The organism is Bradyrhizobium lablabi (assembly GCF_018129385.1).
GTDB lineage: Bacteria > Pseudomonadota > Alphaproteobacteria > Rhizobiales > Xanthobacteraceae > Bradyrhizobium > Bradyrhizobium lablabi_C.
Genome location: NZ_JAFCLN010000001.1, coordinates 171,257 through 226,029, shown reverse-complemented (window position 1 = coordinate 226,029; position 54,773 = coordinate 171,257). Strand labels below are relative to the sequence as shown.

Genomic DNA, 54,773 nt, shown 5'->3' with positions numbered 1-54,773 from the left:
TTTGCCGCAAGTTGGATGAGAAATCGCGGCAGTAAGTCGCTCTAATCGCTGTCGTCCGCCGATCCGGCTTCAATCAGCGCCTGTAGCGGCTCGGGCTTCAGCACGACGATGGCACCATGCTCGAGCCGGACCCAGTCACGCGCGGCCCAAGCGCGGAGCTGCTTGTTGATGCTTTCGCGGGTCATGCCGACCATTTCGCTGATTTCTTGCTGGGTAACGGCGATGGTCCGTCCGCCCTGTGCGCCCTTGTGCCTTTCCGTCAGCCGTAACAAGGCGCTGGCGAGGCGGCCCGGAAGGTCCTGGAGAATGATCTGCTCGACCTGATCGCTGGTCCAGCGCAATCGAGTGCACAACAACTCGATGAACTTCATCGCCAGCTCCGGCTGGCTGCGCAAGAATGGAATGAAATCGCGGCGATCGATGATGAAAAGCTCGCAATTGGTATTGGCGATCGCGTCGGCCGTGCGGGGCTGCCTGTCCAGCAGCGCAATCTCGCCAAAGATCTCGCCGGGACCGATCAGGTTCAATATTGCGTTGCGCCCATCGGGCGAAGAGACGCTAATCTTGACCGTGCCGCTGATGACCGCAAACAGGCTGGTGCCCGGATCGCCCTTTGAGGCGATCGTTGCTCCACGCTTGAGCGTGGTGTGCTTGGCGTAGCGGCAGAGCTGGTCGAAGGCGTCAGGCTCCAGATCGGCAAAATACGGATGCTTGCGCAAGACGGATAATTTGCCGCCCGCCGATCCGCGAGTATCGCCTTTGTTGTCCTGAGGCACGCCGGGTAGAACTCCAGGAAGGATCGGGGGAATCCTTCCTTCCGTAGTCAACGGCGGCGGGCTTTTCAACCACAAACCGCCTTTTGGGCCGCGCTTGGGGGTCGCAGGGCAGATATGACCGTCAGCGTGAAAACCGCAAGCGCGACAAGACATCGCCACCAGCCAGTAAACCCAACCGAGCGCGGCGCCCGGTCACCGCGGGAGGGCCAAGCCGCCCCCAAAACTATGGCAATCCGGAGAAAGCTGGTCCGCAAAGGGACCGTCGCCCTGCCCGACCCTGATAGGCTGAAACAGCATCATCGAATGGCGGTGAAGGCATAGTCAATCCCGTGGCGTGGAAATAGCCGCTCGCTGCCAGAACCAGATCCTCGGCATGGGCAGAAGCTACTCATTCGCAATTCCCATTTCCTTGATGACGCGAGCATATTTGGCAAGCTGATCCCGCGTCATGACGCGAAGTTCCTCCGCCGAACTGCCACGCGCCGCAAATCCCAACTCCTCGAGCTTGCGGTGAACTTCGGCATCGCCGAGTGCCTTCAAAACCTCGGCGTTCAGCCGGCCGACAATCTCCTTTGGCGTGCCGGCAGGCGGCAGCATCGCAAACCAGGAATTGAAGAAAAAACCAGGTAGTCCCGATTCTGAAACGGTGGGTACGTCGGGAAATTGCGTCAGGCGCTTTTCGGTTGTCACCCCAATCAGTCTTAGCTGGCCGCCGCGAACCAACGCAGCAACCGTTCCCAGCCCCTGAAAGCCGACCGGAATCTGGCCGGCGGCGACGTCGGTCGCGGCCTGCGTCGCGCCTTTGTAGGGCACATGAGTGAGCGAAATGCCGGCACCGGCAGCAAACATCGCCATCGCCAGATGCTGCGGGCTGCCAGGACCGCCCGAACTATAGTCGATCTTCCCGGGCGCGGCCTTGGCGGCGGCGATCAGATCGGCCGCCGACCTGAAGCTTGTACGGTTGTTTGTGACCAGCCCCCACTCGACGGTGGCTACCAGCGACACCGGCTCAAAATCCTTCAATATGTCCCACCGCATCTTCGACTGTAGATTGGGGACCATGGTCATGATGCTGTCGTTGAAGCCGCCGATCGTATAGCCATCCGGCTCCGCCCGCGCGACTTGTTCTGCGCCGATCAGTCCGGAAGCGCCGGGCAGATTCAGGATGACGATTTGCTGGCGCATATTATCGGCCATCTTCTGCGTCACGATACGCGCAGCGACATCGACCGCACTCGCCGCCGCCAGCGGCACGATCATCTTGATCGGCCGGTCCGGGTAGGTGGATTGCGCGGCAGCTTGAGAACCAAGCAGCAGCGCAAACGGCAAGGCCAGAAAACGAAACGCGCGCATCGGCTCCCCCCAAAATATCAGGCGACCGCTGCGAGCCGGCCGTCGTTTTTTGGAAGAAGAATGCGCCCTCCTGGTCTGCTTTGCAATCGCTCGGAATGAGGGCGATTATCTAGAGCAGTTTTCCGTCCGGCCCAAAAAACGGATGCGGTCCATCAAACTTGCCTATCGGCACGTGGTGCGTCACCACGTTGCCGAAGTCAGCTCCTGGAAACCAGGTGTGGAGATGAAAGGCCGGCGGCTCGACCCTGAACGACGGCTCGCGCAATTCGGCCAGATCGAGATCGACCGCGTGATTGGGCGCCGGACAGATCGTCGTGGGAACGCCGGCAAATGTCGTGAAGGTGGCGCGATGAACGTGACCGGTGGCGATGAGTTGCACGCGAGGATGACGCTCGACAATCGACACCAGCTCACCGGCATTGAGCAGATTCTGGCGGTCCATGTGCCCGATACCTGTCATGAATGGAGGATGATGCAGGAACAGCAAGGCCGGCCTCTCCGGCGCCGATGCGAGCGTGGCGTCAAGCCACGTCAGTGTTTGCGCATCAAGTTCACCATGCGGCTTGCCCGGCACGCTGGAGTCGAGCAGAAGTAGAGCAAGGCCGTCGATTTCAATTCGCTGGTTGAGCGGCCCGTATTGAAAGGCGTAATCGGCCAGCGGAAGCGCCGCGCGCATCAATTCGCGCGAATCGTGATTGCCGGGAACCGCAGCGAACGGCAATTTCAGTGGCGCCAGCAAATGCCTCAGATTTTCGTATTCCTCATCCGTCGGCGTATCCGCAAGATCACCTGAGATCACCACGAAATCGGGCGCTGGATCGAGTTCATTCAAGGTGGTCACGCAACGCTCAAGAGCGCTCGCAGTATCGACGCGGCCATAGGCCAGTGTACCCGGAGCCTTGATGTGCAAATCGGAAATTTGCGCGATACAGACCGGCTTGGACGGCATCGATGTCCTCAATCCTCCAGCGGCAGCAGCCGAACCGATTCCGGCGCAACCAGCAATCCAACTTCCTCACCGGGTCTTACCTGCACCGCGTTGGGGGCATCGACCGTGAGCGGTTTCCTTGATGTGCCGCTGATAACAAGACGCTGCCGATCACCGACAAAGCTGACGCTGTCTATGGTCCCTGACAGCGGCGCTCTGCCGGCCTCAACCACTTGAATGGTTTCGGGGCGGATCATGGCAACGGCAACCGCAAGATTGATGCCGCTTCGTAGCGGCTGCCGCCCTCCCGACAATACCAGATGACCATCCTCGACGGGAGACTCGATGATGTTCGCGGCGCCGATGAATTCAGCAACAAAGCGATTCCGCGGCGTGAAGTAAATCTCACGTGGCGTGCCGATTTGGGCGATCGTCCCCTTCCGCATGACGACGATGCGATCGCCTAGCTCCATCGCCTCGGCCTGGTCGTGGGTGACATAGATCGTGGTGATGCCGAGGGCGCGCAGAAGGCGGTTGAGCTCGCCGCGGAGGCGGTCGCGCAAGGCGGCATCGAGCGCGGTCAGGGGCTCATCGAGCAGCAGGATGCGCGGCCGGATCGCCACGGCACGCGCTAGCGCAACACGCTGACGCTGGCCGCCGGAGAGCTGGTCGATGCGGCGATTCTCAAGTCCCGCGATGTTTGTCAGCGCCACCAGCTCGGCGATCCGCGCGGCCCGCTCTTGCCGGGGTACGCCCCGGACCTTTAGGCCATAGCCGATATTGTCGGCTACGCTCATGTTGGGAAACAGCGCGTAGGACTGAAACACCATGCCGACATTGCGTTGTTCGATGGGTTCCGAGGTCACGTCCTTTCCGTCGAACAGCACCGTTCCACCTTCGTCAGGCAACTCAAGCCCGGCGATGATGCGCAGCATGGTGGTCTTGCCGCAGCCTGACGGCCCCAAAAGCACCAGCGTTTCGCCGCGCGCGATGTCAAGCGTGGCCGATTCAAGCGCGCGGGTACCGTCGGCAAATGTCTTTCCGCACGCCTGAACGCTCACCGATGCGCCATGCCCATTCGCAGTGCTCATTTCCGCTGCTCCCTGTCGGCGAATAGCTGCATCGCCACCAGCAACGGAATGATCATGATGAAAAAGATCAGCGTATAGGCGGATGCCACCTCGAGCCGCATCGACGCATAGCTGTCCGCGAGCCCAATCGGCAGTGTCTTGGTGAGCGGCGTGTGCAGCATCCAGGTGAGATTGAACTCACCCAGCGAAAGCGTGACGACCATCAGCGAGCCCGCCAGAATCCCCGGCATCGCATTGGGCACAATAACATCGCGGAAGCGGCGCCATGGTGAAGCGCCGAGCGAGGCCGCTCCCTCATCGAGGGTCTTGATATCGATAGTCCCAAATACCGCCAAGACGGAGCGCACCATGAAGGGCATGGTGAAGATGACGTGGCCCGCCAGAATAAAGAGCCAGGACCGGCGGAAGTCGCCAAAGCCGCCGTAGGTAAGCAGCAGAGCCAGTGCGATGGCAAGGCCCGGAATGGCCAGCGGCAGGGTGATCAGTTCCTCCACGACGCGTGCAAGGCGCCCTCCCCGCACGTGCAAGGCATAGGCGGCGGGGACGCCAGCCAACAATGTCACGGCCAGTGTTGCGAACGCGACGACAAAGGACAGCAGGATCGTGCCAGCATAAAGTTCCCACACCTGGACGATCCACTGCAAGGTCACGCCGGACCGGATGCCGCGAAAGTAGCTGACGGTGACCCCGGCAGAGATCGACAAGGCTGCTGGCACCATCAGAAATGCAGCGACAGCAAGCGTAAAGACAAATTGACCGGCGAAGATCAGGCGGTATCGCATGATCTCATCCTGCTGCGGCGACCGCGCTACCGCTGAACGAACGGGCGAGCGCGAGGATGAGCCAGGTGATGAGACCGAGGCCGACCGACAAAGCTGCCGCAGTGGCAAAATTCGCGGCGAGGGTGAACTCGGTATAGATCAGCATCGGCAGCACGTCGATGTTGGTCGCAAGCGTAAAGGCCGTGCCGAACGCGCCCATCGCGGTCGCAAAGGCGATTGCACCGGAGGCGACAAACGCCGGCGCCAGCGCCGGCAAGACAACGTCGCGCTGCACCGCCCATGGGCCCGCACCGAGCGAACGGGCGGCTTCCTCTAAGCCCGTATCGAGCTTCTGCACTGCCGCCATAATGGTGAGGATGACGCGCGGGATCGAGAAATAGAGATAGCCGAGAAATAACCCATAGATCGAGTAAGCAAATACCAGCTTCTCGCCGAATACGCGGCTGGATAAATCGCCGATCAGCCCTTGCCGCCCGGCGAGCAGGATGATCATGAATCCGACGACCACGCCCGGGAAAGCCAACGGAAATGTCAGCATCGCGATCAGCACGGCACGGCCGGGGAAACGATGCCGCTGAAGGAACATACCGGCAATCGTCGCGACGATCAGCGTCACGCCGGTGGTCGCGGCCGCCAGCAGGACGGTGTTGATCAGTGTCGCGCGATAGCGCGGCTCGATCAGAATGGCGAGATATGCCGCAAATCCCTGTGGCCCCTCGGCGCCCGTCACGACGAGACGCACCATCGGCAACAGGAAGAATGCCGCCGTCACCATGACGAGCGGCAACAGACAGGACCAGACAAAGGATTTTTGCGACATCAAGAAATGCTGCCCCCAGGCGAGGACAGCATATTGCCTCAGCGGACCTCGGCGAGATAGCGGTCAACGAAACCTTTTTGCACGTTTTCCATCTGTCCCCAATCGACATTGGCCGCGCGGGCATAGTCGCTGTCCGGCAAGAACTTCTTCTTCACCGTCTCGGGCAGCTCGATCGGCCGCGCCGGACGGAGATAGGCATTGGTCCAGATCGCCTGCCCCTTGTCGGACAGCAGATAATCGATCACCTTCTGGGCCTTCTCCTTGTGGGCGGCATTCTTGACGAGGCCCACGACATAAGGAAACACCACCGAACCCTCGCAGGGGATCACGAATTCGAAATTGCCCTTTTCCGAATACTTTGCGCGGTAGGCGTTGAAATCGTAGTCGAACAGGATCGGCATTTCGCCGGAAACGACGCGGGCGTAAGACGTCTGCTTCGGTACGATCGGATCGTTCTTTCGAAGCTCCTTGAAGAAATTGATCGCCGGGTCGAAGTTGGTCGCCGAACCACCCAGTGCCAGATTGACCGCGACCGCACCGACATAGCCAACCGCAGCAGACGATGGATCAAGGTAGCCGACCATGCCCTTATAATCGGGCTTCAAAAGGTCCTTCCAGCAGGCCGGGACCGGCTTGCCGCCGAGCGCGTCCTTGTTCACGAACAATCCGAGGGTGCCGGAATGGATCGTGGTCCAGTAACCATCGGTATCCTTCAATCCCGCAGGGACCTGATTCCAATTAGCGGGCTTGTACGGCTCCAGCGCATCTTGTGCCTTGGCCTTCATGCCGAAGGTGACGCCGAAATAGCCGATATCGCCGACAGGGTTGTTCTTTTCAGCCAGGACTTGCGCGAGCGCCTGGCCGGAATTCTTGTTGTCGTGGGGAATGTCGTAGTTGAGATCGGCCTTGATCGCCTTGAGCATAGAAGCCCAATCGGCCCATTCCGGCGGACAATTGTAGCAGATGACATCAGCCGCTCTGGCGGGCTGCCACGGCGCGAACACCGATAACGCGAACAAGGCAAGGACAAAGCGGCGAATTTTCATAGAGACCACCCCGATTCGGTCGGCTGCGCGATTGGCTTCTGCATCCACGGGACCAAGTATAGACCACATATGAAGGTTTTGCGACGCAACGTTGGGGTGTGCGTCGGCTAGACGATGAACTTCCTCCAGTAAAGTGTGTTCGGCCACGCCCACGGAACGCGGGGCTTGAAGAGGCGATAGCCGGCGCGAATGAAGTTGTTGGCCGAGGGAAGATTGTCGGTCGTGTCAGAAACAACCTCGCGCCAGCCGTTGCGCCGCGCGCGCAATTCCAGCGCACGCATCAATCGCAATTGAAGCCGCCTGCCCTGGTGCCGTTGGAGTACCCCGACCCTGCTGAAATATCCGGCGTTGTCCGCATGCGTGGACGGCACGATGCCGGCAAAGCCGACCGGCAATGCATTGCTGTATGCAACCCACCAGTGTCCATGTGCGAAATCCGGCAGCGGAGCGCCGTCAAAGAATGTCAGACGATGAAGATCTGCCAGGGTCTCGGCGACATCTTCGTCGTCTCCATCGACCTCGCGAATTCGGTACATCGGCCAGATTTCCAGAACTGTTCGTTGGACCGTCGATTTATTTGCCCAGCATGATCTTGATGCCGAGCCAGAGTGCGCCGACGAGACCCGTCACGACAGCAGCGCGTCCTTGATGAAGGAATACAGCACCATGAAGCCCGGGTTCTGCTGCATGAAGACATGATTGACATAATCCGTCTCCTGCTGTGCCGCAGCCTCGTCTTCCGGGCCGACCGGCTCGAACCGCACGACTTCATCACTGCCGGCGAAAATTTCCATCAGCGGCGGCATCAGGCCTTCAATGGTGTCGGCGACATCCGTCGACACGGCGCGCGAGCGGCCATCCTGCGCCGGCATATCCTTGCTCATGTCGCCGAGATAGTAATCCATCGCGTCGGCGCGTTCCTCCATCAGCCGCGCCGCGGAGATCGCCGCCAGTGCATTGGCCTTTTCCGCAGCAAGCATCGCCTTGAGATCGGAAGTCGACATTTTGGGCATCGGTATGTCTCGTTTTCAGGGAATGGAGCCGTCAGCTCCGATTAAATCGCTGTCTGGTCAAACCCGACTCGGATAGGCCTGAGCTTCCGCAAGCCATGACCCCAGGAGTACACGCTTGGCCAACCCTCCCGATATCGACCCGACCGGCAAGGGGCCGGTGCCAGTCTTCGAAAACCGCAACGACGTCCCGACCATCTATTTCGATATCGCACCGGCCTACGGCGTCATGAGCGGCATCGTTCAGGTAGAGCTGGGCGCGCGCATCCTGGTCCCGCATCAGGATGACTCCGTGGATGTCAGATTCGTCTCATGCGGCAGATTGCGATGCAGCGCGACGGCCGCCATGCATCTGCGCAACGCGCTCGATGCGTCGTTGAAGATGCTGGAACAGCCAGCGCCCAATCCGGTCGGGGCGTCGAAGCTGAATTGACGTTCGACCCAAGCTCCGGCTGTCGATCCCGCTATAGATCCGCTACAAGCCTGGCACGCCCGCCGAATTCAGCGCCCCCGAACGAACCATGGTTGTGTCGAGCGGAAAGCTCCATGCCACGCTTCATCGTATGGGGAAAGTTCAAACGGCGCCTGGCCTTGCGGATCGTCGCCCGCCAGCGCGTTGATGCGGCCCAAGAGACCGCCCGTATATTTCATGTTGTCGGAAATCCGCGGCGCGTCCTCCGCCCTGTCTTGACCGGTCCAGGAAGCCGGCGGCTGCCCGACGAACCTCCCGCTCAGGACTCGCGGCGGCCTGCCGCCAAAGCCTCCGGATTCAGCTTCGGCTTGTGGCGACATCGGATGAGATGCGCTCAGGCCGACTTCGTCCTTGTAAATCCGACGCGTCCGATCGCTGCGGTGCTCCCGAGGAACGCCGTAAAGAAGTCGCTCAGACGGCCCAGGTTGCCAATTCGGACGACTGTCGGAATTCAGGGTATTTTGGTCCCACGGTTCATCGGTCCCGGGCCATGCGTGGTACTCACCGCGCAGGAAGTCCGGAAGTTGAAAGCCCTGGCTTGCCCCTTTCACAGCGCTCGCGGCACCCCCGCCAATCATCCGACTGTTTCCCAAGCCGACTCCGAGAGCCACTCTGCCGAGATCGAACACGGATCGCGCGACTGCATAGCCTGATTGACGTCCACCATTGGGATCGAACAATCCGGCCTGCGAATCCGGGCCGGAGGATCTGACGATTACCTCCCCATCGCCGACAAGGTTGCCGTTACGGTCGATCTGGCGAACCCGCTGATAGTAATATCCATTCGGATGCTGGATTGGCTTCGATATCTGGTATTGCAAGTCACCGAAAATGACCGACCGACTGTCGCTCACAGCAGTTCCTTTCTAATCCGAAAGAGTTCTTCCTTGGCCGCCTGTGATTTTGCCAGCCCGGCCAGACCGAGCAAAAACAACTTGTGCGGGCTGACACTTCTATTGAAGACGTAGATATTCTTCGAAAGGCATCTTGCGGACTTCGCTTGCGCGCTGTCTGCCCGCTCGCAGACAGAGACGGAGACAAGATAACGCGCGAACTTGTCACCGAGCATCACGTTGTAATCTCGCCCGGAGATACCGCTGATATCGAGTTCCCAGGGACATTTCCCGGCATCTCTCTCCATGAACACATCCCTGACCGAAAGCGAGCTCGCGATGTCTTCGGACAATTTGGGATCGGCGTATTCCTTCCGATCAAAAACAATTCTGCGCGCGTCGATCGAAACGCAGCTAACGCCGTCGATCGGCAAGTCATCCCGGTTCTGAAACAGCCCGACCTGGTACTCGGCGGAAAAATCCGGCTCGTACATTTCAAGTGCCCAGATGGCTAGGCAGGCGAGAACCAGTGCCCACGCGCCAAGGGCAACCTGGTTCACCAGCGGGATTTTCATCGGTGTAGCCCCGGCACGACGGGAGTGTTAAGGCAAACTAGAACAAAACGCGAACATCGTCAATTGCAGTACCTGTAGCAGTTGGCCGGCGCTCCCTCTCACTTCCACCCAGCTTCGGCGTACCGGATCGGCCGGTTGAAGTTTCCCGCCCTGCCCGGCGCTTCGTAACAAATCGCCATCAGTCCCAGCGCATCTGCGGCGTGGCTCGACCAGTCGTGCTCCGGGCCGAGCCCGACGTTGCGCTCATCGTCGCGGCGCTCATGGTAGAAGCCGATCGCGTCGCGGCCGGCTTCGGTCGTCGCCTCATTCCACCAGATTTGCGGGCCCAGCCGGCGCAGCGCCTCGATGCGCATCATCGCGGCGCCCCTGCCCTGGTTCTTCACCGGCGGCTCGACCGTGAATCCCGCTTCGCGCAAATGGTCCTCGTAGCGCTTGCCGGTGATGTTGTTCGTGGCGACGCCATCATGCGGCAAATAGAGGATCGCGTTATGGTAGCCGCGCGAGCGCAGCCAGTTGACGTGGAACGCCAGCACCTGGCCGATGCTCTCGTAATAGTCCAGCACGCGAATTTCGTTGCCGACCCACTGCACGATCCAGATCGTAAACGCATCAGCGCCGGCACCGGCGCCGCCGATGTCGATGAAGGCGCGCAGCGGCAACAACGGATCGGCGGAAACCTTTCCGATCCGTCCCAGCGATTTCGCTTCCGAAAGCATCTGCGCGAAATACGCACCTTCGAACGCACGCACGTAGTCGCCCTCCCAGATATGATCGTAGCGGTCGGGATAGAGCGACAGGTCGAGCCGGCGTTCCTCCTCCAGCACGGCGGGAAACCAGGGATTGTCGCGCCAGTTCGCCTTCACCACGATCGCGCCCGCAGGTTTGCGCGCGCGCAGAAAATCGTCGATCGCGTCCGATTTGCGCCGGGGATTCCAGCTTGCCCATAGTTCGGATCCGGCGGCGCGGATGGTTGGTCGCAGCAGCGCAAGGCTGCGCGCGCTGAGCGACTGGGCCTCATCCACCCACGCGATGCGGAATCCTTCCAGCGACTTGATCGAATCCGCGGTGTGATCCTGCATGCCGCGAAAGATAATGATGCCGTCGCCCGGTGTTTCGATCTTGTCGGCGAAGACACGAAAGCCGCTGCCGAGGCCAAGCGAGGCGACCTTGCTTTCGATCAGCCGCTTGGACGATTGCGCCAGCGTGCGCTGCGCCTCGCGGATACAGACCGCCAGCGTGCCGCGCTCCGCCTGGCAGGTCTCGACCAGCAACTCACCGAAGAAGTGCGATTTGCCGGAGCCGCGCCCGCCGTACACGCCCTTGTAGCGTGCAGGCTTGAGCAGCGGCTCGAACGCCCTTGCGGTTGGAATTTTCAAGGTGGACAAAGAGTCGACTCGAATTGTCTCGTACGGCGCATGATAGAACGCGCCTCAGGGCTTCATGAACGCCTTGATCCATTGCCGGCGAAACGCTTCCAGATCGTCCGGCGATGCGGCCCCTGGCGCGTTCGACGGAGGCGACGCAGCCGGGAAGCGTTCGTCGAATGTCGCGGGAGCACCGGGACGCGGAAGCGGGCCCGGTGAAACGAACGGCACGGCCGGCGCTCCAAAATCAAATACGGTCGTGCTCGGTGCATCCCCAACGCGCTCCAATGCGCGCACGTGAGATTTCAAAAGCACCACGGGATTGTGCGGTCTTCGCTATCAGGCTCGCCTAAAGCGAACAGCTCGCATGCTGTGGCACCATCGATGCCACCCTCATTCAGTGAAGCCACAACGAAAATCGGAGGACGATGCGCGTGTCAGAAAAAGTGCAAGGCCAACGCAAGGATACACTATCATAGAACAAAACAGGAACATCGTCAATCGCCGGCGCTGGCAGCCCCGTCCTCACAGGACAAAACCTGTTCCGACGAGTCCTCCGGATGAACGATCACGCGCTCGATCCGATGAACCACCTTGCGTGGATCGTCTCCGCTTTGCAGCGGTTGCGCCGCCTTGCCCCAACCGCGATCGAGGATGGAATTCGCAGCCGACACGCGCGCGGCGGGCGTTGCGTCGTTTGATCGCATGATGCCAACCAGCACATTCATGGCGGTTCGCGTGTGGCTGCGCGCCAGCGAGCGGATTTCCGTCAACGTTCTCGATCTACTCAAAAAATGCGTCCCACATGGCGATTGCGAGGAGACCGACCAGCGCGAGCGAAATCAGATACGCTGTCATCGGTGTCTCCAGGATTAAAGGTGCGGCATGATCGCTGCGCGCAATCATTTCCCGGCGCGAACCGGTATCCCTCGACCGGAGGGGCCGCGTGCGGCGCTGGCCTCATGCCACGCCGCGGCCGGCACGTTCGCGCGTGCCGGCAAAACTCGCTTTCCCGAAAGGCTCGGACGACGGCTCGCTGACGACGCCCAGGCGGGGTGCACGGGGAGGATGCGGCGTCGTGACGTGCGGCCGTCGTCCGATTCGAAAAAATGCCAATGAAAAAGCCCGCGGCGGATTTTTCCGCGCGGGCTTCTGAAGATTGTTGCGATGATGACGTTATGCCACTGATTTGCCCGACGTGTCAATGCCGATTTCGCTATTTCCGAAATCGTCAAGGACGCCGGCAAGATACCCGTACGGGCGATCGATTCGTTATCGCCCTTGCCTGGTATAGGTCAGAAAAATTTTCTCGGGCATAAGAACCACAATCTGATGATGCAGGATGCGCGAGTGCGCGACCTGTTGACGATTTGCTTGAAAAGAAGACGCTCAACGTTCATTGTCGCCGAGACGGATTTCGTTTCGCGACAAGGGTCATCGAGCAAATTAGAGACAGTTAAGGATTAAAGAACGAGTCGCGTACCCAGCCGGCGCCAAGGCTTTCGACTTTGCGTTCCTTCACGTCATAGGAGAAACCAGTCGTAACATCCTTGTTCGAGAACCTGACCAAGTAGTATCTCGCTCTGGGATTATATCCGATGACTTGGACGAATCGTGATTTGGTCGCTTCGATCAAGATTGGATCGCCATCACAGCCGCCGAACGGGAAGTACTTGCGATTGAGCTCGTTGTAGGGACCTATTTCAAGGGGACGGTACCAAGGTATCTGCGTGGAAAGCAATTGATCGAGCTCGGATACGTAAGCCGACACTCTTGCGACACAGGCCGGAGTGTTGTCAGCCAACGCGCTCGGCGTTGGAGTTACATGGCAGCAAAGTGCGACTGCCGCTGCCCATCGTGTCAGATCAAACCTTTTCTTGCACATCGGAAACCGGCTCCTAAATGCGATAAAGCATCCAAAGTAATGACGACGGGTGTCTCGAGCTCGATCATCGGAAACTGTCAACCCAAGCGTACAAGCAGCGTCAACAAAGATGCATCATTGTCCATATCCGGGAGGCACGCCCGGCATCAGGAAGGCAACCGCTCGTCGACCCCAACTTTGACCCGTTCTGTGAGGAGATTTCGAGCGCCTCTTCTGCATTTATTGCCAAGAACCTCCGTATTTTTTGTGCAGAAGCGGCTGGCAGCGACGTGCGCATGGCACGTTTGCGCGCGCGGGCACGGCGCGCATTCCCGAAAGGCTCGGACGACGGCGCGCTGACGACGCCCAGGCAGGGTGCATGGGGAGGATGTTGCGTCGTGCCGTGCGGCCGTCGTCCGATTCGAAAAATGCTCATGAAAAAGCCCGCGACGGATTTCTCCGCGCGGGCTTTTGAAGATTGTTGCGATGATGATGTTATGCCACTGATTTGCCCGACGTGCCAATGCTGATTTCGCTATTTCCGAAATCGCCGAGGACGCCGGCAATACTCGTGCGGGCGATCGATGTCGTTATCGCCTTCGGCTGGGCGCAAGCAGCTCCAGAATCCAGTCTTCGTCATCGGGCCCCCCCTGGTTCCGGAAAGCCGAAGATCGGCGGCGGAACGGGATAGTTAGGCATCGGCTTGCTGCTAAATGTCGCGGGCGGCGGCCTGCCGGTCTGAAGCGATCCGGTCTGATACAATTCGCGAACTGTGCCAGGTCCAGGCGACGAAACGCGGTGTTCGAGGCGACCCTCAAGACCCGTCTGATTGGGACGCGAGAAAGCCTCGTCGGATGGAAGAAAGGGTGGCAGAGCCGGCGTGCTCCTATCGAAAGGGGATGCGTCTGGTCTTCCGGCGATACGGCGACCCAGATATCGTTCCGGTCTTCTATTGGAAATTACGGATGTCGAACTTGATTGGGGCGGATGCGCGCGCTGCCCCGCGTCTACGGGCAGCGATATTCGAAGAGTTCCATTGTTCAGTTCTAGCGGGCTTATGACTCTCGGATCGTCAATTGGATCATTGGGGTCTGGCGGGACTTTCCAAATGGTGTCCCTTCCCTCTTTGTCTCTCGTGCGGCGTTTCGTGCCGCTTGTTCGACCTGCTGGATGGTTTGTTCAACCAGATCCACTACGGAACGCATGACCGCGGTGGGATCATCAGCGAACTGCATCGAGGCAATCACGCTGTTTTTGAAATTTTTCAGGTCATTGACCGAGTTGTCCTCATACTCGCCCGCAAGCGGCTTGCGCGTTCCGGATTCGAAATAAGATCCAGGCCCGTTCAAATAGTAGTCGATAACATCGTTCGCCTGGGCCAGAATCTCGGCCTTGTCTGCTTCGGTTATCCGGGTCGTCCTTGAACCCGGCGGCGGCAGAGGCTTTCTTTCAATCGTCGCCAAGAGACAAACTCCAATAGCTTGTACCCGTCAATGCGGGTCTAAATGAGAACTGAATCGGATGTAGAGCGTGCCCACGCGCTTGTTCTCGATATACAGGCCGCCTCTGGCGCCTCCCCCTTTGAAGAAAGGCACAGGCGCTATCCGTCTACGAGGATCGACTACGACTTTGTCAGCGGCGTAGGCGAAATAGCAGCAGGTGATGTCGCGGCTGCCGTACAAATGGACGATTAGTCGCTCGGGCTCGCTGCGAAATACCAGAAAGGTGATCCACAACCCCAGGGATTCCAGTTCGCCACGACACGATTTTGCAAATTGGCAATCGAGAGTACCTGCGTCTTTCCTGGCGCCGATCTCCGCGCCAAAGTCGACGCTGTAGTCTGTAGCGAGCGCCGGGTCAGCCAATAAGAGAGCGCCGACGAGCGCGAGCGCTCTCTTGAATCGCCATCGAACATTGGTGCTCACCAGCTCACCCCCCCTTGCCGGAACGGCTTGGAGCCTAAGAACAAATCACGAACACGTCAATCGGTCACAAGTGGGGGTTTCGAAGTCGGCCGCTCCTTCAGGAATTCTGCCTTTGCACGTCTTGAGGGTGAACTATCACACGCTCGATCCGATGGACGAGTTCGAGCGGGCCATTGCCGCAATCATCGCGTCCCTTCCTTGAAACAAAGGTGCGGCATGATCGCTGCGCGCAATCATTTCCCGGCGCGAACCGGTATCCCTCGACCGGAAGGGCCGCGTGCGGCGCTGGCCTTATGCCACGCCGCGGCAGGCACGTTCGCGCGTGCCGGCAAAACTCGTTTTCCCGAAAGGCTCGGACGACGGCGCGCTGACGACGCCCAGGCAGGGTGCATGGGGAGAATGCGGCGTCGTGACGTGCGGCCGTCGTCCGATTCGAAAAATGCTCGTGAAAAAGCCCGCGGCGGATTTCTCCGCGCGGGCCCGATGAAGATTTCTGCGATGATGACGTTATGCCACTGATTTGCCCGACGCGTCAATGCCGATTTCGGTATTTCAGAAGAAATCTCACGGATCTGGGGTGAGATGCCCGCACGAGCGGTCGGTCGTTATAGCCCTCGCCCTGCCGTGCGTTTGTATTGGTCAGAAAATTCTCCAGGCATATGAAAAAGCCCGCGGCGGATTTCTCCGCGCGGGCCGATGAAGATTTCTGCGATGATGCCGCTATGCCAGTGATTTGCCCGACGTGTCAATTGTTTGACGCGCCGATCGAGTGTTCGTCCCGGCTCTACTCGAGCGGCTGAACGGGCGGTGCGCGGCGCGCAGCCGGACGCGCTTCGGCGGCTCTTGCAGATGGCGGCGGCGAACTTGCATCTGCCGTCACCTGCGTTGTCGAACTGTAGCGCGTTGCCGCCCGTCGAGCCCGCGGCGAAGACGCAGAGCGCCGCAGACCCCATGAGCGGGCGATCGATGGTCCTGCCGAATATCCGACGAATGCTCCCGCGACCGCGCCGACCGGGCCCAGCACGACGGCTCCCGACAGGGCGCCGAGCGCAGCGTCTCCGACACGCTCCCCTGCCTTGGCCTGGAATGAGATGAAAGACCCTGCGATCAGGGTAGCTATCAGCAGTTTGTTCATCGCGAGTCCCCCGGGTAAAGCGCGATACGTACCGGACCCCAAAAATGCGGCGCGAGCGAGGAGTGCTCCATCACATTCTCGCCCAGTTCAGCCGGGGTCGATGGAAAAAGCCCACCACGGAAACTCTGTCGCGGGCCTGCCGATGATCTCTGCAATGATGGCGAGATGCCACTGATTTGCCCGACACACCAAATTTTTAACGCGCCGTAAACAAATCTGCGGAAATGCTACGAAACAGCTTCGACAAGTTGAAACGGCTGTCGGCTAGTATCGCAAATGAAAAAACCCGCTGCCGGTTTCCCGGCGCGGGCTGCGATCTTTGCGACGATGAAGAAGTGCCACTGATTTGCCCGACGTGTCAAGCGCGCGACATTTTGGTCGAAGCTCGGGTAACTGGACAGAGGTCAAAGGAGACAGCCGATGTACTTCGCTGCTGGCGTTCTGCTGGTTCTTTCAGGCATATTCTACGCCGCCGGCCATCACGAGCTTGGCTCTTACAGCTCCAGCGTCTGCCGATATGGCGGCGTATTCTGCGACAACCCGGTGATCGTCCTGGTGGGAGCGGGTCTCGCCGCGGTCTGGGGCGCGTTCGTCAGCGTCAAGTAACGCGAGCCTCGGCCACGCGTCGTTCCGCTTCCGGCGATGGTGGCGCCATGCCACTGACGAAGTGCCAAATCTCATGCGGAACCAAATTGCCGCCGGCACGTTGTCGCGATTGAAGCCGCCGCCCGCCGTTCATAACGGCGCCTGTCGCGGATAGCCAAAGGTCTTGGACCCGCTGTTCAGAGCAAGCGCACGCGCGGATAGCCAAAGGCGGCGGCTTCGTTTGACCCAGCAGGCGAGCGATTGACCGATGCCCATCGAAACACCCGCACCGTCCCTCCAGCCCGGCATGGCCGAACGTGCCATTGATGCGGCCGCCGACGTGTCCCGAACGATCACCGACGTTTCGGAAGGGTTAAAAAGCGCGGTTGACCGGCTGAGCGAAGCGATTGCGCAATCGCGCCGGCCCGGCGGCGTGCTCGCAACCGTCAGCGCCGTCACCCGGGAAGCGCCGCTCGCGAGCCTGTTCGTTGCGTTCCTGCTCGGTGTTGCGGTCGCGCGGCGGCGTTAGAGCATGATCCGGAAAAGTGGACACTGGTTTTCCGAAAAGATCATGCTCAAACAAAAAGATAGAGCGGGATGACGATTCGAAGAAAAGTCATCCTGCTCTAGAACTTGCCCTTTGAGGCATCCTTCGCAGCCGACATCGCGTTGCCCGTGATGGTGCGCATGTGCTCGCCGGCATTGGTGAACTGGCTGCGCAGAAACTCCGACTGTATCCGCATCGCTTCCTGAAGGTCGGTAGCTTGCACCAGCTTGCGCGCATGCTCGAATGCGGCCTTCATGTTCTGCTCGGTGAAGGCGAGCGCCTGCTTCGAGATTTCCGTGCCGGGGCTCGGCACCGTGGCCATCGATTTGGCGGCGGCATCGAAAAACATGCCGAACGCCTTTTCCGCCTGGTCGATGGTCTTTTCGGCCAGATCGCGCAATTCCGCCGGAACTTCCAACTTCGGTTCAATCATGATGGCCCTCCAGAATGGAGGGACGTTAGCATATTTCCGCACGCTGTCTGCGCCGTATTGAGCGCAGGGGAAGCCGATTTCGAGGCGGAAACGGCGATGTCAGATTGCCGAAGCGTCAGCCGCCCGAAATCTGTGTTGCGATAAGAAAGGCCAGGAAAACCGCCGGCACGCTGACAAGTCGGAGAAATTGATCAACGGAAAGCATTGCTCGTCCCCAAGGTTCACTTCGAAACGCCGGCCCCCACGGCTAGCGTCAATGCACGCGTTGAGCCGCCCGTTGCTCGCTTGTCAGCAACTGGTCCGTATAGGCAGCGCCCGAAATCGTGAGCAGCGCCAGGAGTGAGATAACGGCCAACGTTTTCATGGCCATGATGGTCGTTTTCGAATGTGGCCAAAAACGTTTGGGCTTGGCGCATTTTCGGGACGATCCGATGGAACTTGTTGGCCCCAGCGGCAACGCGTCCTCGTCAGCCGGCCATCCCCAAGGCAATTTCCGCTTTCAACTCCAGCGGATGCCGCTAAGGCGGACGGATTCCAATGATGTCAGGAATATGGCATCTCGATGCGGCTAGCCCTGATCGGGCCGCGCCACATGGTCTCGATCTGCTGACCTATCATCGCGCACCCTGCGACTCCGAGGAGAGCTTTCTCGCGACGAGGCAGATCCCGTATCAATATCGATAGGGTTCGATATCAAGCAACGGAAAGGCGCTGAACACGCTCGGCGGATTAGTTGCCGTTGCCGGATGCAGATAGGACCTGTCGAGTTCAGCGAAACTGGTGACGCCGAGCAGGCCGAGGCAACGGATCACTTCATCCTCGAGCAACTCCAGCATCCGAACGATGCCTTCCTCGCCGCCAGCAGCGAGCGCCCAGCACTGTAGGCGGCCGATGCCGACGAGATCGGCGCCCGAGGCGATGGCCTTCACGATATCGGTCCCGCGGCAGAACGAGCCGTCGACCATGATCTTGGCGCGCCCGGCAACGGCGTCGACGATTTCCGGCAGTACATGCATCGCGCCGCGACCGTGATCGAGCTGGCGTCCGCCGTGGTTCGATACGTAGATCCAGTCGACGCCGTGGTCGAGTGCAATCTTCGCATCTTCCGCGGTGGCGATGCCCTTGATGATCAGCGGTGTCTTGTACTTGTCCTTGATCAACTTCACCGTACGCCACTCCAGCCCCTTCTGGAAATCGCCGCCGGTGGCGCGGATGCGGCTCTCGCGCACATAGCGCTTGGCAATATCGCGCTCGCGCCGGCTGTAATGGGCTGTATCGACCGTCAGGCAAAAGGCCGAATATCCGTTGGCGATGCTGCGGCTGACCACGTCTTCCACGAAGGCGTCGTCGCCGCGCACATAGAGCTGGTACATGCGAAGCGCATCGGGCGCGGCCTGTGCCGTCTTCTCCAGGCCCGGCTCCGATACCGAGCTCAGCATGTGACCTGCGCCGAAGCTGCCGGCACCGCGCGCAACTGCGGCACCGGAGTTGGGATCAAAAATCTCGAGCGCGCCGACCGGCGCGATAAATACCGGCAAGCGCATTTTTCGACCAAAGGCTTCCACCGAGGCGTCGACGCGGGCGACGTTGCGCAGCACGCGTGGACGGAACGCGATTTCATCCAGCGACATCCGGTTGCGCCGCATGGTGGTTTCGGTCTCGGACGCCCCGACGATATAATCCCACGCATTCTGGTTGAGCCTGGCGCGCGCCTTGCGAACGAATTCGTGCAGGTTCTGGAATTCCTCGCCGCTGGCGCCGAGTTCGACATTCCGCGCCGGCCTAATCGGGGTCCCGTCATTCATGGTGCGTAGCTCCCTGCATCCTTCGGGTTTTGTTTGGAGCGCACATTAGCTGCCACGCGGCGGCTGTGAAGCATCGAATTTCCAAAGTCGGTAAATGCAGGCCGGTACGATCCTGGCGCATGCCGCGGCAAGCACCTCTCAGCCGGAAAAACGGCTTCGATATTCCGAGGGCGAAACGCCAAGGTGCCGCAGAAACGCCCTCCGCATCCGCTCGTCGTCGCCAAAGCCTGCACGCTTGGCCACCTCGACCACGCCGCCGACCTGCCCGCTCTCGAGCAGCAGCCGCGCGGTCTCGACGCGCAGCGCCTCGACCCCGCTGGCCGGCGTCATGCCGGTACGGCTGCTATAGGCGCGGGCAAACGTCCTCGGCGTCATGCCGGCCTTGGCGGCGAGCACATCGACCCGCAAGTCGCTCGCAATGTTCTCAATGATCCAGGCATGCAGTTCGCTGAAGCGGCCTTCGACATCGGAAGCCTGCGCCGCAAGAATGGTCGAGAACTGGCTCTGGCCGCCGGGGCGCTTCAGGAACACCACCAGCCGCCGCGCCACGTCCAGCGCCGTGGTGTGGCCGAAATCCTCCTCGACGATTGCAAGCGCAAGGTCGATGCCGGCGCTGACGCCGGCGGACGACCATACCCGCCCGTCCTTGACGAAGATCGCATCGGGCTCGACCCGGACGTTTGGAAAGCTGTCTTGCAGGCGCGGGCAATAGCGCCAATGGGTCGCCGCGCGCTTGCCATCGAGGGCGCCGGTCCAGGCCAGCGCGAATGCGCCGAGGCACACCGATGCAATGCGACGGGCCTTGGGCTGGACCTGCGAAATCCACTTCATCAGCGCGGCGTCCTTGCGCATCTCCCAGATGCCGGGACCGCCGGGGATTACGAGGGTGTCGACCTGGTGCGGCCGGACGCTATCGATCGGCGCCGTATCGATCATCATGCCGACGTCGGTGACGACCAATCCGCCCGACGTCGACAGATAGGACAGGGAATAGCCCGGCGCCGGCAGTTCGATCGCCTCCAGCTCCGCAAATACCTGTGCGGGACCTGAGATGTCGAGCAGCGTCACACCGGGAAAGGCGACGATGGCGATGCGGCGCGTCGAAGCCTGCTCGCTCAAGTCAGCACGGCGGGGCTTGGCAGATTTCGAGGGCATATTGTCCTTTAAGCTATTCCGCCGGCGCCTGTACAGTTTTTGCGATGGTTAGCGGGAGTTTTGCCGTGTTGCAAAATCTGGGCGGCCGATACCAGAGCATTCCCTCGCCTTGGGCAGACTACACGGTCCACAGCTTTCCGGACGCCTCGCGTATCGACCTTTCGGACAGGCAATCGCTGATGGATGCGATGAACGGCATCATCGCCGTCAACTGGAAGGCGACCGAGCCGCATTGGACCGCCGAGTCATCTCCCTTCGATCCCAGCTACAGCCTCATCCTGGTCCATGACACCGCCGGGCTGGTCGCGTTCTCCGCGTACCGGATCATGCGGATTGCCGGCGAGCCCGCCATTTACCGCAGTGGCACGGAAGTGCTCCCCGCCCATCAGGGCCGCGGGCTCTACGGCTTCTTCACCTCCGAAGTGCTCAAATGCTCCGGCGCCGCCGAGCATGGCGACAACGGCGTCCTCTACGGATGGCGGACGCGCAATCCCATCGTGTGGGCGGCCAACGCAAAGATCTGCGAAAAGGTGACGCCATCGCTGCTCGATGATGCCGAGCATCCTGCGCTCCAGGCAGCCTGCGTTGAAATGTGCGGCGCGCTTTATCCGGGCAAATCGCTCGAGGTGCCGGAGATGATCATGCGCGGCGCCTACGGCCACATCAAGCATCACCGGCAGGCCTATCGCGGCGCAGCTTCCCTGGTCGATGCCGCCATGTCCCGGGTGATCCCGAATTCCGCGGACGCCCTGTTCTCCGTCGGATATGCGAGGGTGTGACGCCGATGCCCGTACAACCGGCAGTACTTGCGCCCGTCACCCGGTTTGCCGATCGCGCCTATCTGGCATGGGCGGCGGTGGCGATCGCCTATGCCATCGCCTTCCTGCAACGCGTGTCGCCGCAATCGGTCAGCCTCAGCTTCATGGCCGACTTCGAAACCGATGCCGCCGGCGTTGCCATGCTCGCCTCCAGCTATTTCTGGGGATACACCCTGATGCAGATCCCGGCGGGGCTTCTGGTCGACCGCTACGGCGTCAAGCGCGTGGTTCTCGCCAGCATGGCGGCATCGTCGCTGGGCAGCGCCGCCTTTGCTCTCTCGCCGAACCTGCTCGACGTCTTTGCCGCCCGGCTGGTGATTGCCTGCGGCGACGCGCTGATGTTCACGGCGCTGCTCAAGCTGGTCGCGCAGAGCTTTGCCGACGAGCGTTTCGGGGTGATGTCGGGTATCTCGCAAGTGTCGGGCTATGTCGGCGGCGTCATTGCGACCACGCCGCTGGCCGCCGCGGTTACCGGCTTCGGCTGGCGTGCCTGCTTCCTGGTCATCGCATGCGTCGGCCTCGTCAATCTGGCCTTCGCCAAGCTCGCGCTCAAACCTGATCCGGATTCCCACAGCAACAAGACCTTGCGAGGCGTTCTTGCTGCTGCGCGCCAATCGCTGGCCCATATGGCCAACTGGGGCTGCGCCATGACATTCGCGTCCCACTTCGCCGTGGTGACGACCTTGTCCGGCGTGTGGGGCATTCCGATGGTGGCGCACTTCTTCGGCATCTCGCCGTCGGCCGCCGCCACACCCCTCCTCGCCTTCATGATCGGCAATGCCGCAGGATCGATCTTCCTCGGTCACGCCGCCGATCGCGCCGCGGCAGCCCTCGACACCGCCTTGATCCGCATCTGCCTGTTGCGGATGGTGTTGATCGCGATGCTGCTGCCGCCCATCGCTCATGCCCTTGGCCTTGTGTACGTCACCATCGTTTTCACGGTGCTCGGGTTGGTGGCCGGCGGAACCGTTCCGCTGGTGCTGAAATGCACCAAGCGCCTCTACACCACCGATCTGATCGGTGTCGGCGCATCGGTAAACACCACCGCTGCCGGAATTTTCGCAGGTCTTGCGCAACCCGTCATCGGCTTCGCAATGCTCGCCGCGGGCCGGTTCGGCGCAGGCGATGCCGCACAGGGAGCAGCCGTGATTGGTGATGCCGGCTACACCACGCTTATCGCGCTCCTGCTCCTGATGTCGCTGCCCGGCATCGCCGGTCCATTAATGATGAGAAGAAAATTGATCGTTGGTACGTAGCGCTGAGGGGGCGTCATGGATTGCTTGTATCTGAGAAAGGCAGAGATCGCGTCGAGCTTTCCGGTGAGCAGTTGGCAAAGCGTGATGTTCTCGGAATTCGAAGCGCAGATGAGCAGCGAATCCCGCCCCTTCCCTTGCGTGTTCGGCGTCACCGGTCATCGCCTCGATCAACTGCGATACCTGTTTCTCGACCCCTACGATCTCGAAATCCTCGGTGGCCAGCTCGGACATTACGTTTCGCAAGCTCGCTCGTTCGGTCCCAACACATCGCTGGTCGTTTTCACCCGTCCGCGCCCGGTTCAGACGCTGGATGCCTATCACCGCAAGATGTGGCTCACCCTTGACGAGCTTGCCCGGCTGGACAAGCGCCCGTGGCCGGCGGAAATCCCCGAACAGATCGATCATCCGATGTGGGAGTTCTCGTTCGCGGGCGAGCCGATCTTCGTGGTGTGCTCGACGCCCGCGCATGTGATGCGGCAAAGCCGGCGATCCAGCACGTTCATGCTGACCTTTCAGCCGCGCTGGGTCTTCGAGAAAATTCTCGGCACCGAGAAAGCCGCCACCGCCGCCTTTGCCGAAGTCCGCAAGCGCCTCATTCCCTATGACAGCGCCAGTCCATCGCCACTGCTCGGACGCTACGGCGCGGCCGACGGACGCGAATACCAGCAATATTTTCTGCACGACGACAACGAAGCCGCCGGCGGCTGTCCGTTCGCCAGGCTCGCGCAAAACAAGTCATCGCCAATCGAAGACAAGGAGCAAGCCGCATGACCCGGATCATCCCGGCCACGAGAACCGAAATCTCGATCGATCCTGCCATCCTCGATCTGCTTCCCGCGCAAGGCAGCCTCGAGCTGCAACGCGACGCCGCGGGCAAGGTGCATCATTTCCACACCCATCCGGTGGACGAGATCCTGATGATCGTCAGCGGCAGGCTTAATTTCACATGGGAAGGCGGCGAACGCGTCTGCGGCGCAGGGGATACCATCCTGTTGCCTGCCGGAACGCTGCACCAGTCCGAAGCGCTCGACGATTCGGTTTATGCGATCGCAACGCTTCCGCCGGCCAAACCGATCAGACAGGAGGGACTGTTGTCAGGACAGTGAAAGATCGTCCGCGTCCTGGGCCAGTCGCTCGACCAATTCGACGATCTCCGTGCGCTGGTCCGGAGCAAGTTTGATGAAGGCCTTCAACAGCCGCAGGCTTTCGACCGTCTCGCTCGATGGAGCTCCGAGCTTCTTCTGTAGCTCTGCAACATATGTGGGATTTTTCATCTCGCATCCTGGATGAGGACTAAGGAATGACATATCCAAGCAAACGCGAAGGCTTGGCCCAGAAGGTAGACACCGCAGCGCAGGAGGCCGAACGCCTCGGCCTGACGACGGCTACCTTGATACTCCGAATGGCACGCCTTGAGATCGATCGGGCTGAACCCGAAGAAGTTGAAAGTATGCCAAGGAACAACCCACGCAGCAAGCCAAACTAGAGCATGATCCGGAAAAGCACGCCCTCGGGCGCCGACCCGACGGGTGGACACCGGTTTTCCGAAAAGATCATGCGCAAACAAAAAGATAGAGCGGGATGACGATTCGGAGAAAGTCATCCTGCTCTGGCCACTCGCCGGCGACCGCCGAGCCGTTATGTTGACAACTGCACATAGCCGCTGTCTGCGGACAACCGCTTATTCGTCAGTGCCTTGCGCAGAGAGATTGGCTTTTCCGAACGCCCCCGCCTGCGCCAGATCGGCGATGCGGCGATCGTCATAGCCGAGTGTCTTGCGCAACACTTCCCTGGTGTGCTGCCCGAGCAGCGGCGCAGCCACGGGATCGACGGCCGGGGTCAGGCTCATGCCGAGTGGCGTTTCGATATTGGGGACCGAGCCTGCCGTCGGATGCGGGATGCGGCTGAGCCGATCGCGATCACGCACTTCGGGTGCGTTGAATCCTTCCTCGACGGTGCGGAGATAGCCGACGGGGATGTTGGCCTTCTTCATCTTCGCCATCCAGTTCTCGAGCCGGTCGCTGGCGAATATCCCGGCAATGATCGCGCGCAGTTTTTCCTTGTTGGCTGTGCGCGTCTTGCGGTGGGCGAAGTCGGGATCCGTGACGAGGTCAGGCCGGTCGAGCACTTCCGTGACGAGGCGGCGATACAGCCGGTCGTTGGCGCACGCGATGTACAGCGGACCGTCGGAGGCGCGATACACGCCAACGGTCGGCGAACCGTTTGGCGAATTGCCGAATCGCCCCGGATTATTGCCGCTGATCAGATAGGCCATGCCGTAAAATCCGGTCATCGACACCGCGGTGTCGATCAGCGCCACCTCGACCTGCTGGCCGCGGCCGAGCCGCTCGCGGGCCAGCAGCGCCATCAGGATCGCGTTGCAGGCCGACATGCCGGTCGCCATGTCGACGATCGGCGGCCCGGTGCGCACCGGCTCTGCGTCGGGAAAGCCGTTCAGCGACATGAAGCCGCTTTCGGCCTGCGTGATCGGATCAAAGCCCGGGCGCAGGGCGAACGCCCCCTTGCGGCCGTACGCCGAGATCGAGCAATAGACGAGCCGCGGATTTGTAGGCGCTACTGACGCATAGTCGAGCCCGAATTTCTTCATCACGCCGCCGGAAAAATTCTCCACCACCACGTCGGCCTTGGCGATCAGCGCTCGCGCTACCTCGAGCGCCGCCGGGTTGTTGAAGTCGAGCGCGATGCCGCGCTTGTTGCGGTTGAGGCTGAGGAATGCCGCGCTCTCGCCGCCGATCTCGGCATGCTCGTAAGCACGTGTGTCATCGCCGCCATCGGGATTCTCGATCTTGACCACCTCGGCGCCGAAATCCGCGAGCGTCTGCGTACAGGCGGGCCCCGCCACAACGCGGGTGAAGTCGATCACCAGCAGCCCGTCGAGGGCCGTCGGCTCCCCCTTTCCGCGCGGCGTGCGCTCTGGCAGATCAGGCTTTGCAATCATTTCGCGGGCTTCCTCATTGTTTATTCGGCGAAATCTCCGATTATCGCCTTTGAGGCTTTTTAGCGGAAGCGCACGGCTAACGCCAAACCCGGATTTTGCAGGGTGGGAGTTGTGGCAGGCATAGCTGCGCCCGTCCCGCGAAGGGACGCGCCGCCTGGAAGCAGGTCAATCTCGCGAATGCGCCGGCGGACTACTGCTGCTTTTCCCAGAAAGAGAGCAGGCCCTGGGAAGCGGACCCGCCGATCACACAGGGGATGCCGACCGCAACCTGTCCCAGCGCGGCCGCAGAGACGCAGCCAAGGGCTACCGCGCCAACGCCGACCTGCCCCCAGAAGCTGATATCACGCCGGCTGTCCGAGCCTTTGATCTTCAACTCGTCGACCGCGGCGAGCGCATCCTTTCGCAGCGCACCGATTTGCACGGTATCGGCCGCCTCGACCACTTCAGTGAGCGGCGCCTTCACCGCTGCCGGCTGACGCGCGAGTTCGCCGCGCAGATATTCGCGCAGCTTTGCATCCCGCACGGCGTAGCTCGCCAGCGTATAGCGGGCCATGCTGCCAACCGTCAGCTTGTCGATCGTGTCGCGGCTCTTGCTCCACGGCAGCATCTGCACGATGCGCTGGATCGGGACATTCGACCCGGTCGCAAAATAATATCCCCACAGCGTATCCAGCAGATCCTGATTGGTGGCGAAGGTGAGCTTGATGTTCACCTTCCGCTCGTCCTTGGCGAAGGGATTCTTCGTGAAAGTGCCCTTCAGCTTGTCCATCATGCCGGGCTTGGCGTCCTCCAGCGGGATTTCTGCCAGCGTCGGCAGCCTTCCGGCCAGATAGGCGTCGATCATCACCTTGCGCGCCGGCATGCGTTGCGTCATCCGGCGCAGGATGTTTCGCCAATCCGGCACGCCCGAATAGGCCACCGCCCGCACGATCACCCATTCGTCTTCCGGCGGGATGGGAAACAAGCTGTTGACCAGTTGCTCGGCTTTCGCCGGATTCGACGCGATTGCGCCCGCGACGAAGCCCAGATAGATGCCGGCATTCTCCGGCTCCTTGAACGTCTGCGAGTGGAACAGCACACGCACGGCCGCGGGGATGTGAGCGTAGTCCGGCTTGGCCCGATAGTTGTAGATCCATTGCTGAACCACGCCGAGCGAAGCACGCGGATCGATCTGCGGCGCCTTTTCTGCATAGGCAGGCTGGACCAGCATGAACGCTGCGGCGGTGAGAGCGACGTAACGCATTTGATACTCCGGCAGGCCGGCGCTGCCATGCTCGCAACGCCAGCAATCTCAAGGCTTTTTCGAGGGTCGAGCATGAGGCGGCCATTGCGACAATTCTGAGAAAGGGCGCGTCAAGCTTGACGGTCAAATTGTGGCAATCAGGCCCGCAACTCTCCTCACGTCCGACATTCTTTCGCCCCGCGCAGGCAATTCGATTGCAGCCGGTCAGGTGGGAGTCCGGCACGGACGTGAAGAGTAAATACAGCGTACCAATCCAGCGGCCGCGGCGCCTGCGCGCGGCCGGCGGCTTGCTGACGATCGCGTTCGTAGTCGGGATCGCCCCGGCAGCATTGGCCGAGCCTGGTTCGTCCCCGCGCGAGACGATTGTCGTCGAGGGCAACCTCCGGGTCGATGCTGAAACCGTGCGCTCCCATTTCAAGGCCGGCGCCGACGGGCGGTTCGACGAGGCCGCACGCGACGCGGCGCTGAAGTCGCTGATCGCAACAAAACTGTTCGACAAGGTTTCGATCGACCGTACCGCCGGAGGGCTGGTCGTCCACCTCACCGAAGCACCGGTGCTGGATCGCGTCGCGTTCGAAGGCAACAAGAAGGTCAAGGACGCCGACCTTGCGGCTGCCGTCGAATCCAAGCCGCGTGGTTCGCTACAGCGATCTACCGTCCAGTCCGACGTCAACCGCATCGTCGAGGCCTACCGCCACGTCGGGCGCGACGAGGTCAAAGTCGTTCCGGAAGTCATTGACCGCGGCAACGGCCGCGCCGACCTTGTCTATGTCATTACCGAAGGCGCCAAGACGGCGGTCCGCAAGATCAGTTTCACCGGAAATCAGGCGATCGGTGCGCGGCAGCTCAACGCCGTGATCAAGACCTCCGAGAAGTCGCTGCTGAGCATGCTGACCGGCGGCGACGTCTACGATCCGGACCGCATCGCACAGGATCGGGAGCGGCTGCGGCTGTATTATCGCAGCAAGGGCTATGCCGACGCCAGCGTGCGCTCGGCCGACGCGGAGTTCGACCCCGCCACCAAGGGATTTGCGGTGACCTTCGCGATCGATGAGGGCCCGCTCTACCGCTTCGGCAATGTAGGCGTCATCTGCAATATTCCTGGTCTCGATTCCGAAAAGCTCTCGCGAGTCGTGCTCGCGCGTGGCGGCGCCACCTTCGATGGCAACGCACTCGACAAGACCACCGAAACCCTCGCGATCGAGATGGCAAAGCTCGGCTATCCCTTCGCGAACGCAACGCCCCGGGCGACTCGAAACGAGGCCGCGCGAACCGTCGATATTTCCTTCGTCATCGATCAGGGCCCGCGCACCTATATCGAGCGCATCGATATTCACGGCAACAGCCGGACCCGCGACTATGTGATCCGGCGCGAATTTGATATCGCCGAGGGAGACCCCTACAACAAGACGCTGATCGACCGTGCCGAGCGTCGTCTCAAGAACCTGAACTACTTCAAGACCGTCAAGATATCGAACCGGCCGGGCTCCTCGGCGGATCGCATCATCGTCGATGTCGAGGCCGTCGACCAGCCGACCGGCGAGTTCTTCATCTCGGGCGGCTATTCGACCTCGGACGGCGCGCTGGTCGAGCTCAAGCTCGGCGAACGCAATTTCTACGGCGCCGGGCAGAACCTACAGTCCACCTTCACCCTCGGCCAGTACGCGCGCGGGGCGAATCTTGCGGCTTCGGAGCCCTATTTCCTCGGCACCAAGGTATCTGCCGGAGTCGAGCTGTTCGGCCGGCAAATGGACCCGACCTACTATCAATCCTATGGAAGCACGACTTACGGTGGGAGGCTGCTGTTCGGCACGCCGCTGACCGAAGATCTCGGCGTGCAGTGGCGGTATTCCATCTACAACCAGAACATCACGCTTTCGCCGAACGCCGGCGGCCTTGTGCCGTCGCTGGCGGTCCAGGAAGCCGCAGCCGGCGGGCCCGCCTGGGTCTCCGCCGCCGGCAGCACGGCCACCTACAGCACGCTGGACAACCTCAAGAGTCCGACCAGCGGCGTCCGCTCGCAGCTCAGCCAGGATTTTGCCGGGCTCGGCGGCGACGTGAAATTCCTGCGCACCACCGAAGACGTGCGCTACTACCATTCGCTCAACAGCGATCTCGTCGGCATGGTGCGCGCCCAGGGCGGCTACATCACCGGCTGGGGCGGCCAGCAGGCGCCGCTGCTGAACAGCTTCTTCGGCGGGCCGACGATGGTGCGGGGATTTGCGACCAACGGCTTTGGCCCGCGCGATCTGACGCCGGGCACCACCATGGATAATGTCGGCGGCAGCATGTATTGGGCGACGACGGCCGAGCTTCAGAGCTCGATCCCCGGCGTGCCCGACGAGTACGGCCTGAGGGCGACCGCCTTCATCGACGCCGGCAGCGTCTTCCGCTACAAGGGCCCGACGGCATTTCCGGGCTCCACCCAATCGATGCAGGTCGCCAACTCGAACGTCATGCGCTCTTCGGTCGGCGCAGGCCTGACCTGGGCCTCGCCGTTCGGCGCGCTGACGGTCGATTATGCAGTGCCGTTGACGAAGGCGGCCTACGACATCGTGCAGCCGCTTCGCTTCAGCGCCGGGCCGTTCTGACGTGGCCGGCCGGGGCCGCCGTTGACAGCCCGTAGATCAGCGCCAGCCGGTCAAGGCATTCGCGCAAACGGCGGGCAAAATAGTCCTTCCAGCGCTGACCGCGCAGTCCGCGCCGCTCGCCGACCTGCTCCATGCTCATGCCGTGGACCAGGACGTCGTGCACCAGCGCCGATCCGTCCGCACCGAGCTCGCGCTCGCAGTGATTGAGCCGGAGCACCGCCTTGCGCTGGCCTTCCGTGATCGGCTCACGGGCCTGCCCGCCGTCGACATATTCTCGGGTCGGATCGACGGCCCGAGGTCCGCGCTCGGCACGCTCCCAATCGTTCTGAAAGGCCCGGCCGGCCTGATACTGCGCCTCGTCGAGGTGCCGATGCGAGTGCAGCCGCGCTAACGGGTCGTTGCGGACCGATCGCAGCGCGACGATCTTGTCGCCGGGCTCCAGCCCGAGGGGATCGTCGACTTCGATCGCCGCCACCTCCGCGTTGCGCGGCAGGTCATGCGATTGCCGGTTGTGCACCTTCGCAGGATTGTACGGCTTCTTGCGCCTCGTTCGTGCCATGAGGATGGGTCTCCGTTGCTCGTTGGAAAATCTCATTCCGCTCCACCAGCTTCAGCGGTGCGGTGCTGACGGTCCGTTGCAGTGCAATAACGGGGGCGCGCGTCAGGTGAAAATGCGGGCCGCAATAGCTCGAGCCCTTGCGGCGAGGGTGCCCGCAAAACGTGATCGCCTCGCCTTCTTCATCCCCGCCATAGGGGTAGCGGCAGTCGTTCCGCTCGAGCTCGATCAGCGCGAGGCGGCGGGGGGAAACTTCGACACAACGAAGCTTTGCCGGCTCGGCCTTCGCGCGCGGCAGCTTCGGCGGCCGGAATTCCGACAAGATCACACCGGCCGGCCTTGTGTCGGACATCCTGGACTCGGAGGATCCGCTTCGAGAAATCCGTTCGCGAAGCATCCGCTCCAGCATCGCCTTCTCCGCCCGCTTTTCGTCAGAATCCCCAAATCCCATTCGTTTTGCGCGGCCCAGTACGGCGTTCCGTGTATAGAAAGCCGCGAATCTGGCGTTGAGGGCCCTCGCGATCTCCGAATAGGACATGCCCCTGGCATGAAATTCCCGTAACGCCTGCGAATGTTCGACCGGCCAGCCTGTCTGTTCCACTTCCACGTTTCTTGTCCTTGCTTCCATCCGGGCACCCGCACGGGATACTTCTGATATTCCGAAGCAAAAGTCAAGCTTGATTTACGATAATCAGAACTGCTATGCTCCTTCCGAGATTCGGAAAGGGGAGGCAGTCATGCTGGAAGTCAAACTGATCGAGAAAGCGTTGAAGAAGCCCGGCAAGACCAAGGGGGGTCTCGCGCATGCGATGGGCGTTCGCCCTGGCGCGGTTTCGGAGATTCTGTCGGGAATTCGCCTGATCAAGGCGTCGGAAATCGGCCCGATCTCCGAATATCTCGGGCTCAATTCGGTCCCGATCATGGGCCGCATCGGCGCCGGCGCCTCGATCGAGCCGGATTATGAGCAGGTACCGCCGGAGGGCCTTGGCGAGGTGGAACTGCCCTTCCCGATCGCCGAGGAAACCATCGCGTTCGAGGTCTCCGGCGATTCCATGTTGCCGAAATACGAGAACGGCGACGTGATCGTGGTCTATCGCGAGCAGCGCCACCCGCTCTCGAGCTTTTACGGGGAAGAGGCCGCTGTGCGGCTGAAGACCGGCGAGCGCTATTTGAAGACGGTCGAGCGCGGAAAATCGCCGACGCTGGTCAATCTAGCGAGCTTCAACGCCAAGCCGATCAACGGGGTGAAGCTGGAATGGATCGGAGAGATCTGCGTGACGCTGCCGCGGGGCCAGATCCAGCGGATGCGGGCCAAGGCCAGCCGGGCACGCAAGGGGAAGGCCGGTCGGTCGGAGAAATAGCCCGAGGATAGGTGATTCGCCCCGGGGTCGCCGGGGCGGTCGCTCTCGATTTCCTCTTTTCCGAAAATAGCTTGACAAAATTCTGTTTTTCGGAAATAATAGTGCATGCCGTCCTGCTACCGGAGCACCATGCAATATTTCGTCGTCATGATCGATTACGGCCGGCGCGGCCGGGAGGCCGTAGTCGATCCCGAAATCACCAGGCGGGAGGTCGTCTCGCGCATCGCGACCGGTGAATACCGCAATATCAGCTTCATCCACGAAATAGCCGGCTCCGCCGTCGAGGACGTCACAGCGGATATTCTCGCCGAGGCGGCGCTGCCCGAGATCGAAGCGGATGAAGCCGATCTTCAGGCGAGGCATTTCGACCACATTCGCGACCTGCGCAAGCACGAGCCGACGTGAGCTTCCGGGGCGCTTCGCCGTCCCTTAACCAATCCCACACGGTTTCTCGCCGGCTGTCACATCCCTGTCGCACGAACCACGCAAGGGAGAGACACTGATCGTCCTCTCAGGCCAGAGGCACCATGGCTGCCTGTTGCTCCCATATCGAGTCTATCGTCGATAGTTGCGCACCGAATGTGAAGCTATCGCCTGCATCGGAGCAACCGTGAGCGCGTGGCTTGCATTGCTGGCAGCCGGCCTGCTCGAGATCGGCTGGGCGCTCGGCCTGAAATATTCCGATGGCCTCACGCGATTCTGGCCGACGGCCGGGACCGTGCTTGCCATCATCCTCAGTTTTGCGCTGATGGCGGTCGCGTTGAGATCGCTGCCATTCGGCACGGCCTATGCCATCTGGACCGGGATCGGCGCTGCCGGAAGTATCGTCGTTGGAATAATCCTGTTCAGCGAGTCGGCCGATCCGGTACGTATCCTTTGCCTGACGCTGATTGTCGCCGGCATGGTCGGATTGAAGCTGAATTCGCCCGTCTAATTCGATCAATTCCAGCTACACTTTGATGTGACGATCTCACCTCGTAATGTGACTCCGAATCGAATTCCCGACTCGTTTCAGTCGCACAGTATTCACGACCGCTTTGTAAGAGGCGAGCGCCAAAGGAACTTTGCGATTCGAGGCGACATGAATACGGAACTGGACCACGAACTCACGCCCGATCAGTGGGAGACACTGAAGGCTTTGCGTACTCCGGCATCGATGCCGCGCAGGCCGAGCCGCCATGTTCTCGAAAGTCTCGTTGCGCTCGAACTCGTCGCAATGTGCGAAGACATCGCCCTCATCACGACAAAGGGACGAAAGGTTCTGGTCAGGGGTTCATCGCGATTGCTCGATGTGGCGGCGTGAAAGCGTTGCGCATCACGAGGCGCGCGCGTCATCCCAACCAACGCGATGGCGCGTTCAATATCTAAGCGTCGATGTCAGCCCGAATACCGCGGCATCGCCGATCCGCGAAATGCCGGTCGGATCGCTCGGATTGGGAATGCCGCCGGACGGGCGAAACACATACTGAAAGTATGGCGCGAGCAGCCAGCCCGGCTTGACATGCGCCTCATAGATGAACTCGATCAAGGTCTCATTGCTGCGCACCGGACTCGGAACGCCGTCAAAGAAGCGGGTGTCGAGATCAAGGCCACGTGCCGCGCCGGAAATGCGCATGAAGGCGGCGGCTACGCCAAATCGATCGACAGGCCGTCCGGGAACGAGGCCACTCACGCCGATGCCGCCGTCGATGTAAAGGTCGATCAGGTTTCGATCCGGCGGGCTGTAGGCGATCCGCAGGAAGGACGATACCCCTGGTACCGATGCCGAAACGCCCTTCTCGGTCACTGACGCCGGCCGATAGAGCGTTTGCTCAAAGACCGCGAAAATTCCCCAGTTGCCGCGAAGTTTTGCCGGGATGCCTGTACCGCTGGGGTCGGCGATCGAGAGGCCTCCCATGGTGAAGCGCTGGTCGTCGAACTCCCCGTAATGGCGCCAGCCACCCGGCGTGAAATTGCCGGGCAACGCACGGCCGCCGATGTCGATGTTGTAGTCCCAGCGGACCTGCCCGATCACCCATCGCGGATCGTTGATGCGGTACGCCAGACCGTGATTGTCGCGGAGCTGCGGATCGCCCTCGCCGGGTGCAGCCGCAGTGCCGTTGAACACCGCACCGAAGACCGTGAAATCGTCCGTAAGCTGAGCCTTGACTCGGAGACCGGGCACGGCGATTGGCGGCGCCGGCCCGCCCGCCGGCAAATTGTTGGCCTTGCCGGCCGGCCAGCCGAACGTGCCGTTGACGAACAAATCGTCGGTCTGGCTGTCGAAGAACTCGACGTCGGCGGCTTGCTGGCCGGCGCGGATGTTCAGCCTGCCGTTGAAAAAGCTTTGCTCGAAATACGCGTTGTACATCCGCGTGTCGGGCAGCGCCTCGATCTCGCTGATGGTCGCGAGGTTGTGCACATAGTTGCGCGACAGCCCGCGGCCATAGAGGTGAAACATGTTGGCGTAGATCCGCCCGCCGGTCCAGCCAACCAGCTTTTCGAGATCAGCATCGACGGAGAAATCAAAGCGTCCGAAATGAATCGCGCCCCGCGATGATCCGCCCGTGACGTTGGTGATGTTGTCGCCAATATAGGTCGCGCCGAAAGTCAGGCCCTTCGCGACCAGCGAGGCATAGGCGTCATTGAGCCATTTCGGCGCCAGCCACTCGGCTGCACTTTCATCCTTGGCGCCGGCATGCGCCGGTAGCGTTGCCAGGGCGCCAGCAAGATACGCAGCTAGACCGACCACCCTGGGCAACAAGGACATCGTGCGGTTTCCGCCTCACGCCCGGGCTCAGAATTTCCTGATGAGACCGATGCGCTTCATGATCAGGAAGGCCGCAGCCGACGACAAAATCAGAAGCAACATCGCCCACAGGAAACCGGTCTCATTGTCGGTCAGCGGCAGGCCCTTGGTGTTCATGCCGAAAATGCCGGTGACGAGCGTCGGCGGCAGCAGCATCGCAGTCAGCACTGACAGGACCCGCAGGCTGTTGTTGCCCTGCTCCTCGATCTTCAGATGAAGCTCTTCCTGCAACAGGCGGCTGCGCTCGCGCATTTCGACCACGGTGTGATCGAGGCCATCGAGGCGCTGCGCCAGTTTTCCGGCGCGGAGCTGGAGTGCCGGCTTCAGCTCCTTGAGATTGCTCTGCTCCAGGCGGAGGAAGACGATCCGCAGGCCGGAGAGCTGGCGATGCAGCCGGACGCAGGTCCGGCGCAGGCGGCCGAGCCGCTGGCGCAGGTCCGAAGCATCGTCGGACAGCACCTGCTCCTCGATCTCGTCGAGCGATTGCGCGATCCGCTCGGCAACGCGGTCCATGGTATCGGCGACGTTCTCGATGATGGTCTCGAACAGCCCCGCGGCGTTTCCGATCCGGCGTCCCGCCTCCAGTGCGCGGCGCGTGGCATCCACTGCACACAGCGCGTGATGCCGTCCGCTGACCAGCAGGCCCTCGGTCATGACGAAATGCAGATAGCCGGTCTCTTCGGTGGCTTCCCCGATATCGCGCTTGAGATCGGAGATCACGCCGTACACGGCATCGTCGTGGGCATGAAGCTGCTGATAGTTGTCGCTGGAGACCAGCAGCGTGCGCGCCGCGTTCGGCATTTCCAGCACGGGGGATTCCAGCCATTGCAGCGCCCTTGCATCGGCAAGGTTGAAATGCAGCCAGAGCAGCCCGTTGTGCGGCAGCTCGATGGGCTGGTCGATCGCCAGCGGTTCGGGACTGCCGTCTGAAGGAATGCGGAAGGCCCAGACCAGCCCGGGGATCGAGGTCTGCAAATTCGCAGGGCGCCCTGCTTCCGGATCGAGCAGGACGCGAGCAACCGGTGTTTCAGCCTGCATGGGACACACCCTGCACTATCGAAATCAAATATCGCCAGCCTGTCTCACCGGCTCCAAACCGCCCTATTCAATGACGCCGATGTTACAGATATGTGTCAGGCCGCTATTCAGCGGCCTCGGCGAGGTCATCGGTCTCTTTGTTGTAGTCATAGACCACGCGGCCATAGGGCAGCGTCAGATCGGCCAGGAAATGATGTGCGCCGACCACGCGCCGCACCGGAAAATCGGCCACCGGCGCATTGACGTGTGGAATGAGATGAAGCCGTCCGGGTCCGATCCACGATCCCTTCACGACGATATCGGCCAGATTGATCGCGACCAGTTGGCAGACCTCGGCACGGCCATCGACGCCCGGGATAAGCTTCAGGTTGATCTGCGTTTTCGAGAGCGTGGCGCGGGTCAATTCGCCGTTGCCGGCCATCGCCTCGTGCTTGTAGCCCATGGTGCCCATGGCGACGAGCTGGCTGGCATATTCCAGCGTGCCGGTCAGGGTGTCCTTCACCACTTCAAGTTTCGGGTGAGCGTACTTCTTGGGAAAGCCCCAGATCTCGCGGCCGGCAGCGATCGGCGGATCGTCGTCGAGATACATCTGCGAAACGAAGTTGACCTCTTCGCCATTGAAGCGGGCCGGGATCACGAGGCCAGACTCGGTGTAGCTGCCGAAGCCGGAGCTGTCGGGCATCTTGATCCATTCATAATGCACGATCGGCTGGTCGACCGGCTCGAGCGGTTCGGGCAGGCCCGCACGGATCAGATCCGGATCGGTCTCATAGGTGATGACGAGGAATTCGCGATTGATGAAGCGATACGGTCCTGCCGGATAGCTCGGGCCGGCCATCGGCATTGACGGAAGTTTCAGCACATCGGCCTTGCGCATCGGATACCCCCTGTTGTCCGTAGCCCAGCATTGAGCGCTTGCCGCAATTGCTAGTGTCCGTCTTTGACAGAGGTATGAAGCGACTGACCACCGCGAGCCGATAATTTCCGCACCCGCGCAGGCGAGCGAAGAGCCGGATGTGTCACACCAGCGTCATCGCATTTTTGAATTCTGCGCCCGATCAAGATCAAGAAGAGAGCATCACGATGGACGCGCGCACGCCGGGTTCGGAAACAGCAGCTTCGACGGCCTGGCGGCCGGACCGTTGTCATCGCGTGGCGCTGGTGCTGCAGGGCGGCGGTGCGCTGGGCGCCTATCAGGCCGGCGTGTATCAGGCCTTGCATGAAGCCGGCATGGAGCCGGACTGGGTCTGCGGCGTATCGATCGGCGCCATCAATTCCGCCATCATCGCCGGCAACCCGCCCGAGCAGCGCCTCGAAAAGCTGCGCATCTTCTGGGACCGGATCACCGCCCGAAAGATCTGGCACTATACGCCCGATGGCGACGTCTACCGCAAGGCGCGCAACCTCACGAGCTCGTTCCTAACGTCGACACTGGGCCAGCCCGGCTTCTTCAAGCCGCACGACGTCAATCCCTGGTTCAGCCCGGCCGGTGCGAAGACCGCCACCAGCTATTACGACACCACGCCGCTACGCGAGACCTTGCTGGAACTGGTCGACTTCGATCTCATCAACGCTCGAAAAATGCATTTCGCAGTCGGCGCGGTCAACGTGCTCACCGGCAACTTCCTGTACTTCGACAACAAGAAGGAAGTGATCGCGCCCGAGCACGTGATGGCGAGCGGCGCGTTGCCGCCCGCGCTGCCGATGGTGAGGATCGGTACCGATCATTTCTGGGATGGCGGCATTGTCTCCAACACGCCGCTTCAGCATCTGCTCGATCAGGACGACCGGCTGAACTCGCTGGTGTTCCAGGTCGACCTCTTCAGCGCCCGCGGCGCGCTGCCGCGCGACATTCAGGAAGTGATGGCCCGCCACAAGGACATCATGTACTCCTCGCGCGCGCGCCATAACACCGACATCTACAAGCGCATGAACAATCTGAAGACCGAATACTACAAGGCGCTGTTGAAGGTCCCGGAAGAGCAATTGAGCGACCGCGAACGTGAGATGCGCGAGAAGCTGGCCCATCTGCCCGAAATCACGATCCTGCATTTGATTTATCAGCAGAAGGCCTACGAAGGCGACTCCAAGGATCACGAGTTCTCGGCAACCTCCATGCGCGAGCACTGGCAGAGCGGCCTTGAAGATACGCGCCGGACGCTGATGCGCCGCGACTGGCTGGAAATTCCGGCGCACGGCATGGGCATCGTGGTCCACGACGTACACCGCGAGAGGGACTACTAGCCACCCTTCCCCCAAAGCGCATTCGCTGCCCTCGACGCAGGGCCGGTCTGCACGTATCGGCCTGCTGGCGCCTTTACCGCGCCGGCCGGATATGTCTCAACTCCCACGTGAAGAACAGGCTCCGGGCCATGCAGGCTCAGCAGAGAGCCGAACGGGGAGAAACAAGATGGCCCGCCTGCCCTATCTCGAGGCCGACCAGGTCGCGCCCGAATACCGGGACATGCTCAAGCGCAATACCAATCTGCACAAGCTGCTGGTCAATTCGCCCGACATGGCGCGCGCCTTCAGCGGCCTCGGCGGCTACATCCGCCACAAGAGCAAGCTCGATCCCCGCCTGCGCGAACTCGCCATCCTCCAGGTCGGATGGCTCGAGAAATCGGAATATGAATTCACCCATCACGTGAAGATCGGCAAGGAGTTCGGCGTCACTGACGAAGATATCGAAGGGTTGATGGCGGAGACCGAGGGCAAGCCGTCCAGGCTGGAACCGCTGGCAAAAGCGATCCTGAAGGGCGCCCGCGAAATGGTCCGCCATCTCGCCATGTCTGACGCCACCTTCGCCGAAATCAAGAAGGACTTGTCCGACGAGCACATGACCGACCTCGTGCTCACGATCGCCTTCTACTGCGCTGTCGTCCGCGTGCTGGCCACCATGCAGATCGACAACGAGCCCTATTACAAAGAGGTACTCCAGCAGTATCCGATTCCGGGAGTGAACTGACATGCGTCTGAAGGATCGCATCGCCATCGTCGTCGGCGCCGGACAAAGTCCCGGCGAAGGGATCGGCAACGGTCGGGCCACCGCACTGACCTTTGCCCGCGAGGGCGCGAAAGTGCTGTGTGTCGATCACCACGCGGATTCGGCGCAGGAGACCGTCGATCTGATCGCGGCGAAGGGCGGCATCGCGGCGGCCTGCAAGGCAGACGTCACCAGCGACGCCGATATCAAGGCCATGGTGGCGGATGCGCATGGACGGTGGGGCCGTATCGATGTCCTGCACAACAATGTCGGCGTCAGCCTCTCCGGCGGCGACGCCGAGCTGCTCGCCATCACCGAGGAAGCTTTCGACCGCGTCGTGGCGATCAACCTCAAGAGCTGCATCCTGGCGGCCAAGCACGTGATCCCGATCATGCGCGAGCAGCGCAGCGGCGCCATCATCAACATCTCTTCGATGGCGGCGATCACGACCTATCCGTATGTCGCCTACAAGGCGACCAAATCGGCGATGATCGCCTTCACCGAACAGCTCGCCTATCAGAATGCCGAATACGGCATCCGCGCCAACGTCATCCTGCCCGGTCTCATGAACACGCCGATGGCAGTCGACACCCGCGCCCGCGAGTTCAAGAAGAGCCGCGCCGAGGTCGAGGCGGAACGCGACAGCAAGGTGCCGCTGCGCCGGAAGATGGGCACCGGTTGGGACGTCGCCAACGCCGCGCTGTTTCTTGCATCCGACGAGGCCGGCTTCATCACCGGCGTAACGCTGCCGGTCGATGGTGGTGCGAGCGTAAGGCGCGGTTAGAAGGGCCGGACTCAAAATATCGAAAACAACCCCATGCACAGTAGAACCGGGCCTGCGCCGGCCCGGTACACTGATGCCACGTAACGTATTGTGCTTAAAGGTGAATTGGCGCTCTTGGCACGACGCGAACCTATCTCGCGGCGCGCACGGTACGGCGCATCACCACATCGTCTGGCGCGCGCGTTCGGGCCATTCCCGGTCGTATTTTTCGCCGCCGACCGTATTGTCGCTCATGCCGGCAAGGATCTCGCCAGGCGTTGGCAGCGTCTTAGGATCGACGCGCTTGTCGGGATTCCAGAGGTCGGAGCGAACGATGGCGCGGGCACACTGGAAATAGATTTCCTCCACCGCCATGACGATGACGGTGCGCGGCGCCTTGCCTTCCATCTTGAATGAAGCCAGCAGGTCCGGGTCGACGGACAAGTGCGCGCGACCGTTGATGCGCAGCGTTGTGCCGGAGCCCGGAATGAGAAACAGCAGCGCGACGCGGGGATCGCGCACGATGTTGCGCAGGGAATCGACGCGGTTGTTGCCACGACGATCCGGCATCATCAGCGTCCTGTCATCGTGAATGCGAACGAAGCCCGGCAAATCGCCACGCGGCGAACAATCGAGGCCTTCCGGCCCGCTGGTCGCCAATGCCGCGAACGGCGATTTCTCGATCAGGACCCGGTATGGCGGCGTGACCCTGTCAGCCACTTTCACGGTGGAAGCGTCATTCGGGAAACCATAGATCGCCTCAAGCTGTTCGATGGTTGCGACTACGGTCATTCAAATTCTCCGAGCATCCGGGATCGCTTATTCATCCCATCGAGCGCCCTTGATAGCCCGGACGAGCTGGCGCGCATGGAATTCCGCGCTTGAGACATTGACGATGGTAACGTCCGGCGGTGCGCCGTCATCCACCTTGCGGGAAAGCCGCTGATCGATGCTGCCGTCGCTGCTGCGCGAGCGCATCGCGAGTCGCGCGGCGAGAACGTCCGCGGGAGCAGTGATCGACACCACGACAACGTCGAGATAGGTGCGGCGCGCTTCATCGATCACGGTGCGCGACACATTGACGACGACCGTACGTCCGGCGCGGATGTCCTCGTCGATCGCACGGGGCAGGCCATAGCGATGGCCATGCGCCTCCCAGTTCATCGCGAACGTTCCCTGCGCGAGCGCCTGCTGGAAGGCCTCCGGACTCATCTGCTCGTTGTCTTCGGCGCTTGACGCTTCCCGCGTCACCACGCGCCGCGGAAAGACAATGTTGCCGTCGTCAACGCAGGCGGCCCGTGCCAGCCCGAGCAACGTATCCTTGCCGGCACCGCTCGGGCCCACCACGAGGACAAGTCTGCCAGGTCCGATCCTGCCGCTCTCAACTTCCGGTATCGTCAATGTTTCGGTCATGCCACCCGCTGCCCCTCGCGCCACACGCTGCGTACTACCGGAAGATCGCGGGCCACGTGCACGCGGATCAGGTCCGCCCGCTTGCCGATGGCGATCTCGCCGCGGTCGGCAAGGCCGACCGCCTCGGCCGGTGTCTTGGTGACGGTGCGGACCGCTGCTGCCAAATCGATCGCAGGAACCTCGCGCGGCAATTGCAGCGCCGCCATCAGCAGGCTCGACGGAATGTAGTCGGAGGACAAGATGTCGAGCAGCCCCTCGCGGGCCAGCGTGACGGCGGCGATGTTGCCGGAATGCGATCCACCCCGCACCACGTTCGGCGCACCCATCAGGATATCGATGCCGGCCCCGTGCAGGCCGCGCGCGGCCTCCATGGTGGTCGGAAACTCCGCTACCGCCACGCGGTCGCGGACGGCATCAACGACGTTCTCGTCGGTCGTGTCGTCATGGCTCGCGAGCGGAATGTTGTATTCGTGCGCCAGCGCGACGATCGCTCGCATATTGTCGGCCGCGTACGTCTTCTGATAGGCGAAGCGCCGCTCGAACAGCTCGTCGAGCTGGGCATCGGTCATGCCGCCGCCCTTGCCGCGGTAATAATCGCGCAGCTTGACTTCGTCGCGGAACTGCCGCTGCCCCGGCGTATGGTCCATCAGCGACATCAGCCGCACGTCGGGCCGCCCGATCAGCTCCTTCGCCTCCTCGACCACACTCGGCATCGGGATTTCACAGCGCAGATGCAGGAAGTGATCGGCGCGCAGCAGGTCCTCCTCACGCGCCGCCGAAATCGCCGCCGCCAGTATGCCGGCGCGGCCGTCAACCTCTTCGGCGCCGTCCTCGCGCCAGACCCGCAGCGAATCCAGCACCGTGGTGATGCCCGCGGTCGCGAGCTGTCCGTCATAGGAGATCACGGACGCGATGGGATTCCAGAACACTTTTGGGCGCGGCACATAATGCGCTTCGAGGTGATCGGTATGCAGCTCGATTAGCCCCGGCATGATCAAGTCGCCGCCCGCATCCTCGCTGCCGGCGGGGGCCTTGCCTTCCCCGAATTCGGCGATACGGCCATCGGCCAGCGCAACCCAGCCCTGCTCGATCACGCGATCGGCCAGAACGATGCGGGCGTTACCGAGGATGGTTTCGGGTTTGGTCGAAGTCATTTGCAAGCTTCCTTCAAGCCGCGGCAGCGAACGACGTCACGTCAACGATGCGGTCGGCGATCAGATGGCGAATCTCGTCGTCGTGAACAATGGCGACCATCGCGACGCCCTGGCGTTTCTTCTCCTCGATCAATTGCACCACGACGGCGCGGTTAGCGGCGTCGAGCGAGGCGGTCGGCTCGTCCAGCAGCAGGATCGGCAGGTCGGAAATGAAACCATGCGCGATGTTGACGCGCTGCTGCTCGCCGCCCGAGAAGGTAGACGGCGGCAACGGCCACAGCCGTTCGGGAATGTTGAGGCGGCGCAGCAAGACACCCGCCTTTTCGCGCGCCTCGGCGCGCCCGATCCCGTTCGCGATCAAGGGCTCCGCGACCACGTCGATGGTCGCAACCCTCGGCACCGCGCGCAGGAACTGACTGACATAGCCGATGGTAGAGCGACGCACGCTCAACACCTGCCGTGGTTCGGCGGCAGCCAGGTCGATCACGGTGCCCTGATGACGGATGCCGATGCGGCCGGCATCGCAGCGATAATTGCCAAAGATCATCTTCAGGATCGACGACTTTCCGGCACCCGAAGGGCCTGACAGCACCACGCACTCGCCGGGATCGACATGGAACGAGACGCCGCGCACCACGGGCAGTTCGACCCCGCCCTGCAAGTGCATGGTAAAGGTCTTTTCGGCGTTGCTGATGTCGATCATCGCGGTCATCGGTGCACTCACGGCGGCAAAATCGAAGAGACGAGCAATTGGGTATAGGGCTCGCGGGGATCGTCGAGCACCTGATCGGTCAATCCGGTCTCGATCACTCGGCCCCCCTTCATCACCATCACGCGATGCGAGAGCAGGCGCGCGACTGCGAGATCATGGGTGACGACGATGGCGGCAAGCCCGAGCTCGCTGACGAGGCCACGCATGAGATCGAGCAGCCGCGCCTGCACCGACACGTCGAGCCCGCCGGTCGGCTCATCCATGAACACCAGGCGCGGATCGGTGACGAGGTTGCGCGCGATCTGTAGCCGCTGGCGCATGCCGCCGGAATAGGTTCTTGGCGCATCGTCGATGCGGCCTGTATCGATCTCGACCCGTTCCAGCCAGGAGGATGCGGTGTCGCGGATGCGGCCATAGTGATTCCAGCCGACGGCCATCAGCCGCTCGCCGACATTGGCGCCGGCAGAGACCGCCATCCGCAGCCCTTGCGCGGGATCCTGGTGCACGTAGCCCCAATCGGTGCGGAACAGGAAACGGCGCTCGGCTTCGCCAAGGCCGGCGAGGTCACGCAACACACCATCGCGCATCCGGTAGGATACCCGGCCTGCGCTCGGCTCCAGTTGCGCCGACAGCAATTGCAACAGCGTCGACTTACCCGATCCGGACTCGCCCACGATCGCCAGCACCTCGCCCGGATAGAGCGTGAACGACACGTCACGGCAGGCGGTCAGCCGGCCGTAGTTCTTGCCGAGACCTTCGGCGACCAGCAGCGGCTGATCGTTGTCGATGTGCTCAGCCATGCGCCGTCTCCTTGTGCGGAGCCGCGCTTTCGCTGCCGCGATGGCCGGCCGTCTGGCGGCCCTCGCAATAATCGGTGTCGGAGCACACGAACATCCGGCTGCCGCGGTCGTCGGTGACGATCTCGTCGAGATAGGAATCGTCGGCACCGCACAATGCGCAAGGCGCATCGAACCGGTAGCGCGTGAACGGATGGTCCTCGAAATCCAGCGACACCACATTGGTGTGCGGCGGGATGGCGTAGATGCGCTTCTCGCGGCCCGCGCCGAACAATTGCAGCGCCGGACAATTGTCCATCTTCGGATTGTCGAATTTCGGCGTCGGCGACGGATCCATTACATAGCGCGCGTTGACCTTCACCGGATAGGCATAGGAGGTCGCGATGTGGCCGAAGCGGGCGATGTCCTCGTACAGCTTGACGTGCATCAATCCGTATTCGGCAAGCGCATGCATGCGCCGCGTCTCGGTCTCGCGTGGCTCGAGAAAACGCAGCGGTTCCGGAATTGGTACCTGATAGACCAGCACCTGGCCGGCATGCAGCGGCGCCTCGGGAATCCGGTGCCGCGTCTGGATCACGGTCGCTTCCGCCGTCGAGGTCGTGGTGGCAACGCCGGCCGTCTTGCCGAAGAACTTTCGGATCGAGATCGCGTTGGTGGTGTCGTCAGACCCCTGATCGATCACCTTCAGTACGTCGTCGGGACCGAGGATCGCGGCCGTCACCTGCACGCCGCCGGTGCCCCAGCCATAGGGCATCGGCATTTCGCGGCTGGCGAACGGCACCTGATAGCCGGGGATCGCGATCGCCTTGAGGATCGCGCGGCGGATCATCCGCTTGGTCTGCTCGTCGAGATAGGCGAAATTATAAGCCGGCGCGTTCATTCAGCGGCCTCCTTCATCTCGGAGGGCGCCTCGGCAGCCTCGGCAAATTCCTTGCGCAGCTTGCGCAGCAGGCCAAGCTCGGACTGGAAGTCGACGTAGTGCGGCAGCTTGAGATGCTCGACAAAGCCGGTCGCCTGCACATTGTCCGAATGCGACATCACGAACTCTTCGTCCTGGGCCGGCGCCTTGACCTCCTCGCCAAGCTCGCGTGCGCGCAAGGTGCGATCGACCAGCGCCATCGACATGGTTTTTCGTTCGCTCTGCCCGAACGCGAGGCCATAACCACGCGTGAAGCATGGGGCCTCGGTCGCCGAACCCTTGAACTGGTTGACCATCTGGCACTCGGTCAGCTCAATCGAGCCGAGCGGCACCGCAAAGCCGGCGTCCTCCGCGAAGAACCCCACTTCCACTTCGCCAAAGCGGATTTCGCCGGCAAAGGGGTGGTTGCGGCCATAGCCGCGCTGCGAGGAGTATCCCAGCGCCAGCAGAAAGCCTTCATCGGCGCGCGCCAGATTTTGCAGGCGCAGGTCGCGGTCCGCGGGAAAGCTCAGCGGCTCGCGGGTGAGATCGCCGACGGGCGTATCGGCATCGCTTGCAGGCGACGGTTCGATCAAACCGTCCCGGCCCAGAATGTCGGTGACGCGCGGCGTTGCGGCGGACGACGCTTCGCCGGTCGCGGGCGTCTCGGGCAAAAACCCGTCAGCCAATTGCGGGTCCAGCAGGCGATGGGTGTAGTCGAAGGTGGGCCCCAGGATCTGCCCACCCGGAATATCCTTGAATGTCGAGGAAATCCGTCGCCGCACCTGCATGGCGCCGGTATCGACGGGCTCGGTGGCACCGAAGCGCGGCAGGGTGGCGCGAAATGCGCGCACCAGAAAGATCGCCTCGATCATGTCGCCGCGCGCCTGCTTGATCGCAAGCGCCGCGAGCTCCCGATCGTACAGCGAACCTTCCGTCATCACACGATCGACACCGAGCGTGAGCTGCTCCGAAATCTGCGGAAGCGAGAGTTCGGGAACGTCGCGATCGCCGCGCCGCTCATGCGCCAGCAGGCGATGGGCGTTCTCGATGGCGCGTTCGCCGCCCTTGACCGCAACATACATGCTCAGCCTCCCTTCGCGACAACCCGCGTCGTACGCGGGATTGCGACAATGGCGTCGTCATGCACCAGCACGACATCGATGCCGCGCGGAAACAGCGCGGCATTGATGGCGAGCCGTTCGAACAGGTCTTTCGGCTGGATCGTCGCGTTCAATACGGCCGCGCCGTCGATGCCCGGTCCCTGCAACTCGAACAGCGGACCGCGCGCCAGGCTTTCGACCTGCAGGATCAGCGTCGTCGAACGATCCGGATACTCACTGCTGCCAAAAGCAAAGCAATCGAGCGCGGGAAGACTTTTGGGATCGCCGATCAGCGCAAAATGGCAGATCGAGGAATCCGTGACGACCGGCGCGCTGGTGTGGAACTTGAGCCATTTGGCGACGTCCGACGTCGCGGACATCCCGGCGTCCAGCCAGATCGGCGTATCGTGATCGAACAGCGTCAGCGCGATGGCGGCGGTGCCGCGCATCATCGCGCCCGGCGTGCCGGCCACGGCATTGATCCGCTGCACGCTGCCCGGGCGCGCTATCGCATCCATCACGGAACGGAAGGTGGACTGCGCCGACAGGACCTTGTCCGCAAACCCTGCCGGTAACTCGGCGATCGTCGTCATCGCTTACCCCTCACCGCGCACCATCGTGTAAAAATCAACCCGCGTTGCCGCGGTCTCCGCGGCCTTGCGGCTCCGCGTGGCCGCCACCGTCGCCCGCAGCGGCGCCAGCACTTTTGCTTCCACGGTCGCGGCAAATTCGCTTGACTGCACCATGGCATCACACAACGCGATCATCTGCGCCTTGCGGCTGTTACGGCCGAGCGTGTAGCCGAACCCGACCTCGCCGGTCGAAAGCCGCACCGCCGCGCGCGAGACCGTCGCTTCGCCGAGATTGAACGGTGCACCATCGCCGCCGATGCGGCCGCGCACCATCACGAGCCCGTTTTCCGGCTGCCGCAGGTTCTCATGCGCCGGCAACGCCACGGCCTCGAGGCATTGCTCGATCGCGGCAGCGTCGGAATGGGCGAGCACGGCCATCGCCGCCTTGCGCTGCGCCTGCATCCCTTCGTTATGTTCCACGCTTGCGATCATGGGCGACCTTGCCGGAATCAAGTTGTCTATGTTATTAGACAACTTGATAGGCAAATGCCATAACCGTTTTGTGACAATGGGGTGATTTTTCCTGTGCGGTCTGATAGCGGTCCCCGATCATGAGCATGCAGGACACCGCCTCGGGCGTGGCATTGTGGCGGCAGGTCGCCGACGGGATCGAACGCGGCATCGCCGAAGGGCGCTTTGCGGCGGGCGAGAAATTGCCGGGCGAAGTCGAGATCGCCGAGACTTACCGGGTCAACCGCCACACCGTGCGCCGGGCGCTGGCAACGCTGGCCGAGCGCGGGCTGGTGCGCGCCGAGCGTGGCAGCGGTACCTATGTCGAGGCGCAACGCCTCGCCTACCCCCTGCGGTCGCGCACGCGGTTTTCCGAGATCGTCGGCGCCGGCGGCCGCGAGCCGCGCGGCCAGTTCATCGACTCGTCGGAAGAGAATGCGACGCGAGAACTGGCGCGGGAACTTGGCCTGAAGACAGGTACGCCGCTGATCCGGATCGAATCCGTGCGGCTGGCCGACCGCACGCCAATCTGCGTCAGCACCACCTGGCTATCGGCCGAACGTTTTCCCGATGCCGGCAGCGTATTTGCCAGCGCTCGCTCGATGACAAAGCTGCTCACGCATTACGGCATTCGCGACTATCGCCGCTCGTCTACCCGCATCACGGCGGCGATTGCGGATGCTACCGACGCGATGCGGCTCGATCTTGCACTCGGACGTCCTGTCCTGGTGGTCGACAGCACCGACGTCAGCATCGACGGCAAGCCGCTGGTAACCAAGCGCTCGCGCTTTGCCGCAGAACGGGTCGAGTTCCTCGTCGAAGAGACTTGATATCAGGCGATCGCTCGGCGGCCGATGATCGCAAAGCGCAGCTTGCCCGAAATCCAGTCGATGGCCGACACCGTGATGAGGATCAGCAGGATCAGGAACGATACCCTCTGCCATTCCAGCACACGGATCTGCTCGGCGAGCTGAAGGCCGATGCCACCGGCGCCGACGATCCCGATGATCGTCGCCGAGCGGGTATTCGATTCAAAATAATACAGCACCTGGCTCAGCAGGATCGGGATGACCTGAGGGAGCAGGCCGAAACGCACGCCATGAAGATGGTGGCCGCCCGCCGACTGGACGCCTTCGACCGGCTTCTTGTCGGCCGCTTCGATCGCCTCGGAAAACAGCTTTCCGAAGCTGCCGAAATCGCTACAGATGACCGCGAGAATACCGGCGAACGGGCCAAGGCCTACGACGCCAACCCAGATCAGCGCCCAGATCAGCGTGTCGACGCCTCTGATAGTGTCGAGGCTGCGGCGGGCGAGAAAATGGATGATGCGGTTGGCGACCACGTTGCGCGCCGCCAGCAGCGAGAACGGCAGCGCCAGCAGCGCCCCGCCCAGCGTTCCCAGGAATGCGATCGACAGCGTCTCGCCGAGCGCATGCAGGTAGATCAATGCCCGGGACCACGAACCGGGATCCGGCGGCACCATCAGTTGAAGGAAGCTGCCAAGCCGCAGCATGCCGTCGGAGAGGCGGTTCAAGGGAATGTCGAGCTGGTAAATCCCGTATGCGAAAAGCGCAACCGCCGCGCCAAGGCCGATGATGATTTTCGACCGCTGCCGCCAATCGGTGCGGAAAAGCTCGGGATAGCGTTCCGCGATGGTGGCCTGATTTTCAAACTGAAGGGACTTCATGGATGCGTTCCCTCCAGCCCGATCAGGCGGTGGCGCACGCGCTCGGTGATGAAATCGATCGTCATGACGGTGGCTATGATCAGCAGGAGGATGGCGCTGACATCGGTGAAATAGAACTTTCGAACCGCCTCGATCAGGTCCTGTCCGATGCCGCCGGCGCCGACAAATCCCATCACCGCGGCGCCGCGCACATTGATCTCGAAACGCAGCAGCGCGTAGCTGGCGAAGTTTGAAAGCACTTGCGGGACCGCGCCGAACCGCACGATCTGAACCCAGCTTCCCCCGCTCGCCGCGATGCCCTCGATCGGCTTGCTGTCGATGTTCTCGACCACTTCGGCGAATTGCTTGCCGAGGGCGCCGGCGGTGTGGATCGCAATCGCAAGAACGCCCGGTAGCGGCCCGAGGCCGAACGCCAGCACGAAGACGAGCGCGAAGACAATTTCCGGCACGGTGCGGCAGAATTCAAGAAAGCGCCGCGTCACGAAGACGATCGCCTGCGACTTGACCAGATTGGCGGACGCCAGGAAGCAGAGCGCGAAGGCGGTGAGCCCTCCGGTGAGGGTTCCGACATAGGCGATCAGTAACGTGTCACCGAGCAGCCGCAGCCAGCGCGGCAGGCCCCAAAACCACTCGGCGAGATCAGCCCACGCGGTCGCAAATGCGAATTTCGGCGCCATGCTCGCGAAGTAGGCCGGGAAGCGCCAGAAATTTTCCGAAAACTTTGCGAGGCTGACTTCACCCATCCAGGCCGCGGCAAACGTCGCGACAACAAGGAGCGCTACCCCCAGCCAGATGCGCCGCCGCTTGGCGGCAACCGCATTGGCATAATGGCCGGCCAATTCTTGCAGCCGGGCTTGCGGGTATTCGGGGACAGCAGTGCGCATGCGACCTTCTTATGAAGTGGGCAGCCTCCGAGGGCTGCCCATTCATCCCGCTGTCCTCAGGACTTCTGCTTGCGGATGCTGTCGACGAACTTGATCAGCTCGACCACGGGTTCATAGGCCTTGTGATCGACCTCCTGGAAGGGAAGCTGCTTGCCTTCGTAAATCTTGTCGAAGGCGGCCTTGTCCTTGGTCGCAACTTCCAGCACCGCCTTCTTGATCGCCGCCTTGAGGTCGGCCGGCAGCGAGCCGAGATAGGCCATCGGCGAGTTCACGATCTGCTCGGACTTGAAGATGATCCTGAAATCGGCGGCCTTCGCCATGCCCTTGCGCTCCATGCGCAGCAGGTTGGACTCCTTCTCGTCGTTCCACCAGTTGAAGGCGGCATCGCACGTGCCCTGCGCAACGCCGATCACAGCGTTTTCATGGCTGCCGGCGTAAACGACCTTGGAGAAGAATTTTTCGGGATCGATGCCCATCTTGTCCAGCGAGAAGCGCGGCACGTTGTTGCCGGAGGTCGAATTGGGATCGACGAGGCAAAGGTTCTTGCCCTTCAGGTCCTGGATCTCCTTGTAGGGCGAGTCGCTCTTCACATAGAGCACCGAGTAGTAGCCCTTGGTACCGTCGCCGCTCACCTCGATCGCGAACGGTTCGACCTTGGCACCGACGATGACGGCGCGGGCGTAGGACGCCGGGCCATACATGGCGATGTGGATATTGCCGGCGCGCTGGCCTTCGATCACGGCGGCATAGTCATTGGCGATGCGCAGCGTGACCTTGGTGCCGAGCTCGCGCGACAGGTACTCCGTCAGCGGCGTCCAGCGATCGGTCGTGCCGGAGGCGTTCTCATCCGGAATCTTGGCGAACACCAGTTCGGGATACTTGCTCTTCCAGTCCTGCGCCGGAGCGGCGGAGGCCGAAAACACGAGGCCCGCCGCAACGGCGAGAAGCATACGACGGTTGATCATGACGTCTCCTGTTCTTCTTGCAGTGATGAAGCCGGCGGGTTTCATCCCGCCCAACTCTTGAATTCGAAAGACGCGGACAGTCAGGCCACGGCAACGGTGCCGAGAGCCGGAACCTCGGAATGACCCGGCACGTGCTCGGGCGCCGCACCCATCACCTCGTCCGCCTCAAGGTCGTACAATTCGCGTGCGATGCGGTCGGTCAGCGCTTCGGGCGCACCGTCGAACACGATCCGCCCGGAAGCCATGCCGATCAGGCGGTCGCAATAGGTGCGCGCCAGATCGAGCGAATGCAGATTGCACAGCACGGTGATCCCGTAGTGCTTGTTGATCCGCAGCAGCGCGTCCATCACGATCCTTGTGTTGCGCGGATCGAGCGAGGCGATCGGCTCGTCGGCCAGGATGATATCCGGCTGCTGCACCAGCGCGCGCGCGATCGCGACGCGCTGCTGCTGACCGCCCGAGAGCTGATCGGCGCGCTGTGCCGCAATCGCAGCCATATCGAACTGCTCGAGCGCCGACATCGCGATGGCCTTGTCCTGATCGGGCCAGAGCTGCACCAGCGAGCGCCAGGTCGGCACGGTCGCGAGCCGGCCCATCAGCACATTGGTCAGCACGTCGAGCCGGCCGACGAGGTTGAACTGCTGAAAGATCATGGCCGAACGCGCGCGCCACTGGCGCAGGTCCTTGCCGCGCAGCGCGGTGACGTCGACGCCCTCGAACAGGATGCGCCCTTCGGAAGGCTCGGCGAGGCGATTGATCATCCGCAGCAGCGTCGATTTGCCGGCCCCGGAGCGGCCGATCACGCCGATAAAACTTCCGGGCGCAACGGAAAACGACGCATTGTCGACCGCGGCTTTTGTGCCGAAACGGCACGTCAAACCTTCCACCACCAGCATGCAAAGCTCCACCGCGTAGCCTTGCCCACCGCTATCCCCGGGATTTTACAGTTGTGTGACAGCGCTGCTGCGGTGCAGTGATCTTCCACACCCGGCCTTTTCGTCATCCATCTGTCATGACATTGTCATCAAGCGCCTTGATGACGATGCCCCTCGGCATCACACCCTGCTCGTGGAAGTTTGCATGGCCGGCAAAATGCTTTCGGTCGAACCGACCATCGACCCCAGCGCGGCCGTGCGCGAGAGCACGCTCGGCGCCTATTGCGAGGTCGGCGCCCGCACCATGCTGCTGGAAGTGTCGATGGGCGACTATTCCTATGTCGTGAACGACGCCCAGATCACCTACACCACGATCGGGAAATTCTGCTCGATCGCGGCGATGACGAGGATCAATCCGGGCAATCATCCGATGCACCGGGCCTCGCAGGCGCACTTTACCTATCGGGCCAGCGCCTATTTTTCCGGCGAGAGCGACGAGGCCGAGTTTTTCGAATGGCGGCGCAGCCATCGCGTGCATATCGGCCATGATGTCTGGATCGGGCACGGCGCCATCGTGCTGCCGGGCCGCAGCATCGGCACCGGCGCAGTCGTTGCGGCGGGCGCGATCGTGACCAAGGATGTGCCGGCCTATGCCATCGTCGCCGGCAATCCAGCCCGCCTGGTCAAGCGGCGGTTTGCCGAGGAGATCACGGACCGGCTGGCAGAGCTCGCCTGGTGGGACTGGGATCACGAAACGTTGCGCCGGGCGCTGCCCGATTTCCGCAAGCTGGCAATCGAGGATTTTCTCGCCAAATACGAGGCCGCCGGCGCACGACTTTCCCACAGCAAACGACGAAGTGCGACATCGTGACCGAGATTTTCATTGAAGGTGGCCGGGTTCTGCTCGGCAACGAGATCAGCAAGACCTCGCTCCGCACCGCGGGCCGGGAGATTTCCGCCGTCGGCGCAGACCGCGCGGGCGGATCGCTAGCGATCGACGCCGGCGGACTCCTGGTATTGCCGGGTATCGTCGATTTGCATGGCGATGCGTTCGAGCGCCAGATGATGCCGCGCCCCGGCGTTGATTTCCCGATCGACGTGGCATTGGTCGACAGCGACCGCCAGGCCATCTCCAACGGCATCACCACCGTGTTTCATGCCACGACGTGGTCGTGGGAGCCCGGACTGCGCAGCGGCGATAATGCGAAGCGGCTGCTCGATACAATCGAGCAGATGCGGCCGCGCCTTGCAGCCGATACGCGCTTCCACCTGCGCCACGAGACCTACAATCTCGACGCCGAAGCCCGCATCATCAAGTGGATGACGGCCGGACGCATCGACCTGTTCGCGTTCAACGATCACATGGACTCAACGGTCGGCGACCTTGCCAAGCCGCAGAAGCGCAGCCGCATGGTGGAGCGCACCGGCCTCACCAACCAGGCGTTCGACCAATTGGTGGCGCGCGTGGTGGCGCGCGCCCATGATGTGCCGGCCTCGATCGATCGTCTGGCGGAGGCCGCGCGCGCGGCCAATGTCCGCATGATCTCACACGATGACGGCAGCCCGGAAATGCGCGCGCGCTTCCGCGCGCTCGGCGTCAACATCGCCGAATTTCCCGTCAACGAGAAGACGGCGCGCGAGGCGGCCAAGGCCGGCGATTTCATCGTGTTCGGCGCGCCCAATGTCGTGCGCGGCGGCAGCCACACCGGATGGACCAAGGCCTCCGATATGATCGCCAAGGGCCTGTGCTCGGTGCTCGCGTCCGACTACTACTATCCGGCGCAACTGCTCGCCGCATTCCGCCTCGCCGACGACGGTGTGTTGCCGCTTAACGTGGCGTGGGACCTGATCGCGGCGGCGCCGGCGCGCGCCACGGGGCTGACCGATCGCGGCGTGCTGGCGGCGGGTTATCGCGCCGACATAATCCTGGTCGATGACGCTGTCCCGCTGCGGCCGCGCATCGTCGCCGTGATCGCCGCGGGACGTCTGGTCCACCTCACGGAGGCTGACCGGCTGATTCAGACCGCGTCTGCGCGCAAGGCGGTTGCAGTCGCCTGACGCGCCCCTATCCTGCAACGATGGCCAATTACCCGCGTTACGCAATCTACTATGCGCCGGCGCCGCGCAGCGATCTCGCCACGTTCGGCGCAGAGCTGCTCGGCTACGATGCCTACGAAGGCACCGACCTGCCCTTCCCCGGCACCGTCGAGACGTCCGACTGGCGCGAGCTCACCGAGGATCCCCGCAAATACGGCTTTCATGCCACGCTGAAAGCGCCGATGTCGCTGGCGGCAGGAAAGACCGAGGCCGAGCTTGCGGCTGCCTGCAAAGCCTTTGCGGATGCGCCCCGCCCTCTTCCGCGCTTCACGCCGGTGGTCGACTCGATCAGCGGCTTCATCGCCATCGTCCCCGCAGAACCGTCGGCTGAACTAGAGCATCTGGCGGCTGACTGCGTCACCGCCTTCGATTCCTTTCGGGCTCCCCTCACGCCCGAGGATCGCGAACGCCGAAATCCATCAAGACTGACGCCGCGCCAGATCGAGTATCTCGACAGGTGGGGATACCCTTACGTGATGGAAGAATTCCGCTTTCACATGACGCTGACCGGCCGGCTGGAAGCAGCGCGGCGCGAAGACATCGTGGCGATGTTGCGCCGCTGCTTTTCCGCGCTCAAGCTCGAGGCATTGCAGGTCGACCGGATCGCGCTGTTTCGTCAGGACGATGCGAAGGCGCGATTCCGGATCATCGGCCATTGGCCGCTGCGCGGTCAGACCGGATGACGCGCCGCAACCAATCCTGAACCCGTCGCCGCACGTTGACGCGCTCGTCTCGCGCCGTCGCGACGGATTGCAGCGCGGGCGCCGCAGGCATCTCCGGCGAAGCCATTCCAGGCTCGGTCGGAAGCAACGACGGCATTTCCGGCTCAACAGGCTCGGGCGTGACCGCCACTGTCTCGATCGGCTCGGCCGGCGATGCCTCCTGAACGACCAGTTCCGGTTGCTGTGGCGGCGCCTCCGGTATCGGCAAGGGGGCCGGCAAAGGCTGCGGCGCGACGGCGGGCCGGGACCGGCGCTTCACCGGAGCCGGCTGCTTGGCCTTCGAGCGCCGCGCGGCACGCGCATGTTCGGCTGCCTGCACTGCAAGGGGTCCGACATTTTCGAGGAATGCCCGCTCATAGGAGCGCGACAGCCTGACCAAAGCATCGCCCAGCGGCAACCAGTCGACCGCCTTGATATCGTCCATCAGTTCGTGGACCTGATCGCCGGCCGCTTCCATGCGCCAGTAGTGCACGACCTTGGAGCGCCCGCCGGATTCGTAGACCAGCGTACCGAGAAACTCGTGCACGGAAACATCGTGACCGGTCTCTTCCAGCACCTCGCGCTCGGCGGCCGCCCGCGGCGTCTCGCCGTCGTCGAGCTTGCCCTTGGGCAGCACCCATTCATTGCGCTTGCGCAGGCGCACGAGTGCGACGCGCGCGGGATCTTCCCGCCGCAACACAATGCCTCCTGCCGCCAACACTGGCGATCGCGCCATCCGTTGTGTCCGATTTCGATTCGCGTTTCGACCGAAGCTATATAAAAGCGCGCGGCAGCAAAATCGAGATCAGACGGACGGTTTCCGCATCAAGGGCCCGCCGGCACGCACGCGCGCCGACTCCACCATATTGTCGCAAAATTCGAAGTTGCCGGGCGCCAGCAGGATGATGGTCGAGCCGTGCTCGAACCAGCCGAGCTCATCGCCCTTCTTCACCGATGCATCGCACGGAAACACCGTCGGCCCCGTGGTCTGCGCATTGAGGGTGAGGTCGAGGAAATGCAGGCGAATGCTCGCAACGAGGATCGCCGCAACCGGCACCAGGGTGAAGGCTTCGCCGGTCGGCAAATGCGTCCGGATGACCGCGCGCTCGTTCTTGCAGAACAACCGCTCCACCCGCTTCAGCGCGATCGGATTGACGTTCCAGGTGTCGCCATGGATCAGCGTCACCCGCTCGATCCGGCAGTCATACGGCGCATGGAAGCGGTGATACATGCTCGACGTCAGCCGCAGCGTGACGAATTTTCCGTTGCGGTGCTGTTCCACAAGCGCGGGATCGCCGAGCAGGTCGAGCAGCGAGTAAGGCGCGCCCTTGACCTGGAATAGCTCGGTATCGGCAATCCTGCCGAAGGCCCCGACGATGCCGTCGCTGGGGCTGGCCACGATCGACGGATCGGGGTCAACCGGCCGCAGGCCCGGCCGCAGCTCGCGGGTAAAGCAATCGTGCAGGCTCCTGAATTCGGTCTTTTTCGCCTCCGACAGGTCGAGGTCCGAAAACAGCCGCCAGCAGGCAATCGAGAAATCCCGGACCAGC

61 protein-coding genes (1 of these 61 cut by a window edge) are annotated in these 54,773 nt (G+C 62.1%); 19 read left to right on the top strand and 42 right to left on the bottom strand.

Annotation, left to right across the window (positions count from 1 at the left end; all coding sequences use genetic code 11):
• Positions 1-41 precede the first annotated feature (41 nt).
• From JQ628_RS01110 to JQ628_RS01070, 9 genes are all read right to left on the bottom strand, one after another.
• Positions 42-776, bottom strand: coding sequence for a Crp/Fnr family transcriptional regulator (locus JQ628_RS01110; RefSeq protein WP_212217881.1), 735 nt, complete (start codon positions 774-776; stop codon positions 42-44).
• Positions 777-1,160: 384 nt separating this feature from the next.
• Positions 1,161-2,129, bottom strand: a complete 969-nt coding sequence (locus JQ628_RS01105; RefSeq protein WP_212217878.1) for a Bug family tripartite tricarboxylate transporter substrate binding protein — start codon at positions 2,127-2,129, stop codon at positions 1,161-1,163.
• Positions 2,130-2,238: 109 nt separating this feature from the next.
• Entirely contained in the window at positions 2,239-3,078 is an 840-nt protein-coding gene (locus JQ628_RS01100) for a phosphodiesterase (protein WP_212217875.1), read from the bottom strand.
• Positions 3,079-3,086: 8 nt separating this feature from the next.
• Entirely contained in the window at positions 3,087-4,148 is a 1,062-nt protein-coding gene (locus JQ628_RS01095) for an ABC transporter ATP-binding protein (protein ID WP_212217872.1), read from the bottom strand.
• The gene (locus JQ628_RS01090; protein WP_212217869.1) at positions 4,145-4,930 is read right to left on the bottom strand and encodes an ABC transporter permease; all 786 of its coding nucleotides are present in this window, start codon (positions 4,928-4,930) and stop codon (positions 4,145-4,147) included. The genes JQ628_RS01095 and JQ628_RS01090 overlap by 4 nt, the downstream gene beginning before the upstream one ends.
• Positions 4,931-4,934: 4 nt before the next feature.
• Positions 4,935-5,750: an ABC transporter permease gene (locus JQ628_RS01085; protein ID WP_212217866.1), complete on the bottom strand. Its 816-nt coding sequence runs from the start codon at positions 5,748-5,750 to the stop codon at positions 4,935-4,937.
• Positions 5,751-5,788: 38 nt separating this feature from the next.
• Positions 5,789-6,796 (bottom strand): ABC transporter substrate-binding protein, encoded by a 1,008-nt coding sequence (locus tag JQ628_RS01080; protein ID WP_212217862.1) that lies wholly within the window; start codon positions 6,794-6,796, stop codon positions 5,789-5,791.
• 107 nt (positions 6,797-6,903) lie between these two features.
• Complete coding sequence (locus JQ628_RS01075; RefSeq protein ID WP_212217859.1) at positions 6,904-7,332, bottom strand: GNAT family N-acetyltransferase; 429 nt, start codon at positions 7,330-7,332, stop codon at positions 6,904-6,906.
• A gap of 90 nt (positions 7,333-7,422) precedes the next feature.
• Positions 7,423-7,809 (bottom strand): portal protein, encoded by a 387-nt coding sequence (locus tag JQ628_RS01070; RefSeq protein WP_249127387.1) that lies wholly within the window; start codon positions 7,807-7,809, stop codon positions 7,423-7,425.
• A 115-nt stretch (positions 7,810-7,924) separates the two neighbouring features.
• Here JQ628_RS01070 and JQ628_RS01065 point away from each other — a divergent pair, with 115 nt between their 5' ends.
• Complete coding sequence (locus JQ628_RS01065; RefSeq protein ID WP_249127386.1) at positions 7,925-8,239, top strand: hypothetical protein; 315 nt, start codon at positions 7,925-7,927, stop codon at positions 8,237-8,239.
• Between the two features lie 68 nt (positions 8,240-8,307).
• Here the strand turns inward: JQ628_RS01065 and JQ628_RS01060 are convergent, their stop codons facing one another.
• The 7 genes from JQ628_RS01060 to JQ628_RS01030 form a co-directional block, all read right to left on the bottom strand.
• Positions 8,308-9,132, bottom strand: a complete 825-nt coding sequence (locus JQ628_RS01060) for a hypothetical protein (protein WP_212217857.1) — start codon at positions 9,130-9,132, stop codon at positions 8,308-8,310.
• On the bottom strand, positions 9,129-9,686 hold the full coding sequence (locus JQ628_RS01055) for a hypothetical protein (protein ID WP_212217854.1): 558 nt from the start codon (positions 9,684-9,686) through the stop codon (positions 9,129-9,131). Before JQ628_RS01055 ends, JQ628_RS01060 begins: the two co-directional genes overlap by 4 nt.
• A gap of 98 nt (positions 9,687-9,784) precedes the next feature.
• A complete protein-coding gene (locus JQ628_RS01050; protein ID WP_212217851.1) occupies positions 9,785-11,071 on the bottom strand; it encodes a PBSX family phage terminase large subunit in 1,287 nt (428 codons plus the stop codon).
• Positions 11,072-11,547: 476 nt separating this feature from the next.
• Complete coding sequence (locus JQ628_RS01045; protein WP_212219251.1) at positions 11,548-11,778, bottom strand: hypothetical protein; 231 nt, start codon at positions 11,776-11,778, stop codon at positions 11,548-11,550.
• 2,191 nt (positions 11,779-13,969) lie between these two features.
• Entirely contained in the window at positions 13,970-14,377 is a 408-nt protein-coding gene (locus tag JQ628_RS01040; protein WP_212217848.1) for a hypothetical protein, read from the bottom strand.
• 27 nt (positions 14,378-14,404) lie between these two features.
• Positions 14,405-14,839 (bottom strand): hypothetical protein, encoded by a 435-nt coding sequence (locus tag JQ628_RS01035; RefSeq protein WP_212217845.1) that lies wholly within the window; start codon positions 14,837-14,839, stop codon positions 14,405-14,407.
• A gap of 784 nt (positions 14,840-15,623) precedes the next feature.
• On the bottom strand, positions 15,624-15,974 hold the full coding sequence (locus JQ628_RS01030; RefSeq protein WP_212217842.1) for a DNA-directed RNA polymerase subunit N: 351 nt from the start codon (positions 15,972-15,974) through the stop codon (positions 15,624-15,626).
• A gap of 420 nt (positions 15,975-16,394) precedes the next feature.
• Here JQ628_RS01030 and JQ628_RS01025 point away from each other — a divergent pair, with 420 nt between their 5' ends.
• Entirely contained in the window at positions 16,395-16,580 is a 186-nt protein-coding gene (locus JQ628_RS01025) for a hypothetical protein (RefSeq protein ID WP_212217839.1), read from the top strand.
• 247 nt (positions 16,581-16,827) lie between these two features.
• Entirely contained in the window at positions 16,828-17,088 is a 261-nt protein-coding gene (locus JQ628_RS01020) for a hypothetical protein (protein ID WP_212217836.1), read from the top strand.
• Between the two features lie 97 nt (positions 17,089-17,185).
• On the opposite strand, the gene JQ628_RS01015 is transcribed toward JQ628_RS01020, so the two are convergent.
• The 3 genes from JQ628_RS01015 to JQ628_RS01005 form a co-directional block, all read right to left on the bottom strand.
• On the bottom strand, positions 17,186-17,539 hold the full coding sequence (locus JQ628_RS01015) for a phasin (RefSeq protein WP_212217833.1): 354 nt from the start codon (positions 17,537-17,539) through the stop codon (positions 17,186-17,188).
• A 671-nt stretch (positions 17,540-18,210) separates the two neighbouring features.
• Entirely contained in the window at positions 18,211-19,344 is a 1,134-nt protein-coding gene (locus JQ628_RS01010; RefSeq protein ID WP_212217830.1) for an alpha-hydroxy acid oxidase, read from the bottom strand.
• Positions 19,345-19,482: 138 nt separating this feature from the next.
• Entirely contained in the window at positions 19,483-20,499 is a 1,017-nt protein-coding gene (locus JQ628_RS01005; protein ID WP_212217827.1) for a GlxA family transcriptional regulator, read from the bottom strand.
• Positions 20,500-20,564: 65 nt separating this feature from the next.
• Here JQ628_RS01005 and JQ628_RS01000 point away from each other — a divergent pair, with 65 nt between their 5' ends.
• The 4 genes from JQ628_RS01000 (at position 20,565) to JQ628_RS00985 (ending at position 23,679) form a co-directional block, all read left to right on the top strand.
• Positions 20,565-21,278 carry a hypothetical protein gene (locus JQ628_RS01000; protein WP_212217824.1) on the top strand — a complete coding sequence of 238 codons (714 nt, stop codon included), beginning with the start codon at positions 20,565-20,567 and terminating at the stop codon, positions 21,276-21,278.
• A 5-nt stretch (positions 21,279-21,283) separates the two neighbouring features.
• Positions 21,284-22,573: an MFS transporter gene (locus JQ628_RS00995; RefSeq protein ID WP_212217821.1), complete on the top strand. Its 1,290-nt coding sequence runs from the start codon at positions 21,284-21,286 to the stop codon at positions 22,571-22,573.
• A gap of 108 nt (positions 22,574-22,681) precedes the next feature.
• Positions 22,682-23,344 carry a YqcI/YcgG family protein gene (locus JQ628_RS00990; protein ID WP_249127384.1) on the top strand — a complete coding sequence of 221 codons (663 nt, stop codon included), beginning with the start codon at positions 22,682-22,684 and terminating at the stop codon, positions 23,342-23,344.
• Positions 23,341-23,679 carry a cupin domain-containing protein gene (locus JQ628_RS00985; RefSeq protein WP_212217816.1) on the top strand — a complete coding sequence of 113 codons (339 nt, stop codon included), beginning with the start codon at positions 23,341-23,343 and terminating at the stop codon, positions 23,677-23,679. The genes JQ628_RS00990 and JQ628_RS00985 overlap by 4 nt, the downstream gene beginning before the upstream one ends.
• Here JQ628_RS00985 and JQ628_RS00980 read toward each other — a convergent pair.
• The 3 genes from JQ628_RS00980 to JQ628_RS00970 form a co-directional block, all read right to left on the bottom strand.
• Positions 23,668-23,847, bottom strand: a complete 180-nt coding sequence (locus tag JQ628_RS00980) for a hypothetical protein (RefSeq protein ID WP_212217813.1) — start codon at positions 23,845-23,847, stop codon at positions 23,668-23,670. The genes JQ628_RS00985 and JQ628_RS00980 overlap by 12 nt on opposite strands.
• A 407-nt stretch (positions 23,848-24,254) precedes the next feature.
• Positions 24,255-25,532 carry a CaiB/BaiF CoA transferase family protein gene (locus JQ628_RS00975; RefSeq protein WP_212217809.1) on the bottom strand — a complete coding sequence of 426 codons (1,278 nt, stop codon included), beginning with the start codon at positions 25,530-25,532 and terminating at the stop codon, positions 24,255-24,257.
• 190 nt (positions 25,533-25,722) lie between these two features.
• Positions 25,723-26,775, bottom strand: coding sequence for a hypothetical protein (locus JQ628_RS00970; protein WP_212217806.1), 1,053 nt, complete (start codon positions 26,773-26,775; stop codon positions 25,723-25,725).
• 227 nt (positions 26,776-27,002) lie between these two features.
• Here JQ628_RS00970 and bamA point away from each other — a divergent pair, with 227 nt between their 5' ends.
• Complete coding sequence (bamA, locus tag JQ628_RS00965; RefSeq protein ID WP_349628004.1) at positions 27,003-29,366, top strand: outer membrane protein assembly factor BamA; 2,364 nt, start codon at positions 27,003-27,005, stop codon at positions 29,364-29,366.
• On the opposite strand, the gene JQ628_RS00960 is transcribed toward bamA, so the two are convergent.
• The gene (locus JQ628_RS00960; RefSeq protein WP_212217803.1) at positions 29,347-29,925 is read right to left on the bottom strand and encodes a DUF6456 domain-containing protein; all 579 of its coding nucleotides are present in this window, start codon (positions 29,923-29,925) and stop codon (positions 29,347-29,349) included. The genes bamA and JQ628_RS00960 overlap by 20 nt on opposite strands.
• The gene (locus JQ628_RS00955; protein WP_349628003.1) at positions 29,861-30,529 is read right to left on the bottom strand and encodes a GcrA family cell cycle regulator; all 669 of its coding nucleotides are present in this window, start codon (positions 30,527-30,529) and stop codon (positions 29,861-29,863) included. Before JQ628_RS00955 ends, JQ628_RS00960 begins: the two co-directional genes overlap by 65 nt.
• A 130-nt stretch (positions 30,530-30,659) precedes the next feature.
• On the opposite strand from JQ628_RS00955, the gene JQ628_RS00950 reads away from it, so the two are divergent.
• From JQ628_RS00950 to JQ628_RS00935, 4 genes are all read left to right on the top strand, one after another.
• Positions 30,660-31,283, top strand: coding sequence for a LexA family transcriptional regulator (locus JQ628_RS00950; protein WP_212217800.1), 624 nt, complete (start codon positions 30,660-30,662; stop codon positions 31,281-31,283).
• Positions 31,284-31,412: 129 nt separating this feature from the next.
• Complete coding sequence (locus JQ628_RS00945) at positions 31,413-31,688, top strand: hypothetical protein (RefSeq protein ID WP_212219242.1); 276 nt, start codon at positions 31,413-31,415, stop codon at positions 31,686-31,688.
• A gap of 205 nt (positions 31,689-31,893) precedes the next feature.
• A complete protein-coding gene (locus JQ628_RS00940; RefSeq protein WP_212217797.1) occupies positions 31,894-32,217 on the top strand; it encodes a DMT family transporter in 324 nt (107 codons plus the stop codon).
• 147 nt (positions 32,218-32,364) lie between these two features.
• Positions 32,365-32,586: a hypothetical protein gene (locus JQ628_RS00935; RefSeq protein ID WP_212217794.1), complete on the top strand. Its 222-nt coding sequence runs from the start codon at positions 32,365-32,367 to the stop codon at positions 32,584-32,586.
• Between the two features lie 54 nt (positions 32,587-32,640).
• On the opposite strand, the gene JQ628_RS00930 is transcribed toward JQ628_RS00935, so the two are convergent.
• The 3 genes from JQ628_RS00930 to JQ628_RS00920 form a co-directional block, all read right to left on the bottom strand.
• Positions 32,641-34,032 (bottom strand): carbohydrate porin, encoded by a 1,392-nt coding sequence (locus JQ628_RS00930; protein ID WP_212217791.1) that lies wholly within the window; start codon positions 34,030-34,032, stop codon positions 32,641-32,643.
• 27 nt (positions 34,033-34,059) lie between these two features.
• Positions 34,060-35,109, bottom strand: a complete 1,050-nt coding sequence (locus JQ628_RS00925; protein ID WP_212217788.1) for a transporter — start codon at positions 35,107-35,109, stop codon at positions 34,060-34,062.
• Between the two features lie 103 nt (positions 35,110-35,212).
• The gene (locus tag JQ628_RS00920; protein WP_212217785.1) at positions 35,213-35,986 is read right to left on the bottom strand and encodes an acetoacetate decarboxylase; all 774 of its coding nucleotides are present in this window, start codon (positions 35,984-35,986) and stop codon (positions 35,213-35,215) included.
• A 206-nt stretch (positions 35,987-36,192) separates the two neighbouring features.
• Here JQ628_RS00920 and JQ628_RS00915 point away from each other — a divergent pair, with 206 nt between their 5' ends.
• The 3 genes from JQ628_RS00915 to JQ628_RS00905 all read left to right on the top strand — a co-directional run bounded on the left by JQ628_RS00915 (position 36,193) and on the right by JQ628_RS00905 (position 38,876).
• Positions 36,193-37,353 (top strand): patatin-like phospholipase family protein, encoded by a 1,161-nt coding sequence (locus JQ628_RS00915; RefSeq protein WP_212217782.1) that lies wholly within the window; start codon positions 36,193-36,195, stop codon positions 37,351-37,353.
• Positions 37,354-37,519: 166 nt separating this feature from the next.
• The gene (locus tag JQ628_RS00910) at positions 37,520-38,074 is read left to right on the top strand and encodes a carboxymuconolactone decarboxylase family protein (RefSeq protein ID WP_212217778.1); all 555 of its coding nucleotides are present in this window, start codon (positions 37,520-37,522) and stop codon (positions 38,072-38,074) included.
• A gap of 1 nt (position 38,075) precedes the next feature.
• A complete protein-coding gene (locus JQ628_RS00905; RefSeq protein ID WP_212217775.1) occupies positions 38,076-38,876 on the top strand; it encodes an SDR family NAD(P)-dependent oxidoreductase in 801 nt (266 codons plus the stop codon).
• A 159-nt stretch (positions 38,877-39,035) separates the two neighbouring features.
• Here JQ628_RS00905 and JQ628_RS00900 read toward each other — a convergent pair whose 3' ends face one another.
• Genes JQ628_RS00900 through phnG form a run of 9 tightly spaced genes read right to left on the bottom strand, consistent with a single transcriptional unit; the run spans position 39,036 to position 45,996 of the window.
• Positions 39,036-39,647, bottom strand: a complete 612-nt coding sequence (locus JQ628_RS00900) for a pyridoxamine 5'-phosphate oxidase family protein (RefSeq protein ID WP_212217772.1) — start codon at positions 39,645-39,647, stop codon at positions 39,036-39,038.
• 27 nt (positions 39,648-39,674) lie between these two features.
• Positions 39,675-40,268, bottom strand: a complete 594-nt coding sequence (gene phnN / locus JQ628_RS00895; protein ID WP_212217769.1) for a phosphonate metabolism protein/1,5-bisphosphokinase (PRPP-forming) PhnN — start codon at positions 40,266-40,268, stop codon at positions 39,675-39,677.
• On the bottom strand, positions 40,265-41,422 hold the full coding sequence (locus tag JQ628_RS00890) for an alpha-D-ribose 1-methylphosphonate 5-triphosphate diphosphatase (RefSeq protein ID WP_212217766.1): 1,158 nt from the start codon (positions 41,420-41,422) through the stop codon (positions 40,265-40,267). Before JQ628_RS00890 ends, phnN begins: the two co-directional genes overlap by 4 nt.
• A gap of 13 nt (positions 41,423-41,435) precedes the next feature.
• Positions 41,436-42,134, bottom strand: coding sequence for a phosphonate C-P lyase system protein PhnL (gene phnL, locus JQ628_RS00885; RefSeq protein WP_212217763.1), 699 nt, complete (start codon positions 42,132-42,134; stop codon positions 41,436-41,438).
• A gap of 8 nt (positions 42,135-42,142) precedes the next feature.
• Positions 42,143-42,934: a phosphonate C-P lyase system protein PhnK gene (phnK, locus tag JQ628_RS00880; RefSeq protein WP_212217760.1), complete on the bottom strand. Its 792-nt coding sequence runs from the start codon at positions 42,932-42,934 to the stop codon at positions 42,143-42,145.
• Positions 42,927-43,811: an alpha-D-ribose 1-methylphosphonate 5-phosphate C-P-lyase PhnJ gene (locus tag JQ628_RS00875; RefSeq protein ID WP_212217757.1), complete on the bottom strand. Its 885-nt coding sequence runs from the start codon at positions 43,809-43,811 to the stop codon at positions 42,927-42,929. The genes phnK and JQ628_RS00875 overlap by 8 nt, the downstream gene beginning before the upstream one ends.
• A complete protein-coding gene (locus JQ628_RS00870; protein ID WP_212217754.1) occupies positions 43,808-44,914 on the bottom strand; it encodes a carbon-phosphorus lyase complex subunit PhnI in 1,107 nt (368 codons plus the stop codon). Before JQ628_RS00870 ends, JQ628_RS00875 begins: the two co-directional genes overlap by 4 nt.
• Positions 44,915-44,916: 2 nt before the next feature.
• Positions 44,917-45,525: a phosphonate C-P lyase system protein PhnH gene (gene phnH / locus JQ628_RS00865; protein ID WP_212217751.1), complete on the bottom strand. Its 609-nt coding sequence runs from the start codon at positions 45,523-45,525 to the stop codon at positions 44,917-44,919.
• Between the two features lie 3 nt (positions 45,526-45,528).
• Positions 45,529-45,996 carry a phosphonate C-P lyase system protein PhnG gene (gene phnG, locus JQ628_RS00860; protein ID WP_212217748.1) on the bottom strand — a complete coding sequence of 156 codons (468 nt, stop codon included), beginning with the start codon at positions 45,994-45,996 and terminating at the stop codon, positions 45,529-45,531.
• A gap of 119 nt (positions 45,997-46,115) precedes the next feature.
• On the opposite strand from phnG, the gene phnF reads away from it, so the two are divergent.
• Positions 46,116-46,844: a phosphonate metabolism transcriptional regulator PhnF gene (phnF, locus tag JQ628_RS00855; protein WP_212217746.1), complete on the top strand. Its 729-nt coding sequence runs from the start codon at positions 46,116-46,118 to the stop codon at positions 46,842-46,844.
• Between the two features lie 2 nt (positions 46,845-46,846).
• On the opposite strand, the gene phnE (JQ628_RS00850) is transcribed toward phnF, so the two are convergent.
• From phnE (JQ628_RS00850) to phnC, 4 genes are all read right to left on the bottom strand, one after another.
• Positions 46,847-47,701 (bottom strand): phosphonate ABC transporter, permease protein PhnE, encoded by an 855-nt coding sequence (phnE, locus tag JQ628_RS00850; RefSeq protein ID WP_212217743.1) that lies wholly within the window; start codon positions 47,699-47,701, stop codon positions 46,847-46,849.
• The gene (gene phnE / locus JQ628_RS00845; protein WP_212217740.1) at positions 47,698-48,585 is read right to left on the bottom strand and encodes a phosphonate ABC transporter, permease protein PhnE; all 888 of its coding nucleotides are present in this window, start codon (positions 48,583-48,585) and stop codon (positions 47,698-47,700) included. The genes phnE (JQ628_RS00850) and phnE (JQ628_RS00845) overlap by 4 nt, the downstream gene beginning before the upstream one ends.
• 56 nt (positions 48,586-48,641) lie before the next feature.
• Positions 48,642-49,550: a phosphonate ABC transporter substrate-binding protein gene (gene phnD / locus JQ628_RS00840; RefSeq protein ID WP_212217737.1), complete on the bottom strand. Its 909-nt coding sequence runs from the start codon at positions 49,548-49,550 to the stop codon at positions 48,642-48,644.
• Positions 49,551-49,630: 80 nt separating this feature from the next.
• The gene (gene phnC, locus JQ628_RS00835; protein WP_212217734.1) at positions 49,631-50,446 is read right to left on the bottom strand and encodes a phosphonate ABC transporter ATP-binding protein; all 816 of its coding nucleotides are present in this window, start codon (positions 50,444-50,446) and stop codon (positions 49,631-49,633) included.
• A gap of 184 nt (positions 50,447-50,630) precedes the next feature.
• Between phnC and JQ628_RS00830 the strand changes: the two genes are divergently transcribed.
• The 3 genes from JQ628_RS00830 to JQ628_RS00820 are packed head-to-tail and all read left to right on the top strand — an operon-like array spanning position 50,631 to position 53,205.
• Positions 50,631-51,296, top strand: coding sequence for a DapH/DapD/GlmU-related protein (locus JQ628_RS00830; protein WP_212217731.1), 666 nt, complete (start codon positions 50,631-50,633; stop codon positions 51,294-51,296).
• On the top strand, positions 51,293-52,483 hold the full coding sequence (locus tag JQ628_RS00825; protein WP_349628002.1) for an alpha-D-ribose 1-methylphosphonate 5-triphosphate diphosphatase: 1,191 nt from the start codon (positions 51,293-51,295) through the stop codon (positions 52,481-52,483). The genes JQ628_RS00830 and JQ628_RS00825 overlap by 4 nt, the downstream gene beginning before the upstream one ends.
• A gap of 20 nt (positions 52,484-52,503) precedes the next feature.
• Complete coding sequence (locus JQ628_RS00820) at positions 52,504-53,205, top strand: DUF1045 domain-containing protein (protein WP_212217728.1); 702 nt, start codon at positions 52,504-52,506, stop codon at positions 53,203-53,205.
• On the opposite strand, the gene JQ628_RS34925 is transcribed toward JQ628_RS00820, so the two are convergent.
• Both JQ628_RS34925 and asd read right to left on the bottom strand, forming a co-directional pair.
• The gene (locus JQ628_RS34925) at positions 53,168-53,923 is read right to left on the bottom strand and encodes an NUDIX hydrolase (RefSeq protein WP_433996092.1); all 756 of its coding nucleotides are present in this window, start codon (positions 53,921-53,923) and stop codon (positions 53,168-53,170) included. The two genes, JQ628_RS00820 and JQ628_RS34925, sit on opposite strands and share 38 nt — an antisense overlap.
• Positions 53,924-54,028: 105 nt before the next feature.
• On the bottom strand, positions 54,029-54,773 hold the 3' portion of the coding sequence (asd, locus tag JQ628_RS00810) for an archaetidylserine decarboxylase (RefSeq protein ID WP_212217722.1). 125 nt of this gene lie beyond the right edge of the window; only the last 745 of its 870 coding nucleotides appear in the window; its start codon lies off the right edge, out of view; its stop codon occupies positions 54,029-54,031.

What these genes read in the sequence shown, in the direction of transcription:
- phnC (WP_212217734.1), bottom strand. Translation starts at nt 50,446, where the DNA reads ATGCTGGTGGTGGAAGGTTTGACGTGCCGTTTCGGCACAAAAGCCGCG.
- JQ628_RS00925 (WP_212217788.1), bottom strand. Translation starts at nt 35,109, where the DNA reads ATGCAGGCTGAAACACCGGTTGCTCGCGTCCTGCTCGATCCGGAAGCA.
- JQ628_RS01085 (WP_212217866.1), bottom strand. Translation starts at nt 5,750, where the DNA reads ATGTCGCAAAAATCCTTTGTCTGGTCCTGTCTGTTGCCGCTCGTCATG.
- JQ628_RS00975 (WP_212217809.1), bottom strand. Translation starts at nt 25,532, where the DNA reads ATGATTGCAAAGCCTGATCTGCCAGAGCGCACGCCGCGCGGAAAGGGG.
- JQ628_RS01080 (WP_212217862.1), bottom strand. Translation starts at nt 6,796, where the DNA reads ATGAAAATTCGCCGCTTTGTCCTTGCCTTGTTCGCGTTATCGGTGTTC.
- JQ628_RS01030 (WP_212217842.1), bottom strand. Translation starts at nt 15,974, where the DNA reads ATGAACAAACTGCTGATAGCTACCCTGATCGCAGGGTCTTTCATCTCA.
- JQ628_RS00980 (WP_212217813.1), bottom strand. Translation starts at nt 23,847, where the DNA reads ATGAAAAATCCCACATATGTTGCAGAGCTACAGAAGAAGCTCGGAGCT.
- JQ628_RS00910 (WP_212217778.1), top strand. Translation starts at nt 37,520, where the DNA reads ATGGCCCGCCTGCCCTATCTCGAGGCCGACCAGGTCGCGCCCGAATAC.
- phnF (WP_212217746.1), top strand. Translation starts at nt 46,116, where the DNA reads ATGAGCATGCAGGACACCGCCTCGGGCGTGGCATTGTGGCGGCAGGTC.
- JQ628_RS01045 (WP_212219251.1), bottom strand. Translation starts at nt 11,778, where the DNA reads ATGAATGTGCTGGTTGGCATCATGCGATCAAACGACGCAACGCCCGCC.
- JQ628_RS00905 (WP_212217775.1), top strand. Translation starts at nt 38,076, where the DNA reads ATGCGTCTGAAGGATCGCATCGCCATCGTCGTCGGCGCCGGACAAAGT.
- JQ628_RS01105 (WP_212217878.1), bottom strand. Translation starts at nt 2,129, where the DNA reads ATGCGCGCGTTTCGTTTTCTGGCCTTGCCGTTTGCGCTGCTGCTTGGT.
- JQ628_RS00950 (WP_212217800.1), top strand. Translation starts at nt 30,660, where the DNA reads ATGCTGGAAGTCAAACTGATCGAGAAAGCGTTGAAGAAGCCCGGCAAG.
- JQ628_RS00870 (WP_212217754.1), bottom strand. Translation starts at nt 44,914, where the DNA reads ATGTATGTTGCGGTCAAGGGCGGCGAACGCGCCATCGAGAACGCCCAT.
- JQ628_RS01025 (WP_212217839.1), top strand. Translation starts at nt 16,395, where the DNA reads ATGTACTTCGCTGCTGGCGTTCTGCTGGTTCTTTCAGGCATATTCTAC.
- JQ628_RS01090 (WP_212217869.1), bottom strand. Translation starts at nt 4,930, where the DNA reads ATGCGATACCGCCTGATCTTCGCCGGTCAATTTGTCTTTACGCTTGCT.
- JQ628_RS01005 (WP_212217827.1), bottom strand. Translation starts at nt 20,499, where the DNA reads ATGCCCTCGAAATCTGCCAAGCCCCGCCGTGCTGACTTGAGCGAGCAG.
- JQ628_RS00960 (WP_212217803.1), bottom strand. Translation starts at nt 29,925, where the DNA reads ATGGCACGAACGAGGCGCAAGAAGCCGTACAATCCTGCGAAGGTGCAC.
- JQ628_RS00935 (WP_212217794.1), top strand. Translation starts at nt 32,365, where the DNA reads ATGAATACGGAACTGGACCACGAACTCACGCCCGATCAGTGGGAGACA.
- JQ628_RS01075 (WP_212217859.1), bottom strand. Translation starts at nt 7,332, where the DNA reads ATGTACCGAATTCGCGAGGTCGATGGAGACGACGAAGATGTCGCCGAG.
- JQ628_RS00820 (WP_212217728.1), top strand. Translation starts at nt 52,504, where the DNA reads ATGGCCAATTACCCGCGTTACGCAATCTACTATGCGCCGGCGCCGCGC.
- phnK (WP_212217760.1), bottom strand. Translation starts at nt 42,934, where the DNA reads ATGGCTGAGCACATCGACAACGATCAGCCGCTGCTGGTCGCCGAAGGT.
- JQ628_RS00985 (WP_212217816.1), top strand. Translation starts at nt 23,341, where the DNA reads ATGACCCGGATCATCCCGGCCACGAGAACCGAAATCTCGATCGATCCT.
- phnN (WP_212217769.1), bottom strand. Translation starts at nt 40,268, where the DNA reads ATGACCGAAACATTGACGATACCGGAAGTTGAGAGCGGCAGGATCGGA.
- JQ628_RS00995 (WP_212217821.1), top strand. Translation starts at nt 21,284, where the DNA reads ATGCCCGTACAACCGGCAGTACTTGCGCCCGTCACCCGGTTTGCCGAT.
- JQ628_RS01095 (WP_212217872.1), bottom strand. Translation starts at nt 4,148, where the DNA reads ATGAGCACTGCGAATGGGCATGGCGCATCGGTGAGCGTTCAGGCGTGC.
- JQ628_RS01070 (WP_249127387.1), bottom strand. Translation starts at nt 7,809, where the DNA reads ATGCCCAAAATGTCGACTTCCGATCTCAAGGCGATGCTTGCTGCGGAA.
- phnL (WP_212217763.1), bottom strand. Translation starts at nt 42,134, where the DNA reads ATGACCGCGATGATCGACATCAGCAACGCCGAAAAGACCTTTACCATG.
- JQ628_RS00830 (WP_212217731.1), top strand. Translation starts at nt 50,631, where the DNA reads ATGGCCGGCAAAATGCTTTCGGTCGAACCGACCATCGACCCCAGCGCG.
- JQ628_RS00890 (WP_212217766.1), bottom strand. Translation starts at nt 41,422, where the DNA reads ATGACTTCGACCAAACCCGAAACCATCCTCGGTAACGCCCGCATCGTT.
- JQ628_RS01055 (WP_212217854.1), bottom strand. Translation starts at nt 9,686, where the DNA reads ATGAAAATCCCGCTGGTGAACCAGGTTGCCCTTGGCGCGTGGGCACTG.
- JQ628_RS00990 (WP_249127384.1), top strand. Translation starts at nt 22,682, where the DNA reads ATGAGCAGCGAATCCCGCCCCTTCCCTTGCGTGTTCGGCGTCACCGGT.
- phnE (WP_212217740.1), bottom strand. Translation starts at nt 48,585, where the DNA reads ATGCGCACTGCTGTCCCCGAATACCCGCAAGCCCGGCTGCAAGAATTG.
- JQ628_RS00920 (WP_212217785.1), bottom strand. Translation starts at nt 35,986, where the DNA reads ATGCGCAAGGCCGATGTGCTGAAACTTCCGTCAATGCCGATGGCCGGC.
- JQ628_RS01020 (WP_212217836.1), top strand. Translation starts at nt 16,828, where the DNA reads ATGCCCATCGAAACACCCGCACCGTCCCTCCAGCCCGGCATGGCCGAA.
- phnH (WP_212217751.1), bottom strand. Translation starts at nt 45,525, where the DNA reads ATGACGACGATCGCCGAGTTACCGGCAGGGTTTGCGGACAAGGTCCTG.
- JQ628_RS00930 (WP_212217791.1), bottom strand. Translation starts at nt 34,032, where the DNA reads ATGTCCTTGTTGCCCAGGGTGGTCGGTCTAGCTGCGTATCTTGCTGGC.
- JQ628_RS00915 (WP_212217782.1), top strand. Translation starts at nt 36,193, where the DNA reads ATGGACGCGCGCACGCCGGGTTCGGAAACAGCAGCTTCGACGGCCTGG.
- JQ628_RS00945 (WP_212219242.1), top strand. Translation starts at nt 31,413, where the DNA reads ATGCAATATTTCGTCGTCATGATCGATTACGGCCGGCGCGGCCGGGAG.
- phnG (WP_212217748.1), bottom strand. Translation starts at nt 45,996, where the DNA reads ATGATCGCAAGCGTGGAACATAACGAAGGGATGCAGGCGCAGCGCAAG.
- phnD (WP_212217737.1), bottom strand. Translation starts at nt 49,550, where the DNA reads ATGATCAACCGTCGTATGCTTCTCGCCGTTGCGGCGGGCCTCGTGTTT.
- JQ628_RS01010 (WP_212217830.1), bottom strand. Translation starts at nt 19,344, where the DNA reads ATGAATGACGGGACCCCGATTAGGCCGGCGCGGAATGTCGAACTCGGC.
- JQ628_RS01100 (WP_212217875.1), bottom strand. Translation starts at nt 3,078, where the DNA reads ATGCCGTCCAAGCCGGTCTGTATCGCGCAAATTTCCGATTTGCACATC.
- JQ628_RS00970 (WP_212217806.1), bottom strand. Translation starts at nt 26,775, where the DNA reads ATGCGTTACGTCGCTCTCACCGCCGCAGCGTTCATGCTGGTCCAGCCT.
- JQ628_RS00900 (WP_212217772.1), bottom strand. Translation starts at nt 39,647, where the DNA reads ATGACCGTAGTCGCAACCATCGAACAGCTTGAGGCGATCTATGGTTTC.
- JQ628_RS01015 (WP_212217833.1), bottom strand. Translation starts at nt 17,539, where the DNA reads ATGATTGAACCGAAGTTGGAAGTTCCGGCGGAATTGCGCGATCTGGCC.
- JQ628_RS00875 (WP_212217757.1), bottom strand. Translation starts at nt 43,811, where the DNA reads ATGAACGCGCCGGCTTATAATTTCGCCTATCTCGACGAGCAGACCAAG.
- phnE (WP_212217743.1), bottom strand. Translation starts at nt 47,701, where the DNA reads ATGAAGTCCCTTCAGTTTGAAAATCAGGCCACCATCGCGGAACGCTAT.